The organism is Kitasatospora sp. NPDC059146, from assembly GCF_042786665.1.
In the GTDB taxonomy this organism is placed as follows: Bacteria; Actinomycetota; Actinomycetes; order Streptomycetales; family Streptomycetaceae; genus Kitasatospora.
The window spans coordinates 1-51,238 of record NZ_JBHZCY010000064.1 but is presented as its reverse complement, the minus strand read 5'-3'; the positions used below and the strand labels follow the sequence as shown (position 1 = coordinate 51,238).

48 protein-coding genes and 1 tRNA gene are annotated in these 51,238 nt (G+C 73.7%); 18 read left to right on the top strand and 31 right to left on the bottom strand.

What is annotated here, in order from left to right; translation table 11 throughout:
• Positions 1–116: 116 nt before the first annotated feature.
• The 3 genes from ACFXPX_RS25375 to ACFXPX_RS25365 form a co-directional block, all read right to left on the bottom strand.
• Positions 117–1,934, bottom strand: a complete 1,818-nt coding sequence (locus ACFXPX_RS25375; protein WP_380525233.1) for a glycosyl hydrolase family 18 protein — start codon at positions 1,932–1,934, stop codon at positions 117–119.
• 323 nt (positions 1,935–2,257) lie between these two features.
• Positions 2,258–2,872 (bottom strand): FxLYD domain-containing protein, encoded by a 615-nt coding sequence (locus tag ACFXPX_RS25370; protein ID WP_380525234.1) that lies wholly within the window; start codon positions 2,870–2,872, stop codon positions 2,258–2,260.
• 135 nt (positions 2,873–3,007) lie between these two features.
• Entirely contained in the window at positions 3,008–3,568 is a 561-nt protein-coding gene (locus ACFXPX_RS25365) for a DoxX family protein (protein WP_375887885.1), read from the bottom strand.
• A 124-nt stretch (positions 3,569–3,692) separates the two neighbouring features.
• Between ACFXPX_RS25365 and ACFXPX_RS25360 the strand changes: the two genes are divergently transcribed.
• Positions 3,693–4,325: a MarC family protein gene (locus ACFXPX_RS25360; RefSeq protein WP_375887882.1), complete on the top strand. Its 633-nt coding sequence runs from the start codon at positions 3,693–3,695 to the stop codon at positions 4,323–4,325.
• A 22-nt stretch (positions 4,326–4,347) separates the two neighbouring features.
• Here ACFXPX_RS25360 and ACFXPX_RS25355 read toward each other — a convergent pair whose 3' ends face one another.
• Positions 4,348–4,887: an NADPH-dependent FMN reductase gene (locus ACFXPX_RS25355; RefSeq protein ID WP_380406186.1), complete on the bottom strand. Its 540-nt coding sequence runs from the start codon at positions 4,885–4,887 to the stop codon at positions 4,348–4,350.
• An 88-nt stretch (positions 4,888–4,975) separates the two neighbouring features.
• Complete coding sequence (locus ACFXPX_RS25350; protein WP_030288688.1) at positions 4,976–5,410, bottom strand: Lrp/AsnC family transcriptional regulator; 435 nt, start codon at positions 5,408–5,410, stop codon at positions 4,976–4,978.
• Positions 5,411–5,641: 231 nt separating this feature from the next.
• Between ACFXPX_RS25350 and ACFXPX_RS25345 the strand changes: the two genes are divergently transcribed.
• The 5 genes from ACFXPX_RS25345 to ACFXPX_RS25325 all read left to right on the top strand — a co-directional run bounded on the left by ACFXPX_RS25345 (position 5,642) and on the right by ACFXPX_RS25325 (position 9,851).
• Positions 5,642–6,472, top strand: a complete 831-nt coding sequence (locus ACFXPX_RS25345) for a tryptophan 2,3-dioxygenase (RefSeq protein WP_380525236.1) — start codon at positions 5,642–5,644, stop codon at positions 6,470–6,472.
• Between the two features lie 29 nt (positions 6,473–6,501).
• Positions 6,502–7,728, top strand: a complete 1,227-nt coding sequence (kynU, locus tag ACFXPX_RS25340; protein WP_380643419.1) for a kynureninase — start codon at positions 6,502–6,504, stop codon at positions 7,726–7,728.
• 93 nt (positions 7,729–7,821) lie between these two features.
• The gene (locus tag ACFXPX_RS25335) at positions 7,822–8,457 is read left to right on the top strand and encodes a TetR family transcriptional regulator (RefSeq protein WP_380525238.1); all 636 of its coding nucleotides are present in this window, start codon (positions 7,822–7,824) and stop codon (positions 8,455–8,457) included.
• Entirely contained in the window at positions 8,454–9,218 is a 765-nt protein-coding gene (locus ACFXPX_RS25330; RefSeq protein ID WP_380525239.1) for a glucose 1-dehydrogenase, read from the top strand. Before ACFXPX_RS25335 ends, ACFXPX_RS25330 begins: the two co-directional genes overlap by 4 nt.
• A gap of 129 nt (positions 9,219–9,347) precedes the next feature.
• The gene (locus tag ACFXPX_RS25325; protein ID WP_380593034.1) at positions 9,348–9,851 is read left to right on the top strand and encodes a hypothetical protein; all 504 of its coding nucleotides are present in this window, start codon (positions 9,348–9,350) and stop codon (positions 9,849–9,851) included.
• Here the strand turns inward: ACFXPX_RS25325 and ACFXPX_RS25320 are convergent.
• Positions 9,836–10,795 (bottom strand): hypothetical protein, encoded by a 960-nt coding sequence (locus ACFXPX_RS25320; protein WP_380593035.1) that lies wholly within the window; start codon positions 10,793–10,795, stop codon positions 9,836–9,838. The genes ACFXPX_RS25325 and ACFXPX_RS25320 overlap by 16 nt on opposite strands.
• 76 nt (positions 10,796–10,871) lie before the next feature.
• On the opposite strand from ACFXPX_RS25320, the gene ACFXPX_RS25315 reads away from it, so the two are divergent.
• Positions 10,872–11,501 carry a TetR/AcrR family transcriptional regulator gene (locus ACFXPX_RS25315; protein ID WP_380593036.1) on the top strand — a complete coding sequence of 210 codons (630 nt, stop codon included), beginning with the start codon at positions 10,872–10,874 and terminating at the stop codon, positions 11,499–11,501.
• Positions 11,502–11,598: 97 nt separating this feature from the next.
• On the opposite strand, the gene ACFXPX_RS25310 is transcribed toward ACFXPX_RS25315, so the two are convergent.
• The gene (locus ACFXPX_RS25310) at positions 11,599–13,089 is read right to left on the bottom strand and encodes a choice-of-anchor A family protein (RefSeq protein ID WP_380643417.1); all 1,491 of its coding nucleotides are present in this window, start codon (positions 13,087–13,089) and stop codon (positions 11,599–11,601) included.
• 302 nt (positions 13,090–13,391) lie between these two features.
• On the opposite strand from ACFXPX_RS25310, the gene ACFXPX_RS25305 reads away from it, so the two are divergent.
• The 3 genes from ACFXPX_RS25305 to ACFXPX_RS25295 all read left to right on the top strand — a co-directional run bounded on the left by ACFXPX_RS25305 (position 13,392) and on the right by ACFXPX_RS25295 (position 15,652).
• Complete coding sequence (locus ACFXPX_RS25305; RefSeq protein WP_380525244.1) at positions 13,392–14,099, top strand: 4'-phosphopantetheinyl transferase family protein; 708 nt, start codon at positions 13,392–13,394, stop codon at positions 14,097–14,099.
• 131 nt (positions 14,100–14,230) lie between these two features.
• Positions 14,231–14,713, top strand: a complete 483-nt coding sequence (locus ACFXPX_RS25300; protein WP_375887856.1) for a DUF2269 family protein — start codon at positions 14,231–14,233, stop codon at positions 14,711–14,713.
• Between the two features lie 111 nt (positions 14,714–14,824).
• A complete protein-coding gene (locus ACFXPX_RS25295) occupies positions 14,825–15,652 on the top strand; it encodes a helix-turn-helix domain-containing protein (RefSeq protein WP_375887854.1) in 828 nt (275 codons plus the stop codon).
• Between the two features lie 33 nt (positions 15,653–15,685).
• Here the strand turns inward: ACFXPX_RS25295 and ACFXPX_RS25290 are convergent, their stop codons facing one another.
• Positions 15,686–16,114, bottom strand: coding sequence for a hypothetical protein (locus tag ACFXPX_RS25290; RefSeq protein WP_380643415.1), 429 nt, complete (start codon positions 16,112–16,114; stop codon positions 15,686–15,688).
• Between the two features lie 156 nt (positions 16,115–16,270).
• A complete protein-coding gene (locus ACFXPX_RS25285) occupies positions 16,271–17,263 on the bottom strand; it encodes an Lrp/AsnC family transcriptional regulator (protein ID WP_380525246.1) in 993 nt (330 codons plus the stop codon).
• Between the two features lie 149 nt (positions 17,264–17,412).
• On the opposite strand from ACFXPX_RS25285, the gene ACFXPX_RS25280 reads away from it, so the two are divergent.
• Positions 17,413–18,237, top strand: a complete 825-nt coding sequence (locus tag ACFXPX_RS25280; RefSeq protein ID WP_380525247.1) for an inositol monophosphatase family protein — start codon at positions 17,413–17,415, stop codon at positions 18,235–18,237.
• Between the two features lie 75 nt (positions 18,238–18,312).
• Here the strand turns inward: ACFXPX_RS25280 and ACFXPX_RS25275 are convergent, their stop codons facing one another.
• The 6 genes from ACFXPX_RS25275 to ACFXPX_RS25250 all read right to left on the bottom strand — a co-directional run bounded on the left by ACFXPX_RS25275 (position 18,313) and on the right by ACFXPX_RS25250 (position 25,251).
• Complete coding sequence (locus tag ACFXPX_RS25275; RefSeq protein ID WP_380643421.1) at positions 18,313–19,149, bottom strand: amidohydrolase family protein; 837 nt, start codon at positions 19,147–19,149, stop codon at positions 18,313–18,315.
• 113 nt (positions 19,150–19,262) lie between these two features.
• A complete protein-coding gene (locus ACFXPX_RS25270; protein ID WP_380643413.1) occupies positions 19,263–20,897 on the bottom strand; it encodes an acyl-CoA dehydrogenase family protein in 1,635 nt (544 codons plus the stop codon).
• Positions 20,881–21,585, bottom strand: coding sequence for a TetR/AcrR family transcriptional regulator (locus ACFXPX_RS25265; RefSeq protein ID WP_380643411.1), 705 nt, complete (start codon positions 21,583–21,585; stop codon positions 20,881–20,883). Before ACFXPX_RS25265 ends, ACFXPX_RS25270 begins: the two co-directional genes overlap by 17 nt.
• Positions 21,586–21,749: 164 nt before the next feature.
• Positions 21,750–23,258: a S28 family serine protease gene (locus tag ACFXPX_RS25260; protein ID WP_380643409.1), complete on the bottom strand. Its 1,509-nt coding sequence runs from the start codon at positions 23,256–23,258 to the stop codon at positions 21,750–21,752.
• A 315-nt stretch (positions 23,259–23,573) separates the two neighbouring features.
• Positions 23,574–24,467 (bottom strand): trypsin-like peptidase domain-containing protein, encoded by an 894-nt coding sequence (locus ACFXPX_RS25255; protein ID WP_375887837.1) that lies wholly within the window; start codon positions 24,465–24,467, stop codon positions 23,574–23,576.
• 154 nt (positions 24,468–24,621) lie between these two features.
• Complete coding sequence (locus tag ACFXPX_RS25250) at positions 24,622–25,251, bottom strand: TetR family transcriptional regulator (protein WP_380406134.1); 630 nt, start codon at positions 25,249–25,251, stop codon at positions 24,622–24,624.
• Between the two features lie 127 nt (positions 25,252–25,378).
• Between ACFXPX_RS25250 and ACFXPX_RS25245 the strand changes: the two genes are divergently transcribed.
• The 3 genes from ACFXPX_RS25245 to ACFXPX_RS25235 all read left to right on the top strand — a co-directional run bounded on the left by ACFXPX_RS25245 (position 25,379) and on the right by ACFXPX_RS25235 (position 26,975).
• Positions 25,379–25,534 (top strand): hypothetical protein, encoded by a 156-nt coding sequence (locus tag ACFXPX_RS25245; RefSeq protein ID WP_375887834.1) that lies wholly within the window; start codon positions 25,379–25,381, stop codon positions 25,532–25,534.
• Between the two features lie 50 nt (positions 25,535–25,584).
• Positions 25,585–25,968, top strand: coding sequence for a hypothetical protein (locus ACFXPX_RS25240; protein WP_380525253.1), 384 nt, complete (start codon positions 25,585–25,587; stop codon positions 25,966–25,968).
• Positions 25,969–26,096: 128 nt separating this feature from the next.
• Positions 26,097–26,975, top strand: a complete 879-nt coding sequence (locus tag ACFXPX_RS25235) for a metallophosphoesterase family protein (RefSeq protein ID WP_380525260.1) — start codon at positions 26,097–26,099, stop codon at positions 26,973–26,975.
• 160 nt (positions 26,976–27,135) lie between these two features.
• Here the strand turns inward: ACFXPX_RS25235 and ACFXPX_RS25230 are convergent, their stop codons facing one another.
• The 10 genes from ACFXPX_RS25230 to ACFXPX_RS25185 form a co-directional block, all read right to left on the bottom strand.
• Complete coding sequence (locus tag ACFXPX_RS25230) at positions 27,136–29,715, bottom strand: ABC transporter permease (RefSeq protein ID WP_380643406.1); 2,580 nt, start codon at positions 29,713–29,715, stop codon at positions 27,136–27,138.
• Positions 29,712–30,467 carry an ABC transporter ATP-binding protein gene (locus ACFXPX_RS25225; protein ID WP_375887825.1) on the bottom strand — a complete coding sequence of 252 codons (756 nt, stop codon included), beginning with the start codon at positions 30,465–30,467 and terminating at the stop codon, positions 29,712–29,714. The genes ACFXPX_RS25230 and ACFXPX_RS25225 overlap by 4 nt, the downstream gene beginning before the upstream one ends.
• Positions 30,464–30,766 (bottom strand): SHOCT domain-containing protein, encoded by a 303-nt coding sequence (locus ACFXPX_RS25220; protein ID WP_375887823.1) that lies wholly within the window; start codon positions 30,764–30,766, stop codon positions 30,464–30,466. The genes ACFXPX_RS25225 and ACFXPX_RS25220 overlap by 4 nt, the downstream gene beginning before the upstream one ends.
• A gap of 264 nt (positions 30,767–31,030) precedes the next feature.
• A complete protein-coding gene (locus tag ACFXPX_RS25215) occupies positions 31,031–31,708 on the bottom strand; it encodes a response regulator (protein ID WP_375887821.1) in 678 nt (225 codons plus the stop codon).
• The gene (locus tag ACFXPX_RS25210; RefSeq protein WP_380593047.1) at positions 31,705–32,940 is read right to left on the bottom strand and encodes a sensor histidine kinase; all 1,236 of its coding nucleotides are present in this window, start codon (positions 32,938–32,940) and stop codon (positions 31,705–31,707) included. Before ACFXPX_RS25210 ends, ACFXPX_RS25215 begins: the two co-directional genes overlap by 4 nt.
• Positions 32,941–33,111: 171 nt before the next feature.
• Positions 33,112–35,637 carry an ATP-dependent Clp protease ATP-binding subunit gene (locus ACFXPX_RS25205; protein ID WP_380643404.1) on the bottom strand — a complete coding sequence of 842 codons (2,526 nt, stop codon included), beginning with the start codon at positions 35,635–35,637 and terminating at the stop codon, positions 33,112–33,114.
• 125 nt (positions 35,638–35,762) lie between these two features.
• A complete protein-coding gene (locus ACFXPX_RS25200; RefSeq protein WP_380525255.1) occupies positions 35,763–36,476 on the bottom strand; it encodes a VIT1/CCC1 transporter family protein in 714 nt (237 codons plus the stop codon).
• Between the two features lie 100 nt (positions 36,477–36,576).
• On the bottom strand, positions 36,577–37,191 hold the full coding sequence (locus ACFXPX_RS25195) for an HAD family hydrolase (RefSeq protein ID WP_380525256.1): 615 nt from the start codon (positions 37,189–37,191) through the stop codon (positions 36,577–36,579).
• A 50-nt stretch (positions 37,192–37,241) separates the two neighbouring features.
• On the bottom strand, positions 37,242–37,865 hold the full coding sequence (locus ACFXPX_RS25190; protein WP_380525257.1) for a methyltransferase family protein: 624 nt from the start codon (positions 37,863–37,865) through the stop codon (positions 37,242–37,244).
• A 301-nt stretch (positions 37,866–38,166) separates the two neighbouring features.
• A tRNA-Val gene (locus tag ACFXPX_RS25185) sits at positions 38,167–38,238 on the bottom strand.
• Between the two features lie 159 nt (positions 38,239–38,397).
• Between ACFXPX_RS25185 and ACFXPX_RS25180 the strand changes: the two genes are divergently transcribed.
• Both ACFXPX_RS25180 and ACFXPX_RS25175 read left to right on the top strand, forming a co-directional pair.
• The gene (locus ACFXPX_RS25180; RefSeq protein WP_380643402.1) at positions 38,398–39,771 is read left to right on the top strand and encodes a hypothetical protein; all 1,374 of its coding nucleotides are present in this window, start codon (positions 38,398–38,400) and stop codon (positions 39,769–39,771) included.
• Positions 39,772–39,793: 22 nt separating this feature from the next.
• Positions 39,794–40,012: a zinc ribbon domain-containing protein gene (locus ACFXPX_RS25175; protein WP_375887805.1), complete on the top strand. Its 219-nt coding sequence runs from the start codon at positions 39,794–39,796 to the stop codon at positions 40,010–40,012.
• Between the two features lie 27 nt (positions 40,013–40,039).
• Here ACFXPX_RS25175 and ACFXPX_RS25170 read toward each other — a convergent pair whose 3' ends face one another.
• The 3 genes from ACFXPX_RS25170 to ACFXPX_RS25160 all read right to left on the bottom strand — a co-directional run bounded on the left by ACFXPX_RS25170 (position 40,040) and on the right by ACFXPX_RS25160 (position 44,885).
• Positions 40,040–40,990: an HAD family hydrolase gene (locus ACFXPX_RS25170; protein WP_380643400.1), complete on the bottom strand. Its 951-nt coding sequence runs from the start codon at positions 40,988–40,990 to the stop codon at positions 40,040–40,042.
• The gene (locus ACFXPX_RS25165; RefSeq protein WP_380643398.1) at positions 40,990–43,572 is read right to left on the bottom strand and encodes a phosphoribosyltransferase; all 2,583 of its coding nucleotides are present in this window, start codon (positions 43,570–43,572) and stop codon (positions 40,990–40,992) included. The genes ACFXPX_RS25170 and ACFXPX_RS25165 overlap by 1 nt, the downstream gene beginning before the upstream one ends.
• 119 nt (positions 43,573–43,691) lie before the next feature.
• Entirely contained in the window at positions 43,692–44,885 is a 1,194-nt protein-coding gene (locus tag ACFXPX_RS25160; protein WP_380643396.1) for an HpcH/HpaI aldolase/citrate lyase family protein, read from the bottom strand.
• 375 nt (positions 44,886–45,260) lie between these two features.
• On the opposite strand from ACFXPX_RS25160, the gene ACFXPX_RS25155 reads away from it, so the two are divergent.
• Entirely contained in the window at positions 45,261–46,511 is a 1,251-nt protein-coding gene (locus ACFXPX_RS25155; protein ID WP_380643394.1) for a TerD family protein, read from the top strand.
• Between the two features lie 166 nt (positions 46,512–46,677).
• On the opposite strand, the gene ACFXPX_RS25150 is transcribed toward ACFXPX_RS25155, so the two are convergent.
• Positions 46,678–47,436: a Tellurium resistance gene (locus tag ACFXPX_RS25150; RefSeq protein WP_375887791.1), complete on the bottom strand. Its 759-nt coding sequence runs from the start codon at positions 47,434–47,436 to the stop codon at positions 46,678–46,680.
• A gap of 432 nt (positions 47,437–47,868) precedes the next feature.
• Between ACFXPX_RS25150 and ACFXPX_RS25145 the strand changes: the two genes are divergently transcribed.
• Positions 47,869–49,062, top strand: coding sequence for a DUF2637 domain-containing protein (locus ACFXPX_RS25145; protein ID WP_380643392.1), 1,194 nt, complete (start codon positions 47,869–47,871; stop codon positions 49,060–49,062).
• A gap of 132 nt (positions 49,063–49,194) precedes the next feature.
• Here the strand turns inward: ACFXPX_RS25145 and ACFXPX_RS25140 are convergent, their stop codons facing one another.
• On the bottom strand, positions 49,195–50,289 hold the full coding sequence (locus tag ACFXPX_RS25140) for a DUF475 domain-containing protein (protein ID WP_375887788.1): 1,095 nt from the start codon (positions 50,287–50,289) through the stop codon (positions 49,195–49,197).
• A gap of 169 nt (positions 50,290–50,458) precedes the next feature.
• Positions 50,459–51,037 (bottom strand): TerD family protein, encoded by a 579-nt coding sequence (locus ACFXPX_RS25135; protein WP_375887786.1) that lies wholly within the window; start codon positions 51,035–51,037, stop codon positions 50,459–50,461.
• Positions 51,038–51,238 lie beyond the last annotated feature (201 nt).

Below are 51,238 nucleotides of genomic sequence, written 5' to 3'. Positions count from 1 at the left end.
GGCCGGACTCCGTTCTCGTTCAGGTGCCGCGGGGTCCGTGGACCCCGGACGGTCAGCGGGTCGGCAGGTCAGCAGGTCAGCCGCTCCGCGGATCAGCGGATCAGCGGATCAGCGGGTCAGCAGGGACCGTTGTCGGTCCAGACGCCCCACTGGCCGCTCTGGGTCGGGTCGTCGCCCTTGGTCCACCACTTGTTGGTGTAGTAGTGGCCCTTCCAGGAGACCTTGGTGCCGCCGGCCGCGTAGGTGGCGTTCGGGTCCCAGCTCGGGGCGGCCGAGCAGGTGGCCGGCGTGGTCGGGGTGCCGGTCGGAGTCCCGGTGGGCGTGCCGGTCGGGGTACCGGTGGGGGTCCCGGTCGGCGTGCCGGTCGGGGTCTGGGTCGGCGTCGGGGTGCCGGTCGGCGGGGCCGGGCAGCCGGCCGCGGAGCCGTTGGTGGCGTTCACCATCGTGTCGAACAGGCTGGTGTTGGTCCCCAGGTCGTACAGCGAGAAGGCGAAGGAGCCGCCGAGGCCGTTGCAGTGCGCGTAGTCCAGCTTGGCCTGGATGGACTTGGCGTTCTCACCGCTCCAGAAGGTGGTGCCGTCGTAGAAGTAGGCGGCCTTGGCGTCGTCGTCCCAGAAGGTCTTGGACGGGTTGTCGACGAAGCCGGCCAGCTCCTTGTACATCTGGATGCCCGGGACGTTGCCGGACATCGCGGCGCCGGTGGCCGGGGCGGTGGCGGGCTGGAAGAGGCCGTTCTTGCCGTTGTTCTGGACGCCGGTCCAGCCGCGGTAGTAGAACGGCACACCCATGTTGATCTTGTTGGCCGGGAAGCCGCCGGGGATGCCGTACTGGGCGTCGCCGACCGTCCACGCCTTGATGGCGTTGTCGATCGAGTACTTGCCGTTGCCCGGCTTGGCCGGGGTCGACGGGTCGTTCGGGCCGGAGTACAGCGGGGCCTGGTGGTTGGTCGGACCCTGGGGGTCCCAGCCGCCGTGCATGTCGTAGGTCATGACGTCGAGGAAGGTCAGGTACTGACCGATCTTGTCGGTCTCGACGTTCATGATCTTGTCCTGGCCGGCGCCGACCGCCGCCGAGAGGGCGTAGGTCTTGTTGTCGGCCTTGCCCTGGGCGTCCAGCTGGTTGCGGAACTCCTGCAGCAGCAGGGTGAAGTTCTGCTTGTCGGCCGGGCTGGAGATGTTGCCGGTGTGGCCGCCGCCGCCCGGGTACTCCCAGTCGATGTCGATGCCGTCGAAGACGCCCTTGCCCGTGCCCGGACCGCCGTAGCCGGCGTCGGACGGGAGGTTGCCCTTGATGAACATGTCGAGGCAGGACGAGACCAGGTGCTTGCGCGAGGCGTCCGTGGCGGCCGCCGACGAGAAGTACTTGGAGTAGGTCCAACCGCCGATCGACAGCAGGATCTTGAGGTTGGGGTTCTTCGCCTTGAGCTTCTTGAGCTGGTTGAAGTTGCCCGCGATCGGCTGGTTCCAGACGTCGCCGACGCCGTCCACCGAGATGTCCGCGCCGAAGCTCTTCTGGTAGTCGGCGAAGGCGTCGGCCGCGCCGTCACCGGCGTTGGGGTTGTTGTCGTTGGTGTCGGCGGCCTTGGTCGCCTCGAAACAGCCCAGGTCGGACGGGGAGATGTTGGCGAAGTCGTAGATCAGGTAGTCCAGCTTCCCGGCCACGCCGGTGTCCTGGATCGTCTTCGGGTAGTACGCGTTGGCGTACACCGACCACTGGTCGTAGTAGGCGACCTTGATGCCGCCGCTGGTGGCGGTCGCGCCGGTGGAGTTGGTGGTCGCGGCGTTGGCCGCGCCACCGCCGGACAGCGCGAGGCCGGCGCCGAGCAGCAGCGAGGCGGTGGTGCCGGCCGCGATGGCGGCCAGGCTCTTCGGGCGGCGCCGGCGGGGCCCGTCCGGAGCCGGGGTCCCGGCCCTTTCAATGCGTGAGCGCAGCATGGGTGCGTGACTCCTGGGTGTGGGGGTTCCGTCGCCCGGTGGGGTGGCGCGTCCGGGGTGGGGCCGGACGACCGGGACATGACAGATCAGGGGTGGGAATCGAGCGGACAGGCCATGACGGACACCGGGATGTGCCGAACCGGCGCCCCCGGCACGAGGCCGGTGACGCCGGTTCAGGGGCTCCCTGCACCTGGGGAATAAAAATGGACTAGACCAACTCCCCCGTCAAGGGGTCCTGTTGGCCTTGAGACCCGCTTAAGGTTCCGCACCCGCCCCGGAACGGCGGCGCCCGGAGCCGGAACGGGCTCCCCGCGGCCCGGTGCTCAGAACCGGACGGCGTTCGCCACCTCGGCCTCCACCGTGCCGCTGAGCTCCCGGTTGGCCTGCGCGGTGGCCTGGGCGCTCTGGCCCGCCGCCACGTCCTGGACGGTCACCGCGGTGGCGTCCAGCAGCTTGCCGCTCCCGTCGGTGAAGTTCACCTGGACCACGTACCGGTACGACTCCTGGCCGTGGTTGGTGACGGTCAGCTGCGCCTGCGGCCTGCCGTCCGGACCGGTCGACACCGCGCCGACCGAGACGTCCCCCTTGGCGTCCAGCCCGCCCTTGATCCCGGCGACCGCCGAGGAGGCCGCCGAGACCGCCGCGGAGGCCTCCGCCTGCGCCGAGCCGAGCAGCCCGCCCACGCCGCCGGCCGCCGAGGCCAGCGCCGACGCGGCGGAGGCGGCGGCGCTGGCCGCCTTCTGCACCTCGCCGGCCGCCGCGGAGGCCTCACCGCGCGCACTCTTGCCGGAGGAGCAGCCGGCCAGCACCGCCGAACCCAGCACGGCGGCCGCCAACACCCCTGCGGCCAGCCGGTGCTGACGGTTCGTCGGTACGGCCGGGCGCGGTGCGGTGCGGCGCGGCCCGGAGGCGGCCCGGGTGAGCGGCTGGCGGTCCATGCGGGTCCTCGTTCCTTCCGGCGCCGGGCTGCCCGGCACACCTCCCGCCCACCCTCCGAGCCGCCCGCCGCGCCCGCCAGCAGGGGTGGTGCCTCCGGGTGAGGCCTCCTGCGGCCTTCCGGACGGGGCCCGGCCTCAGGACAGCCCGGAGCCCTCCTGCTCGTCGGCCTCCACCGCCGCCCGCTCCTCGCGCAGCCGCACCAGGTGCCGACGGCGCGCCACCACCCCGTACGCGCCCGCCGCGCTCGCCACGAAGGCCAGCGCGCCGACCCACGGCCGGTCGAAGACGTGCCCTGTCAGGTGGTCCAGCGAGTACCGCCCGGGGCCGGCCAGGCCCATCGCCAGGGCGGTCCCGCCCAGGAACGCCGGGTACTCGTAGCCGCCGGACATCGCGAAGAAGCCCGCCGGGGCGTGCACCGCCACGGCCCCGGCCATCGTCCCGGCCACCACCGCACCGGCCGCCGGGGTGGCCAGCCCGGCCACCAGCAGCGCGCCGCCGCCCGCCTCGCCGACGCCCGCCGCGATGGCGCTCTCCCGGGCCGGGTGGAAGCCCATGTGGTCCATCGCCTGGGTGGTGCCCTCCAGGCCTCCACCGCCGAACCAGCCGAACAGCTTCTGGGTCCCGTGCGCGATCAGCACCCCGCCGACCGCGCTGCGCAGGGCCAGCAGGCCCAGGTCCCTACGGTTCAGGCACATGTCGCATCCTCGTTTCCGCCGGGGGAGTGGTCGTCCGTACCTCCATGGCACCCGAGAGCGCCCGCCGGCTCGACCCGGGGCCGCCATCCGGGCGAATCCGGCCCCGACAAGGAATGCTGGGCCCATGTTCGTCTTCAACCTGGGCAGCGCCTTCATCACCTTCTTCGCCGTGGTCGGCCCGCCGAAGACCCTGCTGACCTTCGCCAGGCTGGCCGGGGACCGCAGCACCCGGGAGCTCCGGCGGCTGGCCGCCTGGAGCACGGCCGTCTCGGCGCTGATCGGCCTGGTCCTCGGCTTCGGCGCGGACGAGGTGACCACGCTCTTCCACATCAGCGACCAGTCGCTGCAGCTCGCCGGCGGGGCGATCTTCTTCGTCTACGCCGTCGCGCTGGTCTTCGGCCTCCACCTCGGCGCGGACGGCGACGACGACGAGCACCTGGGCAACCCGCTCGTGGACGGCATCCGCGAACTGCTGCTGCCGTACATCGCCAGCCCGCTCGCGATCACCGCCGTCCTGGTCGCCTCGCTCAACCAGGACAACTGGGGCTGGAAGGCCGCCGTCGCCGGGGCGTACGTGGCCGTCGCGGTGCTCAACTACCTCTGCGTGGCCGTGCTCGCGCCGCTGATGCGGCGCACCCACAGCACCTCGCTGGAGGTGGCGTCCCGGCTGCTCGGGCTGCTGCTCGCGGCGGTCGGCGTCGAGCTCTTCCTGGAGGGCCTGGCCGGGCTCGGGGTGCCGCTGCCCGCCGGGCACTGAGCCGCAGCCCCCGGACGGGCGCTCAGCCGGCCGCCAGGAGGGTCAGCACCTCGCCGATCCGCCCGCGCACCAGCGGGTCGGCGACCAGCCCGTCCGGGCCGACCGCGCCGCGCTCCAGCGGGATCCGCACGCAGGCCTGCGCCAGCACGGCCGCGCCGGTGTAGCCCAGGACGGTGCCCAGGGTCGCCTCGGCGCCCTGGCCGCGGCCGGGCCCGGCGCAGTTGATCCAGGCCGCGGGCTTGTCCGAGATCTCGATCCCGCCGACCGTCCAGTCCAGCAGGTTCTTGAACGAGCCGGGCAGCGTCCCGGCGTACTCGGGGGTGCAGACGAGCAGCGCGTCGGCCGCCTCGATCGCCGCCCGCAGCGCGGCCACCGGCTCCGGCAGGGGGTCGGTGTCGTGGTCCGGGTTGAAGTGCGGCAGCCCGGCCAGGTCGGCGTAGTACGTGGTCCGGACGCCGGGCAGGTCGTCGGCCACCGCGGCGGCGGTGCGCAGCACGGCCTCGTTGGCGGAACCGGCCCGCAGGCTCCCGGGCAGCAGCAGGATGTGGCGCTCGTTCGGCATGCCGAGGAACCTACTCCCTGACGTCCGCGTCAAGGCCAACCGGCGTCAGGGCCGGCCGGCGCCGGGGGGGCAGGCGGGCTCGCGCCGGTCAGCTCGGCAGCAGCGGCCGCCAGGGCACCGGGCTGGAGAGGATCATCGAGCTGGCCGGCGGCCCGTACCCGCCGAGCCGGTCGCAGAGCGCCTCGAACTCGGCCATCGTGGCGACCGCGACCAGCAGCACGCAGCAGGCCCCGCCGGTGACCCGGTGCAGTTGCAGCACCTCCGGCCAGGTCGCCACCTCGGGGTCGCGCAGCACGCAGCGCGGGCCGTAGCACTGCACCTGGACCAGCGCGGTGATCGGCAGCCCGGCCCGGGTGGGGTCCACGTGGGCGTGGTAGCCGCTGATCACGCCGTCCGCCTCCAGGCGGCGGACCCGTTCGGCCACCGCGGGTGCGGACAGGCTCACCCGGCGGGAGAGTTCGTTGTACGAGAGTCTGGCGTCGGCCTGGAGTTCGGCCAGCAGGCGGCGGTCGACGGCGTCCATGGGGGCTCCCGGAGCGATGGTGATCAGCAGGTGTGATCAGCGGTTTTTCATTCGTAAAGCAGATCGACCGAACGCCTCGCGAACGACAACCCGAAGCCCTGTTGCGGTGCTCGTCGGCCATTCAAGCGGGGGACCGCGGCGCCGCACAATGGGCACCCCGGTGGAACCAGGACGTCCGTCCGCTCCACCGGACCCGGGCGACGCGGCCCGGACGGAGCAGGAGGGATCGGGATGGGGCACGACACGGTGGAGACACCCAGCCTGTCGTTCGGTGGGGACGGCCGGCCGGGTCGGGGCACCCCGTACGCGCAGTACGTGCGGCTGGAGGAGCTGCACAGCCTCCAGCACCCGCGCAGCAAGGAGCCGGCCGAGCTGTCCTTCATCGTCACCACCCAGGTGATGGAGCTGCTCTTCGACCTGCTGCGGCACGAGTGGACGATCGCCCGGCAGGCGCTGCGCGAGGACGACCCGACCGCCGCGCGGGCCGCGCTGCGCCGCGGCACCCACGTCCAGGACGTGCTGGTGGAGTCCTGGGACCTGCTGGCCACCATGACGCCGCAGGAGTTCAACTCCTTCCGCGCCCTGTTCGGCGAGGCCTCCGGCTTCCAGTCCTCGGCCTTCCTGCACCTGGAGTTCCTGCTCGGCAACAAGAACGCCGCGCTGCTGAACATGTACGAGGGGATGCCGCAGACCCGGGCCGAGCTGGCCGAGGCACTGCGCTCCCCCGGCCTGTACGACGAGGTGCTCGGCCTGCTGGCCCGCCGCGGCCTGGCGGTGCCCGCGGCCGTCCCGGAGCAGCGCTACCGGCCCTCCGAGGAGGTCGCCGCGGCCTGGCGCCGGGTCTACACCGAGCCGGAGTACGCCGACCTCCAGCCGCTCGCCGAGACGCTGCTGGACGTCGCCGAGCGGGTCACCCGCTGGCGCCAGCGGCACCTCAGCTCGGTCAAGCGGACCATGGGCGCCAAGCCCGGCTCGGGCGGTTCCAGCGGACTGACCTGGCTGCGCAAGGCGGCCGAGCAGGACGTGTTCCCGGAGCTGTGGACGATCCGGGACGAGCTGTGACCGAGCCGGTGGCGAAGGAGAGAACGGGCATGACCACGCGCGAGGACTGCGCGGCGCTGGACGCCGTCGACCCGCTGGCGGCGTTCCGCGAGGAGTTCGCCCTGCCGGACGGGGTGATCTACCTGGACGGCAACTCGCTGGGCGCGCTGCCGGTGCGCACGCCCGAGCGGGTGGCCCGGGTGGTCGAGCGCGAGTGGGGCCGGGAGCTGATCCGCAGCTGGAACGACGCCGGCTGGTTCGAGCAGCCGTACCGGCTGGGACGGCGGATCGCGCCGCTGATCGGGGCCGATCCGGCGGAGGTGGTCGTCTGCGACACCACCTCGGTGAACCTGTTCAAGGTGCTCGCGGCCGCGCTCCAACTGCGCCCGGGGCGGCGCACGGTGCTCGGCGACGTCGAGGCCTTCCCGACCGACCTGTACATCGCCGAGGGCGTGACCGGCCTGGTCGAGGGCGGGCGCAGCGTGCTGATCCGCCCCGAGGAGCTGGACCGGCACCTGGACGGCGACGTCGCCGCCGTGGTGCTCTCGCACGTGGACTACCGCACCGGCGAACTGCTGGACATGCCCGGGATCACCGCCCGGGTGCAGGCCGCGGGCGCCCTGATGATCTGGGACATCTGCCACTCCGTCGGCGCGCTGCCGGTCGAACTCGGCGCCGCCGGCGCCGACTTCGCGGTCGGCTGCACCTACAAGTACCTGAACTCCGGCCCCGGCTCGCCGGCCTTCCTGTACGTCGCCGAGCGGCACCTGGCGGCCGGTCCGCGGCAGCCGCTGAGCGGCTGGTTCGGGCACGCCCGCCCGTTCGCCTTCGAGCCCGGGTACGACCCCAGGCCGGGCATCGGGCGCTTCCTGACCAGCTCGCCCTCGCTGCTCGGCCAGGCCTCGCTGGAGGTCTCCCTGGACATCTGGGAGCGGGCCGACCTGGCCGCCGTACGGGTCAAGAGCCTGGCGCTGACCGACCTGTTCGTCTCGCTGGTGGAGGGCCTGGACGGGATCGAGGTGGTGACCCCGCGCGAGCACGCCCGGCGGGGCAGCCAGGTCGCGCTGCGGCACCCGGACGGGTATCCGGTGGTCCAGGCGCTGATCGCGCGCGGGGTGATCGGGGACTTCCGCGCACCGGACCTGATGCGCTTCGGCTTCACGCCGCTGTACCTCTCGTACACCGAGGTGTGGGACGCGGCCCGGCGGCTGGCCGAGGTGCTGGAGAGCGGTGAGTGGCGGGAGGAACGGTTCTCCCGTCGGGGCGAGGTGACCTGACCGGGGCAAGGGGCCGGCGGAAAGGGGCCGGCGGAAGGGGCCGGCGGCGGGGGGCCTTTGCCGTTAATAATGCACAGTATTAATCTGGTGCGCATGGCAAGGACATCGGCGGGCCACGAGACCCGCGACAGGCTGCTGCGGGCGGCGGAGGAACTCTTCGCCACCCGGGGCGTGGAGGGTGCCCTGACCAGGGACATCACCCGGCTGGCCGGACAGGGCAACCCGTCCGCCGTGCAGTACCACTTCGGCTCCCGCGAGGGCCTGCTCGACGCGATCATGGCCGGCCGCCAGGACCGCACCGAGCGGGCCCTCGCGCCGCGTCTGCCCGCACTCGCGGACGCGGACCTGTCCGGACTGCTCGACGCGCTGGTCGCGGCCGAGGCCACCGAACTGCGCACCGAACAGGGCCGGTACTGCCTGCGGATCTCCGCCCAGGTCAGCCACAGCAGCGGGGTCCGCACCCGGACCCCGCACCCCACCCTCGCGGGCGGCGGCTACTGGCGGCTGATCGAGCTGGTCGAGGAGCGGATCGCCGCGCTGCCGGAGCCGATCCGGCTGGAACGGATCGACCTGGTCCTCACCCTGGTGGGCGCGGCCCTGGCCGACCGGGCGCAGCAGTACCTCACCGGGTCCACCCCCCTCACGGACGAGGAGACCTTCCTCGCCGACCTGGTGACGGTGTCCGCCGCCATGCTCTCCGCCCCCACCCCCCGAAGGAGCACGTCATGAACGACCTCACCGGCAGGACCGTCCTGATCACCGGCGGCGCCCGCGGCCTCGGCGCCGAGGCCGCCCGGCTCGCCGTCGCGGCCGGCGCCAACGTGGTGATCACCGACGTGCTGGCGGAGGACGGCGCGGCCACCGCCGCCGAACTCGGCGAGCGGGCCCGGTTCGTCCGGCACGACGTGACCTCCGAGGCGGACTGGCAGCGCGTGGTGGACTTCGCGGTGGCGGAGTTCGGCGCCCTGCACGGCCTGGTCAACAACGCCGGGATCTCCACCGGTTCACTGCTCGCGGACGAGAGCGTCGAGCACTTCCGCAAGGTCCTGGACATCAACCTGACCGGCGTGTTCATCGGGATGAAGACCGTCGTCCCGGCGATGCGCGCGGCCGGCGGCGGCTCGATCGTCAACATCTCCTCGGCGGCCGGCCTGATGGGCCTGGCGCTCACCGCCGGCTACGGCGCCTCCAAGTGGGGCGTGCGCGGCCTCAGCAAGATCGGCGCGGTGGAGCTCGGCACCGAGCGGATCCGGGTCAACTCGGTGCACCCGGGCATGACCTACACCCCGATGACCGCCTCGGTCGGCATCCGGCGCGGCGAGGGCAACTACCCCAACACCCCGATGGGCCGGGTCGGCGAGGCGCCCGAGATCGCCACCGCCGTGGTCTACCTGCTCTCCGACGACTCCTCCTACGTCACCGGCGCCGAGCTGGCGGTGGACGGCGGCTGGACCACCGGGCCGACCGTCAGGTACGTCATGGGCCAGTAGCCCGCAGCGGGACCGGGAGCACGGCGCGCCCGGCGACGTGACGCAGCTCATGCCCGAGCGGGAGTTCGACCGCCATCGCACCAGGGAAACCTCGTCCTTGACGATCCGTCACACCCTGGGGAGGTTGGCGTGAACATCGAACTCGGTCCGCTCAAGCCGGATCCCTCCATGCTGGTCCTCGGCCTGGCCCAGCTCTTCCTGCTCATGTTCGCCCTCGGCGTCGTCCTGCTCCCCCGCATCGAACGGGTGCGGGCCCAGCGGTGGGACGCGACCGAGGGGCGCGCCGAACGGGCGGAGGCCGTCCGCGCCGAGGCCGAGGCGGTCCGGGACGCGGCGCTGCACGAGATCACCGAGGCCCGGCACCAGGCGGCCCGGATCCGCCAGGAGTACACCGAGCGCGGCACGGCGGCGATCGCGGCGGCCCGCGCCGAAGGCGTCCGCGACCGCGAACTGCTCCTCGCCACGGGCCGCGCCCGGATCGCCGCCGACCGGACGCAGGCCGCCGGTGTACTGCGGCAGGACGTCGGCGACCTGGCCGTCGTGCTGGCCGGCCGGGTGGTCGGCGAACCGGTGCACACCGTCGCCGCCCAACGCCGCACGGTGGAGCGGTTCTTCGCTCAGCCGATCGACTGACCGATCGTCAACTCGGCCACCAACTGGCGGTAGACGCCGAAGGCCGGCTTGCGCGTCCAGTCGTCGCGAAGCAGTCCGAAGTGGTGGAACGGACCCGGGCCGGCGCTGTCGGCGTCCCGGAGGGAGAAGAACGAGTAGCTCCGGACGGCGAGTTCACCCGCCAGCCCGGCCACCGCCCGGACCACCTGCTCCACCACCTCGGCCTGCCGGGCCTCGCTCCGCCCCGGACCGGTGGGCCAGCCGTTCTCGCAGATCCGCAACGGGACGGCCGGCCCGATCCCGGCCCGGGGCAGCGCGTCGTTCCGGAAGCCGGTGAGCACCGCCCGCACCGCGTCCGCGAGCCGCCCCTCCGGGACGGGGCGGAAGACGTCCGGGAAGAAGTCCAGGCCGACGTAGTCCAGGGCACGGTGGAAGCGCTCGTCGGCGAGCCGGCCCAGCTCCGGCCAGAAGGTGTCGGCGGGGTCGAAGCTCGGCACCGCGTTGAAACCGACCGCCAGGTGGTCGTAACCGCAGGCCAGCGCCTCCTCCTTGGCCGCGACGACACCCTCGACCAGCGCCCGGCGGACGTTCGGGGTGCTGCCGTCGAGGACGGGCAGGTCCAGGTTGGGCTCCTCGCAGATCTGCAGGAGCGCGAGGCGAGGGCCTTCGGCCCGGACGGTCCGCCGGACGAAGTCCAGCCAGCCCGCCAACTCCCCGCTGCGCTCGCGGAACTGGAGCACGAGGTCGAGCTTCCGCCCCTCGGCGGCGTACCGCTCGGGCCGCTCCGGCGTGTGCGCGCCGTCCGGGTACAGGCGGTAGGCGCGCACGAGCAACTCGGCCGCCTCCCCCTGGAGTTCGCGCAGGGCGGCGGTGATCTCCGCGGGATCGTCGGGGCGGACGGGAGGGATCAGCCCTGCCTCGTCGCCGAGCAGTCCACCGGGGTAGATGCCGAAGGTGAAGGTCATGGCGACACCGTAGCCGATATTTTTGGTGTCACTGCAAGTTTTAAGTGACACCATGATTCGGCGCTACGATGCGGCCATGGGACTTCGCGAACTCAAGAAGCAGCAGACCCGGGAACTCCTCTCCGACACCGCCATGGGCCTGTTCGCCGAGCACGGCTTCGACCGGGTCACCGTCGTCGAGGTGGCCCGGGCCGCCGGGGTCTCGCCCAACACGGTGTTCAACTACTTCCCGACCAAGGAGGACCTGTTCTTCGACCGGCAGGACGAGGTCGTCGGCCACCTCGCCGACGTGGTCCGCCGCCGGCCCGCCGGCAGCTCCGCCGTCGACGCCGTCCGGGCCGACCTGCTGGCGGGCCTCGCCGACGGGGAGCCGACGATCGGGCTCGACCCCCGGATGGCCGCGTTCTGGCGGATCGTCGCGGACAGCCCGGCCCTGCGGGCCCGGCTGCTGGAACTCGGCGAACGCTCCGAGGCCGCCCTGGCCGCCGCCCTGGCCGAGGAGTCGGACGCCGGACCGGCGGACCCGCTCCCCCGGGTGGTGGCCGGCGCCCTCGCCGGGGCCCACCGGGCGGCACTCGGCGAGGTGCGGCGGGCGATGGTCGCCGGGGAGCCGGCCGAGGAGGTGCGGGAACGGGTCGCGTCGGCGGCGGACCGGGCCTTCGGCCTGCTCGCCTCCGGACTCGCCGGATACCCGTCGGGGGGCTGAGCCGGAGCACTGGGTCGGGGCACCGAGTCGGGGCGCTGACGCGACTCGGGCCGCCCGGCCACGAGGGCGGGCGGCCCGAGGGGCACTGGCCGGGGCGTCAGCTGTGGCGGCCCCGGCGACGGCGGGCGGCCAGCACGGCGAGGCCACCCAGGCCGAGCAGGCCGACACCGGCCAGGCCGAAGACCACCGGCGCGTTACCCGCACCGGTCGAGGGCAACTCGCCGTGGCCACCGGGGTGGTGACCGCTCGGGTGGTGGCTGGTCGGGGCCGGGCCCGCGCTCGACGTGGACGAGCTCGCCGATGCCGAGGTGGTGCTCGCGCTCGGGGAGGTCGGGGTCGGACGCGGCGAGGTCGGGCTCGGGGACGTCGGCGACGGGGACGTCGGGCTCGGCGAGGTGGGGCTGGGCGAGGTGGGGCTGGGCGACGTCGGCGACGGCGACGTCGGCGACGGAGAGGTGGGGGACGGCGACGTCGGGGAGGGCGAGGTCGGGGACGGCGAGGTCGGTGTCGGGCTCGGCGTCACCCGGCAGTCCGGCAGGTCCCCGTCGAACGGGTAGCTGTGGATCTCGTAGCCGCCCGTACCGGTGTGGATCAGGTTGCCCGCGAGGTAGACCCGGCCGTTGATGCCCGGCTGGGCGAGGGTCGTGGTGCTGCCCGGGTTGCCGGCCATGACCGCGCCCTGGAACTGGGCGCTGCCGTTGATCTGCGCCGAGGTCGCGGTCGGGAAGTTGTACAGCAGCTTGGAGCGCAGGTCGGTGGTCTGGTCGCCGGCCAGGCCGGTGCCCGTGTAGGTGTTGATGACCGGGCTGTCCCCGAGCATGTTCACCACGACGGTGGCCCCGGCCGGGATGTTGGTGAAGACCAGACCGATCTGGCCGCCGCTCGGGGAGGCCAGGTTCTGGGTGACGTTGAAGACCTGCTTCATGCTGACGCCGTCACCGGTGAAGGTGGCCTGGCTGGAGGAGACGTCGACGGTGCCGGTCGCGGTGGCCCGCCCGACGCAGTCGGAGACCTCCTCGATCCGGGTCAGCACGTCCTGGTAGGGCGCGGCGGCGTTCGGGTCCTGGATCGACCGGCCGGTGGGGTCGATGCTGACGGTGCCGGTGACGCCGCCCGCGTGGCGCAGGTTGCCGAAGGCCGGGCCGTGGGAATCGCTGCCGCCGATCAGGATCGAGTTGCCGGTCCTGACGTCGACGTTGCCGCCGGTGGTGACGAAGTCACTGCCGTCGGGCGGCACGACGCGCGAGCCGACGCCCACCACGCCCATGTTGTAGACGCCGCCGCCGTTCTTGTCGACGGTCAGGTTCCCCAGCGTGACGATCTTGCCCTCGGCCTCGGCCGCGCGGCCGTTGACGGTGTAGTCGCCGCCGGTGAAGACGTTGATCGTGGCGTCCCGCCCGGTGAAGTCGCCGTTGTTCGGCGGCGGCCAGGTGGCGGGGCAGTCGGGGCCGGAGCAGGCGCCCAGCGGCGGGGCGAGCGGGGCGGCCGAACCGACCGTCAGCACGGCGGCCAGCGGCACGGCGGCGACGGCGGTCGCCACGGCGATCCGGACGGCCCGGCGGCGGCCGGTGGCGGGTGTTCTTCTCACGGCGGTCGCTCGGTGATCCGGCGAACCGGTGGCCTGACCCATCGACAATTCCTCCGCGCAGAGAAAAGGGCAGGTCCGGACGACCTGCCAGATTCATTCATATCTCCTGATGATCCCACAGATCAGAGACATTCAATCCTAAAACGGACTGTTCACACCCTGCGGGCCCTCAGATCGGATCCGAGCACCCTGCGGACGACCCCTCGTTCCGCCCGACCCGCCCGCCGCCGGGACCGCGGTCCCGCCCGCTCCCCCAGGGTCCGGCTCCCCGCCCGGCGGCTGGGCGGACTAGGTTGGAGGTCATGACCACCGAGGCCCAGGAGCAGGACGCGCCGCTCGTCGCCGTCGCGTCCGCCGACGCCGTACTGCGGCACCCCGAGGCGGGCGAACACCTGCTCACCGAGATCGAGCGGGCCCGCGCCGCACGCTTCCGGCAGGAGTCCGGGCGGACCGACTTCGTCGCCGGGCACGTGCTGGTCCGGCTCTGCGCCGCCCGCCTGCTCGGCGTCCCGGTCGCCGGGCTGGTGCTCGCCCAGGAGTGCCCGGACTGCGGCCTCGCCGACCACGGCAAGCCCTACCTGCCCGACCACCCCGGGGTGGAGGTCAGCCTGTCGCACACCCGGGGCGTGGTCGCGGCCGGCGCGGGCCGGCGCCCGGTCGGCGTGGACGTCGAGCTGGCCGGCCGGGGCGGCTCGCTGCGCGCCGTGGCCCGCCGGGTGCTCGCCCCCGCCGAGCTGGCCCTGGTCGAGGCGGCCCCGGAGCCGGACCGGGCGTTCCTGCGGCAGTGGGTGCGCAAGGAGTCGCTGATCAAGATCGGGCGGGTCACCCTGGACACCCTCGGGCAGGTCGACCTCTCCGCCCTGCCGCTGGACGTCCCGCCCGGCGCCCCGCTGCACAGCCGCTTCGAGGACCTCCACCTGCTCGACTGGACCGACCCCGGGCAGGGCGCCGCCGTCGCGGCCGTCAGCACCGCCCCGCCGCGGATCGTGGAGCTGGTCCCGGCGGGCTGAGCGGGGCACCGGGCCGGGCACCCGAGCGCGGGGCCGGTGGATAAGCGGTGTTAGCGTGCCTGGTCGTGGGCACGCCGAGCGCGCACGCCCGCCGTCCCCCCGCTGCCCACCGGATCAAAGGGTGCCCCGCCATGGCCAAGTTCCTGCTGAGCCTGCACGTCCTCGCGTCGGTCCTGTTCATAGGCCCGGTCGCGGTGGCCGTCAGCATGTTCCCGCGCCGGGCGAAGGCCGCCCTGGCCGGCGGCCCGGACCAGGCCTCGGACGCGGGCGTGCTGCGCGTCCTGCACCGGATCACCCAGGTCTACGCGCTGCTCGGCGTCGCGGTGCCGCTGCTGGGCATCGGCGTGGCCCAGGTGATGGACGTGCTCGGCCAGTCCTGGCTGATCGCCTCCATGGTGCTCACCGCGGTCGCCGCGCTCTCCCTGCTGCTCTTCGTGCTGCCCGGCCAGCAGGCCGCCGTGGACGCGCTCGGCCTCGACCCGGCGGACGAGCAGCGCACCAAGGCCGTCAGCGGCCTGCGGCTGCTGCCGATGACCGCCGGGGTGTTCAACCTGCTGTGGGCGGTGGTCGTGGTGCTGATGGTGATCCGCCCCGGCTCGACCACCGGCGCCTGAACCTCCGGCACCCGATCTCACGACACCCGACCTCACGGCCCCCGCCCTCACGACACCCGCACCCACGGCCCCCTCCCGCGGACGGGGTCGGTTCGAGTACCGTCCTTGCCCATGACGATCATGGCGGGCATGGGCGGCCCGACAGGGACCGGCGTCGGACCGCTGCTGCGCGGCTGGCGGGAGCGACGGCAGCTCAGCCAACTCCAGCTGGCCCTGCGGGCGAACTCCTCGGCCCGACACCTCAGCTTCGTCGAGAACGGCCGCGCCCGGCCGAGCCGGGAGCTGCTGCTGCGCCTGGCCGAACAGCTGGACGTCCCGGTGCGCGAGCGCAACTCCCTGCTGCTGGCGGCGGGTTACGCCCCGCACTACCCCGAGACACCGCTGGACGCCCCGTCCATGGACGCGCTGCGCGGCGGCGTCGAACGGCTGCTCGCCGCCCACGACCCGTACCCGGCCGTGGTCGTCGACGGCACCTTCCGGGTGCTGGCGGCCAACCGCTCGCTCACCCTGCTGCTGGACGGCGTCGCCCCCGAGCTGCTTCGGCCGCCGTTCAACGCCGTCCGGGTCGCCCTGCACCCGGACGGGCTGGCACGGCACATCGTCAACTTCCGGCAGTGGCGGCGGCACCTGCTCTCCCGGCTGGAGGAGCGGCTGGAGCCAGGGATCCACGCGGAACCGCTGCGGCAGCTGTACCAGGAAGTGCTCGGCTACCCCGAACCGGAGGAGGAGCCGACCCCGGAAGCCGCCGAGGAGCGGAACCCCTTCGCGCTGCCGCTGCGGGTCCGGCACGACGGCCGGGTGCTCTCCTTCCTGTCGACCGTCACCACCTTCAACACACCACTGGACGTGACCGTCTCCGAACTCGCCCTGGAGACCTTCCTGCCCGCCGACCGGGAGACCGTGCAGCACCTGCAGTCCGTGGTCGGCCCGGACCGGTAGCCCTGCGCCGGAGCGGTGCCCGGTGGGTCGGCCCTACCGCCGGGCACCGCTCCGGCGCAGGGCCGCGAGCTGGAGCACCACGAACAGCGCCACGGCGGCGGCCTGCACCGGGACCCAGACCGTGCCGGACGCGGTCGGCGCGAACCGGACGGCGAGCGCGACCAGGCTGAGCAGCACCCACCCGGCGTTGATCCCCGCCACCGCCAGCACCGCGGGCCGCGGCGGGCGGCGGGCGGCCAGCGCGCCGAGCACCAGGCCGTGGCAGGTCAGGAGCAGCCCGAGGACCAGCAGGGTGGGACGACCGACCCCGAGCAGGCCGCCGAGCGGACCGGCGAAGGCCAGATAGGCCAGACCGTTGCCCGCGGTGACCACCGCGTCCAGGGCGAGGACCCCGCGGACCGTCCACGGCGAGAACACCGCAGCAGGCCGGGCGGGGGTGACGGGGTGTGCGTTCGCACGCATGCGGATCGTCTCCTGACCGGGGTGGTGTCCCGGTGGCGCCGACCGCCCGCCCGGGTACCTCCACCCTGCCGGGCCGGACGGCGCCCGTCGATTACCCCGCGGGTCACGTACCCGGCCACCGCACGGGCGAGGCGCCCGGCCCGGCCCGCCCGGAGCTCACCGTGCGCGCGACGGCCGGTCCAGCAGCACCCCGGCCCGCTTCACCGCGCGGGCGGTGATCGTGGTCTCCGCGCGGGTGACCCCCAGCGGGCCCAGGGTGTCGGTGAGGAAGCGGTAGAGGCCGCCGTGGTCCGGGCAGAACAGCGTGGCCAGCAGGTTGGTCGGGCCGCTGGTGGCGAAGACGCCGTGCACCTGCGGGTGGCGGGCCAGCTCGGCGCCGACCTCGGCGAGCCGGCCCGGCGGCACGTCCAGCCAGAGGTTGGCGTCCACGGCCATGCCGAGCAGCCGGGGGTCCACGGTGGCGTGGGTGCGCAGCAGGCCGAGCCCGTCCAGCCGGTGCAGTCGGCGCCGTACGGTCGACTCGGGCGCGCCGACCGCCCCGGCCAGCACCGCGTGGGACTGCCGGGCGTCCTGCCCGAGCCGGTCCAGCAGGGCGCGGTCGAGGTCGTCCAGCGGCGGGGGCACGGCGGGGCGCGGGGCGAGCGGCCGGGCGAGCGCGGCGGCCTCCCCGTCGGTCAACCCGCCGGCCCGCCACTGCCCGGCGTCCGCGAAGGCGTGCAGGACGGCGTGGGTGGTGGTCTCGACGACGGCACCGGTCGCGGGCAGCTGCCCGTACAGCAGCCGGTCCCGGCCGTGGGCGTCGCCCAGCATCACGGCGCCGACCTCGTGGCCGCCCAGCATCACGTCGACGAAGGGCACGTCCGAGCGGTCGGCCAGCGCCCGGGCGAGGGCGTCCACCCGGCCGCGCAGCACCCGGACCCGCAGCAGCAGCGCGCCCACGGCGGCGTCCTCGACGTCGGGCAGCCGCACCACCCGGAGCACTCCGGCCTCGCGCATCCGGCCCAGCCGGCGGGTGACCGTCCGGGCGGAGACGCCCAGCACCTCGGCGATCCGGCCGGGCTCGGCCCGTCCGTCCACCTGGAGCGCGCAGACCAGGCGGCGGTCCAGGGTGTCCAGCACGGTGTCCGGATCCGTCGTGTCGAGGTCCATGGTGTCCGATCTCCGTCGCTTCGGGCTGCCCGTACGTCCTGTTCGGCAGTCCTGACGGTACTCCTTGTCCTGCCCGGCCGGAACGCGGCCGGAACGCGCCGGGACGCACCGGACCGGGGCGGAGCAGCACGGAACCGAGGAGGCAGGACATGGACGGACAGGGACAGGTCGCGGAGCTGTGGGCCCTGACGGAGGCCGTGGAGGCGGCGGTGCGCGAGGTCGGCGCGGGGCTGGCGGCGGCCCGGCCGGTCGAGCCGACCCCGGGGCGGACGGTCGAGGAGGCGATGGCCCGGTTCGCCGAGCTGGACGGCCCGGCCGCCGCCGAACTGCGCGAGCGGCTCACCGCGCTTCGCCCGCAGGCCGGGTGGGTGCCGGAGGAACTGGACGGCTCGGTGCCCGCCGAGGGCGAGTGGTGGGTCTGTGACGCGACCGACGGCGCGGTGCAGTACCTGCTCGGGCAGCCGCACTGGGCGGTGACGGCCACGCTGGTGCGCGACGGCACGGCGGTGCTGGCCGTGGTGCACGCCCCGGAGCTGTTCGGCGCGGGCCGGACCTACCGGGCGGTGCTGGGCGGCGGCGCCCAGTTGGACGGGCGGCCGATCACGCCGCTGGAGCGCGAGCTGGCGGCCACCGTCGCCGCCACCAGCCAGCCGCCGCTGGTGGCCGCCGACCCGGTGGCGCTGCGCCGGGCCGGCGAGTCGCTGTCCGCGATGGCGGGCGCGGTGCTCGCGGTGCGCAACCTCGGCCCGACCGCGCTCCAGGTGGCGCAGGTCGGCTCCGGGCACCTGGCGCTGTTCTGGCAGTACGGGCAGGACGCGGGCAACCTGCTGCCGGGCGCCCTGGTGGCGAGCGAGGCGGGCGCGACGGTGACGGACACCGCCGGGTCGGCCTGGACGGCCGGCTCGGACGGCTTCCTCACCGCCGCGCCCGGACTGCACGCGGACGCGGTGGGGGTGCTGCGCGCGGTCGGGTGAGGCCCGGGGTGGGACTTGGGTGAAGCCTCGGGCGAGGCCACGGGTGAGGCCTCAGGTGAGGCCTCAGGTGAGGCCTCAGGTGAGACCGAACAGCGCGGCCGCGTTGTCGTGGCAGACCGCCCGCAGCCACTCCTCCCCCAGCCCCAGTCCGGCCAGCGCCTCCAGCTGGTGGACGTACCGGTACGGGATGTTGGGGAAGTCGCTGCCGAGCAGGACGCGCTCCCGGAGCCCGCGCAGGCGCGGCAGTTCGTCGCGCGGGAAGGGCACGTCGGCCTCGGCGAAGTCGGTGAACGCGATGGTGGTGTCCAGCCGGACGGCCGGGTGGCGCTCGGCGAGGTCGAGGAAGTCGCGGTACTCGGGCATGCCCAGGTGGGCGACCACCAAGACCAGGCCCGGGTGCCGGTCCAGCACCGCGCCGATCGGGCCGGGACCGGTGAACTTGCCCGGCACCGGCCCGGATCCGCAGTGGGTGACCACCGGGGTGCCGGTCTCGGCGAGCAGCCCCCAGACCTCGTCCAGCCGGTCGTCCGTCGGGTCATAGCCGCCGACCTGGAGGTGCGCCTTGAACACCCGGGCGCCGTCCTCGATCGCGCGGGCCACGTAACCGGCCGCCCCGGGTTCGGGGAAGAAGGTCGCGGTGTGCAGGCACTCCGGGGTGCGGGCGGCGAACTCGGCGGCCCAGGCGTTCAACCAGCCGGCCATACCCGGCTTGTGCGGGTACAGCATGGACGTGAACGCCCGGACGCCGAAGTCCCGCAGCCGCTGGACCCGCTGCTCCTCGGCCTCGCGGTAGGTGATCGGCCAGGGGCGGTTCACCAGCGGACCGGCCGCGTCGAAGTACGCCCAGACCTTGTCGAGGACGTTCTTCGGCATGAAGTGGGTGTGCACGTCGATCAGCCCGGGCAGGCCCAGGCCCTGCCAGAACTCCCGTACGCCTGCGGACTCCTGGTCGTTCGCGGGGTCGTGCTGCTGATCGTTCGCGGGGTCGTGCTCCCGATCGTTCGCGAGATCGTGCTCCCGATCGTTCACGCGGGCACCGGGCGGGCGCGGTCGATGATCGCGGCGGTGTCGACGCCGGACGGCAGGGTGCCGAAGGCGGCGCCGTGGTCACCGCCGAGCCGGCTCGCGCAGAAGGCGTCGGCCACCGCCGGGCTGCCGTACCGGACCAGCAGCGAACCTTGGAAGGCCAGCGCCATCGACTCCACCAGCCGCCGGGTGCGGTACTCCAGGTCGGTCGGGTCGCTGAACTGCTTGCGCAGTCCGGCGACGGCCGCGTCCAGCCGGCGGTCCGCCCCGGCCGCCGCGTCGAGCTCGCCCATGAAGGCCTCGATCGTCTCCGGACGCTTGGCCATGGCGCGCAGGGCGTCCAGGGCGGCGACGTTGCCGGAGCCCTCCCAGATCGACACCAGCGGTGCCTCGCGGTAGAGCCGGGGCATCCCGGACTCCTCGACGTAGCCGTTGCCGCCCAGGCACTCCAGCGCCTCGGCGGAGTGCGCCGGACCGCGCTTGCAGACCCAGTACTTGGCCACCGCCAGGCCCAGGCGCCGCACCAGCGCCTCGTTCCCGTCCCCGGCGAGGGTGAGGTCCGTCGCGTGGGCCAGCCGCATCGCCACGGCCGTGGCCGCCTCGGACTCCACCACCAGGTCGGCCAGCACGTTGCGCATCAGCGGCTGGTCGACCAGCGCCTTGCCGAACGCCCGCCGGTGCAGGGCGTGGTGGACCGCCCGGGTGGCGCCGTAGCGCATCCCGGAGGCGGCGCCGATCGTGCAGTCCAGACGGGTCATGTTGACCATCTCGATGATGGTCGGCACGCCCCGGCCCTCCTCGCCGACCAGCAGGCCGACCGCGCCGTCGTACTCCAGCTCGGCGGAGGCGTTGGACTTGTTGCCGAGCTTGTCCTTGAGCCGCATCAGGTGCAGCCGGTTGCGGCTGCCGTCCGGGAGGACGCGCGGCAGCACGAAGCAGCTGAGCCCGCCGGGGGCCTGGGCGAGGGTCATGAAGAGATCGGACATCGGCGCCGAGGTGAACCACTTGTGCCCGGTGAGCCGGTAGCTGCCGTCGGACTGCGGGACGGCGGTGGTGGTGTTGGTCCGGACGTCCGAGCCGCCCTGCTTCTCCGTCATCGACATGCCGGCGATCAGCCCGCGCTTGGTGCGCGGCTCGCGCAGCCCGTAGTCGTACTCGGTGGCGGCCAGCAGCGGCTCCAACTCGGCTGCCAGGGCCGGGTTCTGGCGCAGGGCCGGGACGGCGGCGTAGGTCATCGAGATCGGGCAGGTGTGACCGGCCTCGACCTGGCTCCAGACGAAGAACTTGGCGGCGCGGGCGGAGTGGGCGCCGGGCCGGTCGTCCCGCCAGGGCACGGCGTGCAGGCCGTAGGACACGGCGGTGCGCATCAGCTCGTGCCAGGACGGGTGGAACTCGACCTCGTCGATCCGGTGGCCGAAGCGGTCGTGGGTGCGCAGCACCGGCGGGTTCTCGTTGGCCAGCCGGCCCCAGTCGGCGGCCTGCTCGGAGCCCGCCAGGCGGCCGAGCTCGCGCAGTTCGGGCTCGGCCCAGCCGGCGCCGGCCCGGTGCAGGGCGGCGAGCAGGGTCGGATCGGCGGCGGTGTCGTGTCCGTACGGCAGGGGCACCTGGTTGGTGACCTCATGCGTCGCTGTCATCGCGTCCTCCCAGGGCACGCAGGGTGAAGGAGACCAGGGCGGGGACCACCTCGGCGGTGGCCCGCTGGGGGTCGGAGTGGGGCCGGGGGCCGGAGGGCTGAGGGTCGTAAGGCTGGGCGTCGGAGGGCTGGGGGCCGGAGGGCTGGGGGCCGGAGGGCTGGGCCGCGAGCGGGCCGGCCAGAGCCTCGCCGACCGCGCCGACCAGGGCGGCGGCGGTCAGCACCGGGTCCTGCTCGGGGAGTTCGCCGGCCGCCACGGCAGCGGCGATCTCGGTGGCGATCACGTCCCGGAACGCCCGCCGGAACACCAGACGCTCGCCGTCCACCACCGTGTCGGCGGGCTCGACCAGCAGCGCGTACGCCAGCCGGGGGGCCCGCAGGGCACGGGTGGCGAAGGTCTCGACCACGGCGGCGATCCGCTGCCGCGGGGTGTCCCGCAGCGCGACGGCGGCGTTCACCGCGGCCATCTCGCGGGTGACCACCCGGCGGAACAACTGCACCGACAGCTCGGCCTTGTTGGCGAAGTGCTGGTAGAGGCTGCCGGTCGCGATCCCGGCGCGGTCCGCCACGGCGGCCATGGTGCAGCCGCCGTAACCGCGCTCGGCGAGCAGGCCGACCGCCGACTGCAGCACCGCCTCGCGCTGGGCGTCCAGGCGGGCTTGGACGGCGGGGGTGCGTCGGTAGGCCATGGAAGCATTGAAGCACCGATTCACTGCTTCGGGGAGGGGGAGGGAGAGCCGAGACGGCGGCAGCAGCGGGACCTGCGGGAACGACGGCGGGAACGACGGGAGGCCGCCCCGGGCGGGGCGGCCTCCTGGTCCTGCTCCTGGTTCTGCTCCTGGGCTACGCAGCGCTACAGCGGGCGGCGCTCCTGCTCCAGGCGCTGGCCCTCGACGTCCAGCGGGCCGAACGGCGCTCCCGGCTGCGCCGACTTGGCGAGCGAGCGGGCGGCGGCCTGGTCGCCCAGACCGGCCCACTCCAGCACCTTGGCCGTGGCCTCCGCCGACTGGTCGGCCGGCAGCTTGCCGATGTTGGAGCCGTGGTTGCCGCCGGGCACGACGTAGACGTAGCTGTCGTCACTGCCCCGGCCGAGGTGGAACGGCTTGGCGCCCCACGGGTCGTTGCCGCCGTAGACGAACATCATCCGCTCGCCCTCGCGCTTCACCCAGCGGTCGATGTCGGGCATCGCCTTCGGGTTGAAGACGGTCGGGATCTCCTTCGGCACGTAGGAGCGGGCCGAGTAGAGGTCCTTGTAGTCGTAGTGCAGCTGGTCCTTCAAGTACGAGACGTCGAAGAACGGCGCACCCAGCTCGGTCGCGGCCTGGTAGTAGTACGCGGTGTACTTCGCCAGCGACTGGTCGCTGTTGCCGGTGATGCCCGACTGGGCGTCGTACCACGCGTACAGCTCGTCGTCGGTCGCGGTCGCGGCCACCGGGACCTTCGCGCAGTCCGACTCCAGGCTGTACTGCCAGAACGCCCAGACCACGTCGAGCACGCCGGCCTCGTAGGCGCGGTCCGGGGTGCCGAGGGTGTTGAAGGTGGAACCCGCCGCCTTGTTGTCGGCGATGTAGCGCGACTCCAGGCGGTCACGGCGCACCAGCAGCTCGCGCTGGGCGGCGTTCAGCTTGGCACGGCACTCCGGGGTGCCGACGTTGCGGAAGAACTCGGTGTAGGCCGCGTAGTCGCTGACGTCGGTGTTGTTCGGCGCGACGTACGCGATCGTGCCGGCCACGTCGTCCGGGTAGAAGCGGCGGTAGAAGGTCGACGACATGCCGCCCTTGCTGGCGCCGGTGGAGAGCCACTCCTGGTCGTAGATCCGCTTGAGCGCGGTCACCAGCTTGTGCGAGTCGGCGGCCTGCTGGCGGATGCCCGCCTTGGACCAGTCGGCCGGCTCCGGGCGGGAGGGGGTGAAGTACCGGTACTCGATGGAGACCTGGTTGCCGTCCACCAGCCGGGTCGGCTCGGTGCGGGACGGCGTGGTGCCCAGCGTGTAGCCGTTGGTGTAGAAGACGGTCGGGCGGTCGTAGCCGCGGTGCAGCACGCTGAAACGCTGCTGGAAGGTGCCCAGCCAGGGGCGGAAGTGGTCGATCGGCTGGGTGTAGGTGGCCAGGAAGTAGCGGTGGCCGGTGGTGGTGGGCTTCTCCTCGGTGATCGTCACGCCGGGGATCGCCGCCAGGCGGTCCTTGATGTCGGCGGTCGGGTCGTCGGCGGGGCTCCGGCCGTGCGCGGCCCCGGACGCCTCGGCCCCGGACGCCTCGGCCCCGCGGCCGGTGTCGGCCGAGGCCGGAGCGGCCAGGCCGCCGATCGCGAACATCGGTATCAGCAGGGCGGATACCAGCAGCCTCTTGAACCTGGTGGTCATCAACTCTCCATCTGGTCAACGGACATGACGTGCCTCGTCGGCACTACTCTGCGGTGCGGGTGGTGCGGTGGCCGCCCGATGGACGGCCGAATGGGCCACCCGCCTGGTCGCGGGTGGCCCATCGGGGAGAAGGTGCTGGTCAAGGGGGTCGCTGCGGTTCCTTCGACGGCCCGGAGGCCCGGTGGGTCGGCCCGCCCGCCGAGGGGGTGCGGTGCGGGCGGGCCGGGGCACGCGGGCCGGGCCAGGGCTTACGGACAGGGCTTGCACGGACAGGGCTTACGGGCAGGGCTTACAGGCAGGGCGTGCGAGCGGGGCCTACGGGCGGGGCAGGGTGCAGCCGGCCAGGGTGAGGTCGAGGCGGTTGCCGGGTGCGAAGCAGGCGGGGATGCCGTAGGTCTCCTGGGCGTAGCCGATGCCCTGGTGCACCGTGACCGCGCCCGACTCGTCGACCTCGCACGGGTTGTCCAGGGTGCAGGACTCGCCGCTCTCGTTGATCGTGTTGTTCACGGCGACCAGCAGACCGGTCGAGGCGTCGACCACCGGCGAGCCCGAGGTGCCGCCGATCACGTTGCAGCCCGAGGTGTAGCGGACCGAGTCCTTGAACGTCCAGTCGGCCTCGTTCAACTGGTAGGCGAAGCCGTCGATCGAGCAGGAGTAGATCTTCTTCCAGTAACCGGAGACGACCCGGATGTCCGCGCCCTGGTTGGGGTGGGTGTCGGCGATCGTCAGCGGGGAGATCCCGTACTTCGACTTGATCGAGGCGTAGCTGGTGTTCAGCTGGTAGATCGACACGTCCGTGTCGGTCATCGCGCCGTAGACCACCTTGGTCGCGCGCAGGGTGGCGAGGCGGCCGCCGGTCGAGTTGAGCAGGGTGAAGGTCCGGCTGGAGGGCTGGTTGAGGACGACCTCGCCGGGGCCGGGCATACCGGACTCCAGGCAGTGGCCGTTGGAGAGCACCAGGGCCGGGTCGGTCGCGGCCGAGCCGGGCATCCGCACCAGGGAGCCGGAGCAGTTGCTGAGCGCGACCGTCCCGGCGAAGCTGACGGCGGCCGGCTTGGCCGCCGGGGCGGAGCCCTCGGCCTGGGCAGCGGCCTCCGTCGGGGCGGTGACCTGCGCCGGGGCGGCGGCCTGGGCCGGGGCGGCACCGCCGAGGGCGGTGGCTCCCGCGACCAGGAGCGTGGCGAGCATGCCTATGAGCGGCTTCTTCATGAGAGACCTCTCGGTGTGGGGGTCCCCCAAAGCTGTCGCGGACATGACTTACTGTCAAGAGTCAAAACCAGACCAAGAGAACACCCCTGGTCATGGAATCGACCGCCCGGCGCCCGGGCGGGTGCCCGGCCCGGCACTCAGGGCCCTACTGCGGTCAACTCCCCTGCCAGTGCCGCCGGCCGAGGCTGATCAGGCGCAGCTGCGAGCGCGCCGTGGCGGCGATCCGCTGCTCGCGGGCGGGGTCCGCCTCCTGGGCCTCCAGGAAGGCGGAGGCCGTCGACACCATGTGGTCGACGTAGAGCTCGGCCAGCATCCGCAGGTCCTGCTCGCTCCAGCCCGCCGAGACCGGCTGGAGCGCCAGGGCGGAGCCCACTTCGGCGGCGAATCGGCCCAGTTCGGCGTCGATCGCCTCGCGCACCTGCCGGACCCCGCCGTGCCGCTCGCGCGACAGGAAGCGCACGTGCGGCCGGTGTTCGCGGACGTGCCGCTGGATGACGTCCACCGCCCGGTCGATCAGCTCCTCGGCGCCCCCGGCCTCGGCGAGCACCGAGCGGATCATGACGTGCAGGCTGGCCAGCGACTCCTCGACCAGGGCGACGCCGAGGGCGGCGAGGTCCGGGAAGTGCCGGTAGAAGGCGGCCGGGGACAACCCCGCCTCCCGGGTGACCTCGCGGACGCCCAGGCTCGCCAGGTTCTGATCGGCCAGCAGGTGCAGACCGGCGTCCAGCAAGGCCCGCCGGCTCTGCTGCTTCTGGGCCTGTCTGGCCCCCACGGTGTGATTCACGCCATTCAGTAAACAGTCGTTTGCCGAACTTGGCCAGCCGGGCGTACAGTGGGCCTCGAAGTCAGTGAACACTTGTCAACCGAAATCGGCGCGGCAGCAGCCGCATCCGCAGCCGAAGGAGCCAGCCGTGATCCTGTTCTCCGCACTGGTCGCCATGGGAGTCCTGATCGGCACCGCCGCCCACCTCCCCCTCCCGGTGTTCCTCGCCGCCTCCGCCGCCATCTCCGCCTGGCTGCTCGCTTTCGGCGCCCGCGAAGGCGTCGCCCGCCTGCGGCACCGCTGAGCCCGCCGCACCGTCCACTCCCGTCGACCGCCGAGAGGACCGCCACCGCCATGAGCACCGTCACCGACCACGCCGTCACCAGCAACGCCGTCACCGGCCGCGCCGTCATCAGCAACGCCGTCACCAGCCGTAACAGCGCCGGCCGTACCGCCGCCGTCCGCAGCAGCGCCGAGCGCGCCGCCGAGGAGCGTCAGGGCACCGCCGAGGCCGACAACCTGGCCGTCGCCTCCTTCCTGCTCGGCCTCCCGGGCCTGCTGCTCTTCAACCTCGTGCTGGGCCCGATCGCCGTCACCCTCGCCACCCTGGCCCTGGTCCGCGGCACCAGCCGCCGCGGCCGCGCCTTCCTCGGCCTGGCCCTCGGCATCGCCTCGCTGGCCATCCTCGCCGTCACCACCGCCACCTCCCACGGTGTGCTCATCGACCTCGGCTCCTGACCGGGCTTCAACTCCCTGGCGCCCCGGGCCGAACAGTCGATCATGTCAACCCTGCCCACGACCCCCGCCCGCCACGTAGGGTGGCCACATCGGCCGGGTGACCACAGGGGGCAGGAGTGAGTACCGAGATCCGCAGCGACGCACAGCCGAGGCCCACCGGGGCGGGCGGGGGCGGGCGGCTGCTCGCGGTGAGCGACCTGCACATCTCCTACCGGGAGAACCGCGACCTGGTGGAGAAGCTCCGGCCCACCCACCCCGACGACTGGCTGCTCGTCGCCGGTGACGTCGCCGAACTCACCACCAGCATCGAGTGGGCGCTCGGCCTGCTCGCCGACCGCTTCGCCCGTGTGGTGTGGGCCCCCGGCAACCACGAGCTGTGGACCCACCCCGAGGACCCGGTCCAGCTCCGCGGCGTGGCCCGCTACAACCACCTGGTGGAACTGTGCCGCGCCCTCGGCGTCGTCACCCCCGAGGACCCCTACCCGCTCTGGCACGGCCCCGCCGGCCCGGTGCGGATCGCCCCGCTCTTCCTGCTGTACGACTACACCTTCCGCGCCCCGGGGACGACCACCAAGGAGGAGTCCCTGGCGGCCGCGTACGAGAGCGGCATCGTCTGCGCGGACGAGCGGATGCTCCACCCGGACCCGTTCCCGGACCGCGACTCCTGGTGCCGCGAGCGCGTCCGGCTGACCGAGCAGCGGCTCGCGGCCTGCGACCCGGACGTCCCGCTGGTCCTGGTCAACCACTACCCGCTGGTCCGCCACCCCACCGAAGTCCTCTGGTACCCCGAGTTCGCCCAGTGGTGCGGCACCGAGCTGACCGCCGACTGGCACCGCCGTTTCAACACCGCGGCGATGATCTACGGGCACCTGCACATTCCGCGCAAGACCTCCTACGACGGCGTCCCGTTCGAGGAGGTCTCGCTCGGCTACCCGCGCGAGTGGCGCAAGCGCGGGCTGCCGGACCCGCTGCTGCGGGAGGTGTTCCCGCAGGTCACGGTGAGCTGATCAGCCGGCCCGCTGCCCCGCTGATCCACCGACCCGCTGACCCGCCGGCCCACTGACCCGCCGGCGCACTGACCCGCCGGACCCGGGACCTCGGGGAGGCCCTCTGCGAGGGGGCCTCCCCCGCTCCCGTACCCCCTCCTGCTCCACCGCTCCCTCCTTCCTACTCCGCCGCGATCGCCCGCAGCACGTCCAGCCGCGCGGCCCGCCCGGCGGGGCGGAGCCCGGCCACCGCTCCCGCGAGCAGTCCGGCCGCCAGGACCACGGCCAGTTGCCCGCCCGGGAGCGCGAACGACCCCGTCCCCGCGCTGTCCGAGGCCTTCACCAGCGCCCAGCCGAGGAAGACCCCGAGCCCCAGGCCGCCCACCGTCCCGAAGGCCGCCACCAGCACGGACTCCCAGCGGACCATCGCGCGCAGCTGCGCCCTGGTCTGGCCCACCGCCCTCAGCAGCCCCAACTCCCTGGTCCGCTCGTGCACCGCCAGCGTGAGGGTGTTGGCGATGCCGAGCAGGGCTATCAGGACGGCCAGCGCCAGCAGCGCGTAGACCACCGAGAGCATCATGTCGACCCCGGAGGCCGCGCTCTTCGCGTACTCGGCCCGGTCCTGCACCTGCGGACTGCCGTAGGGCACCAGCGCCTTGACCACCGCCGCCTTTCCGGCGGACGGCGAAACGCCGTCGCGCAGCCCGATCGCGACCATGGTGTCGGCGTCCTGCCCCCGGTGCGGGGCCCAGACCTGCCTGGTCATCAGGTAGTCGCCGGCCAACCCGCCGCCCTCGTACAGGGCACGGATGGTGAACGGCCCGCTCGCTCCGTCGGTGAAGCCCACGGTGACGGACTGTCCGAGCCGCCAGCCGTGCTGCTTCGCCTCGCTGCGGGAGACGGCGAGGCCGTCCGTGCCGAGCGCGGTGAGCGAGCCGTCCACCCGGCCGAGGTCGACGATGCCGGGCAGCCGGGCCGGGTCGGTGACGTCCAGGGTGCGGCCGTGCCCGTCGATCCGGGCGACGCCGCGACCGAGCCCGACCGTCTGCCGCACCTCGGGCAGCGCGGCCAGGGCGTCCGCCGCCTTGGGGCTGATCCCGCTGCCGCCCGCCCCGAAGGAGGCGGTGGTGACGGCGAGGTCGCCCGCGAAGGACTTGTCCACCGTGTCGTCCAGGGTGGCCCTGATCGAGGCGCCGAAGACGGTGAACAGCGTGACCACCGCGACGCCGATCATCAGCGCGCTCGCCGTGGCCGCCGTCCGGCGCGGGTTGCGGGCCGCGTTGCGCCGGGCCAGCAGTCCGGAGACCCCGCGCAGCCCGGGCAGCGGTGCGCCCAGTGTCCGGACCGCGACGGCCGCGGCGACCGGCCCGAGCACCACCGTGCCAGCCAGCACCGCCAGCGCCCCACCCGCCGTCAGCAGGACCGACGGGCCGTCGGTGGCACCGAGGACGGCGACCGGTACGCCGCCCGCCAGCAGCATGCCCCCGAGCACCACCCGGACGAGCCCCGCCCGGCCCCGGGCCGCCCCGTCGACCGCCGTCTCCCGCAGGGCCGCCAGCGGCGCCGTCCGGCCGGCCCGGACGGCCGGCAGCAGCGCCGAACCGACCGCCACCAGCGTGCCGACCAGCAGCGGCAGCACCACGGCGGCGGTGCTGATCACCATGCCGCCGGTCGGCAGGGCGAAGCCGAGCACCGAGAACAGCGCCTTGAGGCCGGCCGCGACCCCGATCCCGCCGAGCAGCCCGCCGAACGAGGCCAGCAGGCCGACCAGGGACGCCTCCGCGAGCGTCGCCCCGAGCACCTGGCCGCGCGCCGCGCCGAGTGCCCGCAGCAGCGCGTTCTCCCTGGTCCGCTGGGCGACCACGATGGCGAAGGTGTTGTGGATGGTGAACGTCGCCACCAGGAGGGCGATCCCGGCGAACACCAGCAGCAGCGTGGTGAACAGGCTGAGGAAGCGCCCGGACACCTGCTGGGTGCTCTCCTGGGTGGCCGCGGCGCCGGTGACCGCCTGGACGCCGGCGGGCAGGTGCGGGCCGATCCGGTCGACCAGCTCCCGCTGGGACACCCCGCCCGCCGCCCGGACCTGGATCGAGCTGGCCTGCCCCGAACCCTTGGGCGTGAGGTGCTGCTCGGCGTCGGCGAAGGTCATCGCGGTGAAGGTGCTCGGCCCCATGCCGTCCGCGCTCGCCCCGAAGGTGGCGATGCCGACGACGGTGACGGGCACCGGATCGGGGGTGCGCAGCACGGTGGTCGAGCCGAGGTGCAGCCCGCCCGCCTTGGCCGCGCCCCGGTTGACCACGACCTCGCCCGGCGCGGCCGGTGCCCGGCCCTCGGCCAGCCGGTAGGGGTTCAGCCGGGCGTCGGTGAGCCAGTTCCCCGCCAGGGTGGGCGGGCCCTGGCCGCCGACCGGTTTGCCGTCGCTGCCGATGAGTTGGCCCGCGCCCTGGACGGACGGCTCGGCGGCCGCCACACCGGGCAGCGCGCGCAGCCGGTCGGCGAGCGCGGCGTCGACCGGGGCCCGCACCCCGCCGGGCGCCGCCGGGGAGTCCAGGACGTCGGCGCTGCGGACCACCGCGTCGGTGCCCGCGTTGGCATCGGCGAACAGGGTGTCGAAGTTGGCCCGCAGGGTGTCGCCGAGCACCATCGTGCCGGTCAGGAAGGCGACGCCGAGCAGGATGGACAGCAGGGTGCCGGCCAGCCGGCGCTTGTGGGCGCGCAGCGAGCGCAGGCTGAGCCGGAGGGTGGCGTCGGCCGCGGTCATGACCGCCCCCGTTCGAAGGCCTTCATCCGGTCGAGCACCCGGTCGGCGCTCGGCCGCGCCATCCGGTCCACCAGCCGCCCGTCGGCGAGGAACAGCGCCTCGTCGGCGTGGCCGGCCGCCGTCGGGTCGTGGGTGACCATGACGACGGCCTGCCCCATCTCGTCGACCGCGCGGCGCAGCAGGCCGAGCACCTCGCCGCCGGTGCGGGAGTCGAGGTTGCCGGTCGGCTCGTCGGCGAAGACCACCTGCGGCCGCCCGGCGAGTGCCCGGGCCACCGCGACCCGCTGCTGCTGGCCGCCGGAGAGCTCGCTCGGGCGGTGCCGCAGCCGGTCGCCGAGGCCGACCACCCCGATCAGGGTGTCCAGCCAGGCCTGGTCGGGGGCGGCTCCGGCGAGGTCCAGCGGGAGGGTGATGTTCTCCCGGACGGTGAGCGTGGGCACCAGGTTGAAGGCCTGGAACACGAAGCCGATCCGCTCCCGGCGCAGCAGGGTGAGCCGCCGGTCGTTCAGTGGGCCGAGTTCGGTGTCGCCGATCCAGGCGCTGCCGGCGGTGAGGGTGTCCAGTCCGGCCGCGCAGTGCATCAGGGTGGACTTGCCCGAACCGGACGGCCCCATGATCGCGGTGAACCGCCCGGCCGGGAACTCCACCGTCACGTGGTCCAGCGCCCGGACCTCGGTGCCGCCGACGCCGTAGACCTTCACGGCGTCGGCGACCCGGGCGGCGGTGCCGCGTACGACGTCGAGGGTGGTCACGCGGCGCCACCGCCCCGGGGGACGTCCCGCGTCGGCTCGGTGAGCACCGCCCGCTTGGCGCGGTACTCCTCGGCGTCGATGTCGCCCTCGGCGTAGCGGCGGCCCAGGACGGCGAGCGGGTGCTCCGCGCCACCCGGGGCGCCGGCCCCGAACCCGCAGGCGCCGCGCCGCCGCCAGACCGTCCGGCGCAGCAGGGTGATCACCAGGACCACCACGGCGATCCAGACCAGGGGTACCAGCAGGATCCAGGGGCCCGGCCCGTGCCAGTCCGCCAGTTGCTCCGCCAGCTGTGTGGTCATCACAGTTCATCTCCTCGGTCGGCTCCACGGCCCCGGGTCTTCCCGAGGTGCCTTGAGCGTCCCGCCGAGGGGTCTCATCACGCGTCCTACCAGCAGCGGCAGTTGGGGTACTCCCGGGAGAGTACGGATGCCCCGCGCCACGCCGGGCCGGAAGTAGCCGTACGGAAGCGGGCCCGGGGTTCGGCGTACGAAGGTGCGCCCGAGGCCCGGCGCACGGAGGCGCGCCCGAGGCCCCGCCCCGCCCGCCCCGCCGGCCGCGGCGCCTCAGCCCAGCCAGCCCGGCCGCACCAGCCCCGACTCGTAGGCCAGCACCACCAGTTGCGCCCGGTCCCGCGCCCCGAGCTTCACCATCGCCCGGCTGACGTGCGTCTTCGCCGTCAGCGGGCTGACCACCAGCCGCCGGGCGATCTCCTCGTTGGACAGCCCCATCCCGACCAGCGCCAGTACCTCGCGCTCCCGCTCGGTCAGCGCCGAGACGTCCGAGAGCCCCTCCGGAGCCGTCTCCGGCCCCTTGGAGCGGGCCGCGAACTCGCCGATCAACCGCCTGGTAACACCCGGCGAGAGCAGCGCGTCCCCGGCCACCGCGACCCGGATCGCCCGCAGCAGGTCGGCCGGTTCGGTGTCCTTGACCAGGAAGCCCGACGCCCCCGAGCGCAGCGCCTCGAAGACGTACTCGTCCAGCTCGAAGGTGGTCAGCACGACCACCCGTACGGAGGACAGCGCCGGATCCCCGGCGATCCTCCGGGTGGCCTCCAGCCCGTCCATCCGGGGCATCCGGACGTCCATCAGCACGACGTCGGGCAGCAGTTCGCGGGCGAGCCGCAGCGCCGCCTCGCCGTCGTCCGCCTCGCCGACCACGGTGAGGTCGTCCTGGAGGTCCAGCAGGGCCCGGAAGCCCGCCCGGACCAGCAGTTGGTCATCCGCCAGCAGTACCCGAATCAATCGCTCTCCGCCTTCGGTGTCGGCAGCTCCGCCCGGACCCGGAAGCCGCCGCCGGGCAGCGGCCCCGCCGTGATGGTGCCACCGAACGCGGAGGCGCGTTCCCGCATCCCGACCAGCCCGCTGCCCGACCCGCCGGCGTCCGCGACCACCGCGGGCCCAGGGTCCTCGACCCGGACCACCAGGACGGCGGTGTCCCGCCAGTCCAGCACCACGACCGCCTCCCGGGCCACCGAGTGCCGGATCACGTTGGTCAGCGCCTCCTGGACGATCCGGAAGGCGGTCAGGTCGACGGTGGCGGACAGCGGGCGGCGGACGCCGTCCTCGAGCACCTCGACCGCCAGCCCCACCCGGTCGGCCTGCTCGGTGAGTTCGTCCAGCCGCCCCAGCCCGGGGGCCGGCCCGCGCGGCGCGGCGTCGGGCCCGCGCAGCGTGGCGAGCACCTGGCGGACCTCGCCGAGCGCCTCCTTGCTGGTCGACTTGATGGTGACCAGCGCCGTGCGGGCCTCCTCCGGCCGCCGGTCCAGCAGCGCCAGCGCGACCCCGGCCTGGATGTTGATCAGGGACAGGCTGTGCGCCAGGATGTCGTGCAACTCCCGTGCCATCCTGAGCCGTTCCTCGTTGGCCCGGCGCTGCTCCAGCTGCTGCCGGTAGGCCCGGTGGGCGGCGATCCGCTCGCGCCGGAAGCGGATCAGCTCGGCGACCGCCAGCATCAGCAGCAGCCAGGCCAGCAGGCCGAGTTCGACCTGCCAGACGAACCGGGGCTTGGCGGCGCGCTGCCAGTCGTCCGGCAGGACGAAGGACATCAGGACGTGCACCAGGTACACCCCGGCGACCCCCGTCCAGGCCGCCCGGCGGTGTCCGTAGCCGATCGCGAAGCAGCAGGCGATCACCCAGCTCACGAACACCGGGCCGTACGGGTACCCGGCGGCCAGGTACCCGGCGGTGACCACCGACGTCCCCGCCACCGCGGCGACCGGACGGCGGCCGAACACCGCCAGCAGCGCCGGGCCGAGCAGCAACAGCAGGTAGCCGACGGCGTCCAGCGGGGCCCGGCCGTCCTGGTGGCGGGCGGCGAACCCCGACCCGACCACCTGCACCACGGCGGCCGCCGCCGCCAGCCGCACCGGCAGGCCCGAGCGGGCCCCCCGCGCCCACGGCGGGCGCCACGGTTCGGGCGGCGCCTCCGGGGAGGGCGGCCCCTGCTCCGGCGGTGGGGACGTGGGCGGCATCATGCCCGGAAGGCTAGACCCGCGCCCGGCCCCGGCGCGTCCTCCACCGGTGGCGTTCGGGCGTACTCCCGCTGGAGTACGCCCGAACCGGTCAGCTCCCTGCCCCGGCCGCCCGCACCCTGCGCCTACCCCTCCGCCCGCGCCTCCCCCTACTCCCCCTGCTGGCGCCCCCGGCTACTCCTCCGGCTGCGCCCCCGCCGACGCCTCCGCGACGGCCGCCGACGCCTCCGGCCGCGCCAGCGTCACCGTCAGCTCCCCGTCACCGACGTCCGCGATCAGCGTGTCCCCCTCCCGCACCGTCCCGTCCAGCAGCAGGTTGGAGATCCGGTTGTCCAGCTCCGACTGGATCGTCCGGCGCAGCGGCCGGGCCCCGAACTCCGGCTGGTAGCCGCGGTTGACCAGGTACTCCTTGGCCGCCTCGGTGACCTCCAGCCGCACGTCCTGGGCCCGCAGCCGCCGCCGGCTGCGCTCCAGCAGCAGGTCGACCACCGACAGCAGGTCCTTCCGGGTGAGCGCGTGGAAGACGATCACCTCGTCGATCCGGTTGAGGAACTCCGGCCGGAACTGCCGGCGCAGGTCCCGCATCAGGTCGTCCCTGATCTCGTCCACGTTGCCCGAGTGGTCCAGGATCCGCTGCGAGCCGATGTTGCTGGTCATGATCACCACGGTGTTGCGGAAGTCGACCGTACGCCCCTGGGAGTCGGTGAGCCGCCCGTCGTCCAGCACCTGGAGCAGCAGGTTGAAGACGTCCGGGTGCGCCTTCTCCACCTCGTCGAAGAGCAGCACGCTGTACGGCTTGCGGCGGACCGCCTCGGTCAGCTGCCCGGCCTCCTCGTAGCCGACGTACCCGGGCGGGGAGCCGACCAGCCGGGAGACGGTGTGCTTCTCCTGGAACTCGCTCATGTCGAAGCGGATCATCCGGTCCGGGTCGCCGAACAGCAGCGCCGCCAGGGCCTTGGCCAGCTCGGTCTTGCCGACACCGGTCGGCCCGAGGAAGAGGAAGGAGCCCGTCGGCCGGTCCGGGTCGCCCATTCCGGCGCGGCCGCGGCGCACCGCCTGGGCGACGGCGGTGACCGCCTCGTCCTGGCCGATCACCTTCTCGTGCAGGTGGTCCTCCAGCCTGAGCAGCCGCTCCCGCTCGGTCGCGTTCAGCTCCGCGACCGGGATGCCGGTGCGGGAGGAGAGCACCTGCGCGATGTCGTCGGCGGTCACGTCGACGACCTCCTCACGGGACTCGGCGATCGCCGCCAGCTCGTCCTCGGTGCGCCGCAGCTCGGACTTGAGGTTGGCGGCCCGGACGAACTCCTCGTCCGCGACCGCCTCGTCCAGCTCCCGCTTCAACTTGGTGATCCGGTCCTGCACCGAGGTCGACTCGGTGGAGCCGCTCAGGCTGCGCAGCCGCACCCGGGCGCCGGCCTGGTCCAGCAGGTCGATCGCCTTGTCGGGCAGGAAGCGGTCGCTGACGTACCGGTCGGAGAGGGTCGCCGACGCGTCCAGCGCCTCGTCGGTGAACCGCACCTGGTGGTGCGCTTCGTACGCGTCGCGCAGCCCCCGGAGGATCTCGATCGTCTCCTCGACGCTCGGCTCCGGCACCAGCACCGGCTGGAAGCGGCGCTCCAGCGCGGCGTCCTTCTCCACGTGCTTGCGGTACTCGTCCAGCGTGGTCGCGCCGACCACGCTCAACTCCCCGCGCGCCAGGGCCGGTTTGAGGATGTTGCCGGCGTCCATCGACCCCTCGCCGCCACCGCCCGCGCCGACCACGGTGTGCAGCTCGTCCAGGAAGAGGATCACGCTCTTCTCGGCCGCCGTGACCTCGTCGATCACCTTCTTCAGCCGTTCCTCGAACTCGCCCCGGTACTTGGAGCCGGCCACCAGCGCGGTCAGGTCCAGGGTGACCACCCGCTTGTCCCGCAGGCTCTGCGGGACGTCCCCGGAGACGATCCGCTGGGCCAGGCCCTCGACGATCGCGGTCTTGCCGACGCCCGGCTCCCCGATCAGCACCGGATTGTTCTTCGTCCGCCGGGAGAGGATCTCCACGGTCTGCTCGATCTCCTCGGCCCGCCCGACCACCGGGTCCAACCGGCCCCCGCGCGCCGCCTCGGTGAGGTCCTGCCCGTACTCGTCCAGGGTCGGGGTGTCGCTCGGGTGCCCGCCCGTGCTGCTGCGCTCGCCGCCCGTGCCCCGCCCGTCCAGCACCGACTTCAACGCCTCCTGCGAGGGCGCCGCGTTGCGCAGCGCCGTCCCCGCACCGGACCGCTCCTGCTCCAGCAGCGCACCGAGGATGTGTTCCGGGCCGATGTACGAGGCGCCGACCGCCTGCGAACGGGCGTGCGCGGCGAGCAGCGCACGCTTGGCCGACGGGGTCAGCGCGGGCCGCCCGTCCAGCGCCTCCGGGTTGCCGGAGGGCAGCGCGTGCTCCAGGTCCCCGGAGAGCCGGTCCGGGTCGATGCCCGCACGCTCCAGCATCCGCCGGGACGGCTCCACCCGGGTGGCCGCCCAGGCGAGGTGCGCGGTGTCCAGGTCGCTGCTGCCGTCCTCGGCCGCACGCTGCGCGGCGAGCCCCAGCAGCTCCTGGGAGGACTCGCTGAGCAGCCGCCCGATCGGCACCCGCTGCACGGCGGGCGGGGAGGCCAGCGGACTCATCCCGAAGAACCGGCTGAGCAGGTCGGAGAACGGGTCGTTCGATCCGAACGGGGGCATGGTCACGATGGTTCACCTCTCCCAAGCGGTTTGCAGCCACACAAACACAGGCCGCCGGAGCCTGCCCGTCGAGCGCGGCAGCCGACGGGCGGGACGGCCGACGGGCGGGGCAACCGACGGGCGCCTCAGCCGGTGACGTGGTCCAGCAGCACCCCGCCGCTGTACGTCACCGCCATCGCCAGCAGCCCGCCCGCCACGTTGCGCGCCACCGCCCGCCCCGCCCCCGCCCCGCCGAGCCGGGCACTCGTCCAGCCCGAGGCCGTCAGCGCCAGCACCACCGCGGCCACCGTCACCCCCAGCCGCCAGGACTCCGGCGGCAGCAGCACCGCCAGCAGCGGCACCAGCGCACCCAGCGTGAACGCGGCCGCACTCGCCAGCGCCGCCTCCCAGGGATTGGTCAACGCCTCCGGATCGATGCCGAGTTCGGTCTGCGCGTGGGCCGCCAACGCGTCCCGCTCGGTCAGCGCCGTGGCCACCTCCCGGGCCAGCCCGTCGGCCAGCCCGCTGTCCCGGTAGTAGTCGGTCAGTTCGTCGAGCTCCCCCTCCGGGTCCTCCGCCAGCTCGCGCCGCTCCTTCGCCAACGCGGCCCGCTCGGTGTCCCGTTGGGTGCTGACCGAGACGTACTCGCCGGCCGCCATCGACATCGCCCCCGCCAGCAGCCCGGCCACCCCCGCCGCCAGCAGCGCGGCGCGGGACCCGGCCGCGCCCGCCACACCGGTCACGATCCCGGCCGTCGAGACCACGCCGTCGTTGGCGCCCAGCACGGCGGCCCGCAACCAGTTCAACCGCGCCGACAGCTCCGCCCGGGTCTCCCCCGCCTCCCCCGTCCGCTCCGCCATCCGCGCCCACCGCCCTCAGGGGTCCGTACGGTCCCCCCCGATCCTCGCCCGGCCCCTGCGGCCCCGCCACCGGTCACCCGTCCCCATCACCCGTCACCAGTCACCCCAGGAGCGGTGCCAGCGCCCGCCGCAGGTCCTCCGGGCCCCGGTAGAGCACCCCGGTCATCCCCAGTGCCACCGCCGCGTCCACGTTCTCCTGCCGGTCGTCGACGAACAGGCACCGCTCCGGCCTCGCCCCGGCCCGCCCGGCGGCGATCTCGTAGATCCGGCGGTCCGGCTTCGCGCTGCCCACCCGGGAGCTGTTCACCACCTCGTCCGCCAGGTCCGTCAGCCCCAGGAACGCCAGGTCCTCGTCCAGCCACACCGTCGCATTGGTCACCAGCACCACCCGACAGTGCTCCCGCACCCGCCGCAGCAGTTCCACCACGACCTCGTCCGCCCAGAACGGCGAGTGCGCGAACGCCTCCGCCAGGCCCCGGGCCGCCTCCTCCGACACCCGGCCGGCCAACCCGCGCGCGATCGAGTCCACCCACTCCGCCCGGCCGATCCGCCCCAGCAACAAGGGCAGGTCGTTCACCGGCGCGAACCCGACCGCCGCCGTGCTCCCCTCCTCCACCCCGGCGGCCCGCTCCAGCGCGGCCACCCCGGCCCCGTCGAAGAACCGGATCACACCGTCCACATCACACAGCACCGCATCGAAAGCCTTGGTAGTCACCCGTTTCTCCTACCACAGCAGGCCCCCGCCCCGGCGCCCCGGGGACGCCCTCAACTCCCGGAGGGACCCGGGCGGTGCCACCCCCGCGGAACCAGCGCCGGCACCCGGGCCCGGTAGCCCTCGTACTCCGCCCCGAACAGGCCGGCCATCATCCCGTCCTCGGCCCGCACCCTCAGCAGCAACCACGGGACGACGACCAGCAGATAGGCGACCCACACCCCGAAGCCGCAGGCCAGCATGCCCCCGCCGACCAGCCCGAGCAGCCCGGTGTAGATCGGGTGCCGCACCAGCCCGTACGGCCCGTCGGTCCGCAGCTCGTGCCGCTCCTGAACGGCCGGCACACTCGCCCACATCGTGCCCAGCACCCACCGGGCCCACAGCAGGAAAGCCGTCGACGCCACCACCAACACCCCGCCCAGCACAGCGAGTTCCGGCTGCCAGAACCTCAACTCCCGCCAGAACCCCTGAGTCCGGTCCACCACCGCCAGCACCACGTACACCCCGACGCCCAACAGGACCCGCCGCAACAGCGAACGGCGCAACCCGCCCAACCACCCCCGGAACCCGGACCTCCCCACCACAGCGAAGTAGACGACACCCGCGACCCAGGCCACGCAGAAGATCGCCACGCACGTCCCGGTCACCACACCCAATACCGACTGCAGAGCTCCCATCCCGCAAGCCTCCGCCCCACCCCACCACCCCACCACCACCCCCGGGTGGAGCCACCCCCGCTCCACCCCCGTCCACCCCGAGGTGGAGCCCCTCACCTCGCACCACCGACCGGGAGCGCCTCCCCTGCCTGAGCCGGCACCGGGCCCCCGGCTCCCCGAGATCGTTTAGGAGAGATTCAGGCGTCGGACTCGCGCATCGAAACCGTCCAAGACTGCTGTCAGCCTGCCGGAACGACTGCGGCCCAGGTCGGAATCATGCTCCTGACCTGGGCCGCAGTGCGCGTTTCAGCTGTTCACGGGGTGGGCGCGGACGGTTTCGAACCGCCGACATCTGCTTTGTAAGAGCAGCGCTCTACCACTGAGCTACGCGCCCCCGGTCGTGGCCCTTCGGGCGTACGACGAGTGCCTAGGGTACCTGGTCCGGCGGGGTGGTGTGGTGCGGGCGGGGTGGGGTGGTGGGAGGGGGCTGCCCGTGGTGCGGGGGGATCGGGGAGAATGGGCGCGGATCAGCGGGTCGGAGAGGGAGCGCGCAGTGGCGGTGGCCGGCGGGAGCGGGCGGCGGGGGCGGCGTCGGGCGGGGAGTGCGCTGGGCGACGCGCTGGTGTTGCCGGTGGTGCTGGCGGGTGCGTTGGGGGCGGTCGGGCTGGCGTCGGCGGGCAGTGGCGGCTGGTGGGGGCGACGGGGTGCCGGGGACGGTGTGCGGGCGGAGGCGCGGGAGGCGCGGGCCGCGGCGCAGGAGGCGTTCTACGAGCTGGACGAGACGCAGCGCGAGCTCCGGTTGGCGGTGGAGACCGTCCGGGCGGTCGAGGAGGGTGCGGCGGCGCAGCGGGTGCTGGCCGAGCTGCCGGCGATCTCCGGCCGGGTCGAGCAGGTCACGGTGAACTACCTGGCCGCGCTCGACGCCCATGACCTGGAGCGGGAGGACCTGGACGCCGGTTCGGTGGCCCAGGCCCGGCGGCTGCTGGTGGACGTGCAGGGCCAGCTCCGCTCGGCCCGCGCCGAGCTGACCGACTTCCTGCGCCGCCTCCAGCCGACCCTGCTCCACGCCGAGCAGCAGCTGATGCGGGTCACACCGGCCGTGGAGCAGGCCAAGCACGCGCTGCTGCGGGCGACCACCACGCTGGACGAGGTGCGCGGCGCCGGGCTGCGGGCGGACGACCTGGCGGCCCGGCTGGCCGAGCTGGCGCCGGAGTTGGGGCGGCTGAACGAGGGGGCGGCGCGGCACGGCGTGGCGGCCACGCTGCAGCGGGCCGAGGAGGTGCGGCGGCGGGCGGAGGCGATCACCGCCGATGCCGCCCAGCTGCCCGAGCGGGCCCGGGAGCTGGACCGCCGGGTGTCCAGCCTACGGACCCGGATCCAGGCGCTGGAGACCAAGGCGGAGACGGTCGATCCGGCGCTGAGCGAGCTGCGCCGCCGGTTCAGCACGGCCTGCTGGCAGGACCTCCAGCGGGTGCCCGAGCAGGTCGCCGAGGCGGGCCGGGCCGCCGGGCGCAAGCTCGCCGAGGCCGCCCGGGCCCGGGACGAGCAGCGGTGGGCGGACGCCACGGCCGCGATCGGTACGGTCCGCGCGCTGCTGGAGACCGCGGACGGCTCGGTGCAGGCCGTGAACGACCGGCTGCGGCAGCTGAACGAGGTGCAGCACGACCCGAACCGGGAGGTGGAGCGCGCCCGCTTCGCCGTCCGGGACGCCCAGCGGCTGGCGATGGCGGGCCGCACCGCGCCGGACCCGCGGCACGCCGGCCCGCTGGACGAGGCGGTGGCCCGACTGGACCGGGCGCTGGAGACCCTCCAGGCCTCGGGCCGGCACCCCGACTACTGGCACTTCCTGACCGAGCTGGCGGCGGTGCGCGAGACGGCGGCGCGGGTGATCGGCATGATCCGCGGGGATCTTGGCCCGCAGCGCTGAGCGCGGTCGGTACCCTGCCGGTATGCCACGCTACGACTTCCGCTGCCGCTCCTGCGGCGCCACCTTCGAGCTCCGCCGCGCGATGGCGCAGGCCAACGACCCCGCCGTCTGCCCGCAGGGCCACCCGGACACCGTGAAGTTGCTGTCCACCGTCGCCGTCACCGGCGCGGCGGGCGGCGCGCCGCAGCAGGCCCCGAGCGGGGGCGGGGGCGGCTGCTGCGGCGGCGGGTGCTGCGGCTGACCGAGGAGGACCGGTGGCGACCGACGGCTAACCGGCGACGACGGGGTCGGCGGGCATGACCGAGGCGGTGGCCGCGGTGGCCGCCGCCAGGAACCGGCGGACGATCTCCTCCCCCGCCGCCACCCCCACCTCCGCCAGGGCGGTGACGCCGGGGGCCGTCCATCCGCCGTCGGCCAGTTCGCCGTGCCCGGGCCGCCACCCGGCGTCGGCGGCGAGCAGCAGGTCGGCGTCCAGCAGGGAGTCGCCGGCCGCCAGGACGGTGTGCGCGCCGCTGCGGCGGACGGCCTCGGCGAGCGCGGCGCTCTTGGTGAGCGGCTGCGGCACGGCGTACACCTTGCGGCCCTGTAGTGAGACCCGCCAGCCGCGTTCGGCGCACCAGCCGGTGAGTTCGGGCAGCCAGCCGTCGGGCAGCCGGTCGCGTTCGACGACCAGGTAGGCGAACTGCTCGTCGGCGACCCGCCGTTTGCGCGTCCACTCCGGGTCGGCGCTCAGGGCGAGTTGGCGCACCACCTCGTCCAGCGGGGCGGCGCCGGCGGCGATCCGCGCGGTGATCTCGCGGCGCCAGTCGCGGTCCGGCTCGCCGTCCACCAGCAGCTGCCCGCCGTTCGCGCAGATCGCGTACGTGGGCGTCGGTCCGGGCAGGTTGACCCGTCGGTACTGTTCGACGGTCCGGGTGGTGGCGGGTACGAAGCGGGCCCGGCGGCCCAGTTCGACCAGCAGGGCGGCGGCCCGTTCGGTCAGGAAGGACAGCGGGCGGCCGTCCAGCACCTCGACGCAGAGCAGCCGCGGCGCGAGCCGGTCGGGGCCGGCCAGGGCCAGGGCCCGCTCGGAGTAGATCAGCGTACGGTCGAGGTCGCTGGCCACCAGCACGCCACCCTCGTCACCGCCCGGACCACCCGCTCCGCCCGGACCACCTGCACTGCCCGCACCGCCCGCACCGCCACCCGCACCGCCACCCGTACCGTCCACGGCACCCATCAGGACTCCCTCCCCGTCACGGCCCGTCCGCTCTCCCCCGTCGCGCCCCGACTGTAGCGGGGGTGGATGAGGCCCACGCAGCTGTACGGCAGCCCGTCCACCTCCTCGACCGGGACGCCGCGTTGGGCGGCGAGCAGCCGTACGTGGTCGAGGTCGGTGCCCGCGCCGCGCCGGGCCAGCACCCGCCAGGGCACCCGGCGCAGCAGCACCCGGGTGGTCTCGCCGACGCCGGGCTTCACCAGGTTGATGTTGTCGATGCCGTACTCGGCGCTGATCCGCTCGACGGCGGCCCAGCCGGCCCAGTCGGGCGTGCGGTCCGGGTCGGCGGCGAGCCGTCCGGCCGCCTCGACCGCGAGGGCGCGGACCTCCCCGAAGTGGTCGGCCACTGCGGTCAGGAAGGCCTCCGAGACGTCCCCGCCCGCGAGGTCGGCGTAGTGCTTGGCGCCGTGGAAGTCTCCGGGGCCGATCAGTCCGGCCCGCAGTACGGTGCGCGAGACCAGCCCGGACACCGTGGAGTTGAGGCAGGCGGAGGGGATCAGGAAGTCCTCCCGGGTGCCGTACGTCCGGACGCAGCGGCCCGGGTCGGCGAGCACCGCGAGGTCCGGGTCGAAGCCGGTGCCGGCCAGCGCGTCGGTGAGTTCGCGGGTGATCGCGCCCTTCCCGGTCCAGCCGTCCACGAAGACTACGTCGGACGCCCGGTGGTGGGCCGCCAGATAGCGCAGCGCGACCTGGTCGATGCCGCGGCCGCGGACGATGGACACCGCGTAGTGCGGCACGGACAGGCCGTGGGCGAAGGCCAGCCAGCGGCGGACCAGGATGCCGACCGGCGTGCCGGCCCGGGCCAGCGAGGCGAGCACCAGGCCGGGCCCCCGCTCGCGCAGCAGGGTCTCGGCGACGGTGCCGACGGCGAGCGCCATCCGGCGGGCCGAACCGCGCAGCGCCTGGTGGAACAGCTCCTGGTACTCGGGGCTGGGGCAGTACTCGACCGGCAGCGACTCGGCGTAGTGGGCGCCGCCGTGCTGGACGGCCTCCTCCCGCTCCTCGGTGGGGGCCTCCAGCGGGACGTCGGAGAGGTCCTTGAGCAGCCAGGCGACCTCCTCCGGACGGTAGGAGGAGAACTCCGGCCCGTACAGCGGAGTCGGCAGCGCAGCCGGCAGCGGGGAGGACGGCGCGGAGGACGGCGGGGAGGGCGGCGCGGCAGGCAGCACCGGGCGGTACGAGGGGAGTACCGCGAGGACCACCCGGTCGGTCACCTGCCGCAGCTGGCGCAGCAGCGCGTACTCCCCCTGGTGCAGGGCCGGGGTATCGGCTACGTCGTCCACCACCAGCACCACGGCGTCGAAGCGGCGGGCCCCGTCCGCACCGGGGGCGACGTTGTAGACGTAGCGCTCGCGCGAGCCGCCGTCCTGCGGGTCGTCGTGGGCCGGGAAGACCAGCCGGGTGCGGATGGCGTAGCCGGGGTCGTCCACGGCGAGGACGGGCGAGCGGGTGGTGGTGGAGTAGCGGATGCGGTCGCCGCCGAACCGCTGGGCGAGCGCCTCGGCGAGCCGCAGCGGCGCGTACATCAGCTCCTCGAAGCCGAGCACCAGGACCCGCCGCTGCTCGGCACCGTCCACCGCCGCACCCGTACCGACCGCCGCGCCGGCACCCACCGCCGCACCGTCCGCCGGCCCGGCGCCGGCACCCAGCGCCTGCGCCAACTGCCCGGCCAGAGCGGGCAGTACGGCGTCCAGCCGCTCGCGGTCGTGCGCCGTGAAGCCGTGCCGTCCACCGTCCGGCAGCCCGGCGGGCCAGTCCAGCTCGACCCGGACCAGCGGGGCGGGCTCGACGGCCGGCGGCGGGGCGGCCGGGGGGACGGCGGCGATCAGCCGCTCGGCCCGGGCCACGATGTCCTCGGGCAGGTCGACGCCACCGCTCGCGGTGGCCACCACGTCGAGCCGGGCGCCGAGTTCGGCGGCGGCCGCGGCGAGCCGGTGCCGGTCCTCGGCGGAGCGCAGGTCGACCAGGGCGACCACCACGTAGTGGCCGCGCGGGTGGCGGCGGTGCAGTTCGCGGATGGTGTTGAGGACGGTCCGGCCGGTCGAGAGCTCGTCGTCCACCAGCACCAACGGACCGTCACCCGAGAGGAGTTCGGGGTCGGCCGGGAGGAGCAGGTGCCCGGTGGCGTGGGAGTGCTCCTCCTCGAAGCCGCCGAGCGGGGGCACCCCGGGGACGGGGCGGCGGGTGGAGTGCAGGCAGGGCGCGTCGAGCCCGTCGGCGACGCTGTGGCCGAGGCCGGTGGCGGTCTCCGCGTAGCCGAGCACGACGGCCCGGCCGGCCTCTGCGGGGCCGAGCAGCTCCCGGACCCGGCGGCCGAGTTCGAGGCCGGCGCCGTGCACCACGGCGGGCCGCTGCGGGACGTGCTTGCCGAGCACGCTGGAGACCAGCAGGTGGGCCCGCTTGGGGTTGCCGGACCGCAGGGCCAGGCCGACCAGTTCGGGCAGGCGCTCCGATCCGGTCAGCGCGATCCCGGCCCGCTCGGCGACCCAGCGCCCGGTCCAGCCGCCCTCCGCCGCCACCGCCGCCGTCTCTGCTCTCTTCACTGCTGGTCCCGCCTTCGGTGGTGCTGATCGATCGGTTTCGCGCGTGTCGGGTCGTACTGGGTCGGGTCATGCCGGGTCGGATCGGGTCGGGTCATGACGGTCGGATCGAGGGGCCGGGGTCAGCCGCACAGGCAGGCGGACAGGAGCTCCGCGAAGCTCACGTCCTCCCGGGCCACCCCGAAGACCTCCGCCCGCAGCAGCACCCGCTCCGCCCAGGCGCGGTGCGGCCGGGCCTCGTTCATCTTGTTCGTGTACGCCGAGCGGAGTACCCCGCCGCCGTCCTGCTCCTGTCGCAGGATGTCGCGCGCGTCGCAGTACTCCTCGTGCGTGACCACGGACAGCGCGTGCACCGCGGGGACGTGGCTGGGATGGATGCAGGTCTTGCCCAACAAGCCGTTGGCGCGGTCGAGTTCGACCTCGCGGATGAGCCCGTCCAGGTCGTGCTCGATGATCCTCCGGCGGACCTCCTCGCCGGAGGCCCGGGCGGTGCCGGCCGTCGCGGCGAACGGGGTGCGGCGCAGCTGCGGCTTGAACATCCGCTCCTGCACCGGGAAGTACTCCCAGACCGGCCCGGTCACGGTGTACCCGGTGCCGTCGGCCCGGCCGAGCACATTGACCACGTCACCGATCACGGCCGCGACCAGGGCCACGTCGTAGGCGGTGAGGTCGGGTGAGCGCCGCAGCCCGTAGGCGGAGCACAGGTCGGTGACACCGAGCCGGACGGCGAGCACCCGGTCGCGGTGCTCGGCGAGCAGGCCGGCGATGCCGAAGAGCTGTTCGCGCCTGGTCTCCAGGTGGGCGAGTTCGGGCGTCTCCAGGACGGGCATGGCGAACAGCCGCCGCCCGGTGGCGGCCTCGGCGGCGGCGAGCGCGGCCAGGTAGGCGCCGCCGGTCTCCGGGGTGAACTTGGGCAGGACGAAGCCGCTCAGCAGCCCGGCGGCCGGGCCGAGCCGCTCGGCCAGGTCGAGGATCTGCTCGGCGGTGCGGACCCTGATGAAGAGAAGCGGATGATCCTGTGCACAATTGGTGAAATCATTGACCAGGTCCGACAACTGCTCGACCAGGTTGCGTTCGCCCGCGTCCACCTCGTGGTCGGCGATCGCGTCCTCCAGGCAGAGCACCATCGACACCACGCCCTGCCCGGCCAGCTTGCGGATGTCGGCGGCCAGTGCGGGCCTGGTCGCGGGGCTGTAGAGGGTACCGCCGAGGGCGGTGGCGAGCACCGCGGGCTCGCTCCCCGCGGTGAACGTCCGCGGCTGCTCCAGGAACAGCCGGGCACGGACGTCGTCGGCGAGGTGGCCGAAATGGCGCATGGTGCTCTCCTCGGGGCTGGACGGCGGGCTGGCCGACCGGACGGACGGCCTCCGGCCCGCGGTTTCCGCCTGGACGCACCGCCGGCGGACTCCCCTCCACCGGCCTCCGGGGGCCTGTTCGAAGGCCCATCGTACGGACGGTTTCCGGCCGTTCCCGGCGTCGGGGCACTGAACTCCCGGAACATCCGGCCGGCACCCGACCCACCCGGAACGATCATCCTGCGGGCAACGGCCCCGCGCGAACGGACCACTCGCCGGTCAGCGAAGGCCCGCCGCAAACCTCGATCCGACGCAAGTCTTGGCAAAGTCCGCCCCCACGCCGACCGTCCCGGTCACGTTGTCCGAAGGGGTGGCGAACGGGCAGGATGGTCCGCTATGACGCACGTGATGGCCAAGGGCGCCAACATCGCACTGCCGGCGGCGGCGGTCCGCGCCGTGCTGCGCTGGAGCGCCACGCCCGGTGCGCCGGACGTGGACGCGTCCGCGCTGCTGCTCGGCACCGACGGCAAGGTCCGTTCGGACGCCGACTTCGTCTTCTACAACCAGCCCCGCCACCCCTCCGGCCTGGTCCGCCACCTGCCCAAGCAGCACACCGCGGGCGGCGCCGAGATCATCGACACGGTCGAGGTCGAACTGGCCAAGCTGCCGGTCGAGGTGGACCGGGTGGTGCTGGCCGGTTCCTCCGAGGGCGGCTCGTTCCGCGCCGTCCCGGGGCTGCGGCTGCTGCTGTTCGACGCCGCCACGGGTGACGGCGCGGGTCCGCTCGCCGAGTTCGCGATCGTGGACGCCGAGAACGTGTCCGCGCTGGTCGCGGGTGAGCTGTACCGGCGCAACGGCTCGTGGAAGTTCCGGGCGATCGGCCAGGGGTACACCTCGGGACTGATCGGCCTGGCCACCGACTTCGGCATCACGGTCGACGACGAGGCGGAGGCCGCCGCCGCGGCCGCGGCCCGGTCGACCCCGGCTCCCGCCTCCACCGCCACCCCCACCGGCGCGGTCGACCCGCGGGCCACCCCGCTGCCCGACCCGCGCTCCGAGGCCCGGCCCGAACCCGGCACCTTCACCCTGAGCCCGGCCGTCCCCCAGTCCCCGACCCAACCTCCGGCCCAGCCCCCGGCCGCTCCGGCCACCCCGGCCCCTGCCCCGGCGGCCGCCACCGCGAACGGCCCGGCCACCCCGCCCCCGCCGGTGGCCCCGCCCACCGTGCCCCCGAACGTCCCGCCGGCCCCGCCCGCGCCCCCAGCACACCAGCCGCCGACCCACCAGCCCCCGACCCACCAGCCCCCGGCCCACCAGCCGGGCACCCAGTCGGGCGGCTACGGCTACCCGCAGCACCAGCCCGGCACCGGGTACGGCTACCCCCAGCACCAGCCCGCGACCGGCTACGGCTACCCCCAGCCCCACCAGCCGTACCCGCCGCAGCAGCCCCAGCCGGGCACCCACTCCGGCGGCTACGGCTACCCCCAGCACCAGCCCGGCACCGGGTACGGCTACCCCCAGCACCAGCCGGGCACCGGCCAGCAGCCGCCCGTCCCGCCGCAGCCCCCGGCACCGGCACCGACCCAGGGCCCGCCCGCCGAGGAGTTCGCGCTGCCCCCGCAGGGCCCGCAGTTCCAGCCCCACTGAACCACTGACCCACGGCGCCGTCCCCACCGGAACCGCCGGAACCACCGCGCACCCCGGACCCGCCCCACACCCCGCCCCGCCGAGCCCGACGCCCGGCGGGGCCGCCCGGCGGGGCCGCCCGCGCGACACCGCGGCCCCGGGCGACACCACGGCCCCCGCCAGGGACTCAGTCCCCGCCCCCGCCCGGCTGCTGCCCCTTGTACCCCCGCTGCCACTGCATCCCGAAGCCGTACAACCGGTCGATGTCCGCCTGGAACCCGTTCACGTACCGCACCTCGCGGCGCACGGTCAGCTGGTTGTCCCCGGCGTTCTCGATCAGCACCACCGCGCAGGAGCGCGCCGACCGGGCCCGTTCGTCCAGCTTGATCTCGATCCGCGGCCCGGTCTGCGGCACGATCGTTATCACCGCGTGGGTCTGCTCGAAGGCCGGGGTGCCGTCGTAGATGTAGACGAAGATCAGCAGCCGCTTGAACTTGTCCTTCTTCTCCAGGTTGACGTACATCGTCTCGCCGGAGGGCGCCCCGTACTGGTCGTCGCCGCTGAGCTTGATGAACGGCGGTTCCCGCAGGTCGCCGAAGAGTTCACCGAGCGGCTGCACCACGCCCCGGGTGCCGTCGGAGAGTTCGTACATGCAGGCGAGGTCGAGGTCGACGTTCAGCTGCTCGTTGCCGCCCGGCGAGTCGGGCTCCAGCGGGCTGAGGATCCGCGGGCTGAAGAACCGCTTGAGGGTGTCCCGGGTGCTCGGCCGGACGGCGCCCGAGCGCATGGTCCAGTGCAGGTTGACGTAGAGGTAGCCGGTGGTGGCGGCCGAGCCGGTGATCGCGTGCTGCGGCGCCGACTTGGTGAGCGTGACCTTGTGCTGACCGCCCGGGTTGTCGAAGGTGTAGCTCTTGTCCCCGCGCAGGTACTCCCAGATCGAGACCATCCAGTCCTCTCCCCCTGCCTCCGTGCGGCGGTCTGACGATCCGCCGGTCCATGGACGATCCGCCGGTCCATGATCGGGCATCGACCGGGCCGACGGATACCCGAACTCCTCCTTTCCCTACCCCGCCCGGCCGTTGACGCCCACCCGCAGCGCGAACCCGCAGCGCGAACCCGCAACCCGAACCCGCAACCCGAACCCGCGACCCGAACCGGTGGGTCGATTGGCCCGGGGAAGCCGCCCTCCCGTAACATGCCGCCCCTTCGGACGCGATATCGTCTAGCCGCACAGGTGTCCCGTCCGCCCCTGCGCGGGCGCGGTGGGCACGTCGTGCGGCGACGAACGAACCGTCAGGCGACACCCGCCCCGCGGGACCTGACCACCTGTGTCGCGCTGTGAACCTGTCCCCTGCGGAAACCCGAGGCCCGACCCGCAATGAACCTGACCTCCATACAGCTGGTCTGGACCGTCGTCGGCGGCGCAGCCCTGCTGTTCATCGCCATCCTGATGGCGACGCTGCGATTCAAGAGCACGAAGCACGACGAGGCCGGCGATTCCTGGGAGCGCAGCGAGGAGCGCCGCCGCCGCAAGGAGATGATCTACGGCATCTCCTCGTACACCCTGCTGTTCTGCTGCGCCGGCGTCGCGGCCGCGCTCTCCTTCCACGGCCTGGTGGGCTTCGGCATCGAGAACCTGGGCCTGTCCAACGGCTGGGAGTACCTCGTCCCGTTCGGCCTGGACGGCGCCGCGATGTTCTGCTCGGTGCTCGCCGTCCGCGAGGCCAGCCACGGTGACGCCGCGCTCGGTTCCCGCCTGCTGGTCTGGGTGTTCGCGATCGCCTCGGCCTGGTTCAACTGGGTGCACGCCCCGCGCGGCCTGGGCCACGCCGGCGCCCCGCAGTTCTTCTCCGGCATGTCGATCTCGGCGGCGATCCTGTTCGACCGGGCGCTCAAGCAGACCCGCAAGGCCGCGCTGCGCGAGCAGGGCCTGGTGCCGCGTCCGCTGCCGCAGATCCGCATCGTCCGCTGGCTGCGCGCCCCGCGCGAGACCTACGCGGCCTGGTCGCTGATGCTGCTGGAGAACGTCCGCAGTCTGGACGAGGCGGTCGAGGAGGTGCGCGAGGAGCGCCAGGCGAAGCTGGACGCCAAGGTGCGCGCCCGTTCCGCCGACCGCCGCGAGCGGGCCGAGTTGAAGGCGATCTCCCGCCAGGGCGGCATGCTCGCCCGGGCCCGCGGCGGGCGTCAGGTGCCCGCGCTCACGGCGGCCGGAGACGGCCAGACCGCTACGGAGCCTGCCCTAGCCGCCGAGAGCGACCGCACCGCCCCGACCGCGCACGACCCGTACCTCTCCCCCACCCCGTCCCTCTCGGCGAGCACGCTGGACCGCTCCGCCCTGGACGCCGGCCGCCGCCCGCGTGCCGCCGTCGGGTCGTCCTACGCCTCCGCCACGAGCGGTTCCACGAGCGGCTCCACGAGCGGCTCGACCGGCAGCTCGGCGTCGTCCTCGTCCTCGTCCTCGTCCTACCGCAGCTCGACCATCGACCTGACGGCCGACGACGACACCCTCTCGATGCCGAAGCTGGACTCGCTGGAGCGCAAGCTGCGCGCGATCGAGCAGCAGCTGGGCTGACCCCCGCCCGGCACCCCGCAGGAACAAGGCAGGAACAACGCAGGAACAACGCGAACGGCCGCCCCCGGATCCCCGGAGGCGGCCGTCGCGTTCCCCGGCCCTACGGCCGGAGAGGGGGTGGCGGGCGGCGGACTACTGCCCGCTGCCCACGAGTTCCTTCTCCCCCTCCGCCGCCTCGCGCCGGTTGCGCAGCATCGAGGAGAGGAGGGCCAGCCCGATGAAGGCGACGCCGATCAGGCCGGTGACGATCTCCGGGATGTGGTACTTGATCCCGACCAGCAGGATCACGGCCAGCGCGCCGATCGCGTAGTGGGCGCCGTGCTCCAGGTAGACGTAGTCGTCCAGGGTCCCCTTGCGGACCAGGAAGACGGTCAGCGAGCGGATGTACATCGCGCCGATGCCGAGGCCCAGGGTGATCTGGAAGATGTCGTTGGAGATCGCGAAGGCGCCGACCACGCCGTCGAAGGAGAACGACGCGTCCAGGACCTCCAGGTAGAGGAAGAGGAAGAACGCGGCCTTGCCGGCCACCTGGACGACGGACTTGCCGGACTTCTCCGCCTCCTCCTCGCGCTCGGCCTCCTCCTCCAGGCCCGATTCGAAGATCGAGGAGAGGCCGCCGACGACGAGGTAGGTGACCAGGCCGAGCACACCGGCCAGCAGAACGGTTTCGGCGTGCTCCGCCGCGAAGAAGCGCGAGGCCAGCACCAGCGCGACCAGGGCGACGACGCTGGACAGGGCGTCCAGCTTGCCGACCTTCTCCAGCGGGCGCTCCAGCCAGCCGAGCCAGTTGTGCTCCTTCTCGTCGAACACGAAGTCGAGGAAGATCATCAACAGGAAGACGCCACCGAAGGCCGCGATGGCCGGGTTGGCCGCCTCCAGGTACTGGCCGTACGTGAGGCCGTCGTGGGTCGCGTTGGAGTGCAGGGCGAGGTCGATCACCGTCGCGGGGTTGAGCTTCGCGGTGAGGCCGACGACCAGCAGCGGGAAGACCAGTCGCATCCCGAAGACGGCGATCAGCACACCGACCGTCAGGAAGATCTTCTGCCAGTACGGGTTCATCCGCTTCAACACCGTGGCATTGACCACCGCGTTGTCGAAGGACAGGGAGATCTCCAGGATGGAGAGGATCAGCACGATGCCGAAGCCTTGGGCTCCCCAGAGCAGTCCGGCCGCGATCAGGCCCAGGGCGGTGATCGCGAACGACCAGCCGAATGTGCGGAGGAACACGGGAGTTGGCTACCTTTCGGGTTCTGGCCGTGTCGGGGGCGGCCTGGTCCCGAGACGCCTGACCGGGCCGGGCCCGGTCAGGTCACCCCCGCACTGCCCTCTGTTCTCTTGATCGTTTGATCGGTGATCATCTGATCGTTGATCGGTGCGATAAGTCCGTTTTACGCCCTTACTGTACGTTGACGCCGAAGTCGAGCGCGATCCCGCGCAGGCCGGAGGCGTACCCCTGGCCCACCGCGCGGAACTTCCACTCACCCGCGTACCGGTACAGCTCGCCGAAGATCATCGCGGTCTCGCTGGACGCGTCCTCGGACAGGTCGTAGCGTGCGATCTCCTCGCCGCCGACGGAGTTGACGACCCGGATGTAGGCGTTGCGCACCTGTCCGAAGTTCTGCAGCCGGGCCTCGGCCTCGTAGATCGAGACCGCGAAGACCACCTTGTCCGCCTGGGCCGGGACCAGCTCCAGGTTGACCAGGATCAGCTCGTCGTCACCCGCGTCGTCGCCGCCCACGAGGTTGTCGCCCTGGTGCTCCACCGAGCCCTCGGGGCTCTTGAGGTTGTTGTAGAAGACGAAGTACTCGTCACCGAGCACCCGTCCGCCACCGCAGAGCAGGGCGCTCGCGTCGAGGTCGAACGGTGCGCCCGTGGTCGAACGGGCGGACCAGCCGAGGCCGATCTGGACCTGCGTCAGGTTCGGCGCGGCCTTGGTGAGCGAGACGTTCCCGCCCTTGGCGAGCGTGACCACCATGGTGTTCTTCCTCCCTTGCTTCTCCCGGGGCGCCATACAGGTGTAGTCCCCCGCGGCCCCGGCCGGCCCGCTTCGGCCGGCTGAACTTCCTGAACTCACATCCTCGCAGCGCACCGGACCCCGACGAAGCCGGGCCGCTCCCGACCCCCCTCGAAGCCGCCCCCGCCCCCCGACGAAGCCGGTCACGACACCGTCCGGAAC

Excerpts from the sequence above, each read along its gene's own strand:
- ACFXPX_RS25375 (WP_380525233.1), bottom strand. The coding sequence starts at position 1,934 with ATGCTGCGCTCACGCATTGAAAGGGCCGGGACCCCGGCTCCGGACGGG.
- ACFXPX_RS25370 (WP_380525234.1), bottom strand. The coding sequence starts at position 2,872 with ATGGACCGCCAGCCGCTCACCCGGGCCGCCTCCGGGCCGCGCCGCACC.
- ACFXPX_RS25365 (WP_375887885.1), bottom strand. The coding sequence starts at position 3,568 with ATGTGCCTGAACCGTAGGGACCTGGGCCTGCTGGCCCTGCGCAGCGCG.
- ACFXPX_RS25360 (WP_375887882.1), top strand. The coding sequence starts at position 3,693 with ATGTTCGTCTTCAACCTGGGCAGCGCCTTCATCACCTTCTTCGCCGTG.
- ACFXPX_RS25355 (WP_380406186.1), bottom strand. The coding sequence starts at position 4,887 with ATGCCGAACGAGCGCCACATCCTGCTGCTGCCCGGGAGCCTGCGGGCC.
- ACFXPX_RS25350 (WP_030288688.1), bottom strand. The coding sequence starts at position 5,410 with ATGGACGCCGTCGACCGCCGCCTGCTGGCCGAACTCCAGGCCGACGCC.
- ACFXPX_RS25345 (WP_380525236.1), top strand. The coding sequence starts at position 5,642 with ATGGGGCACGACACGGTGGAGACACCCAGCCTGTCGTTCGGTGGGGAC.
- kynU (WP_380643419.1), top strand. The coding sequence starts at position 6,502 with ATGACCACGCGCGAGGACTGCGCGGCGCTGGACGCCGTCGACCCGCTG.
- ACFXPX_RS25335 (WP_380525238.1), top strand. The coding sequence starts at position 7,822 with ATGGCAAGGACATCGGCGGGCCACGAGACCCGCGACAGGCTGCTGCGG.
- ACFXPX_RS25330 (WP_380525239.1), top strand. The coding sequence starts at position 8,454 with ATGAACGACCTCACCGGCAGGACCGTCCTGATCACCGGCGGCGCCCGC.
- ACFXPX_RS25320 (WP_380593035.1), bottom strand. The coding sequence starts at position 10,795 with ATGACCTTCACCTTCGGCATCTACCCCGGTGGACTGCTCGGCGACGAG.
- ACFXPX_RS25315 (WP_380593036.1), top strand. The coding sequence starts at position 10,872 with ATGGGACTTCGCGAACTCAAGAAGCAGCAGACCCGGGAACTCCTCTCC.
- ACFXPX_RS25305 (WP_380525244.1), top strand. The coding sequence starts at position 13,392 with ATGACCACCGAGGCCCAGGAGCAGGACGCGCCGCTCGTCGCCGTCGCG.
- ACFXPX_RS25300 (WP_375887856.1), top strand. The coding sequence starts at position 14,231 with ATGGCCAAGTTCCTGCTGAGCCTGCACGTCCTCGCGTCGGTCCTGTTC.
- ACFXPX_RS25295 (WP_375887854.1), top strand. The coding sequence starts at position 14,825 with ATGACGATCATGGCGGGCATGGGCGGCCCGACAGGGACCGGCGTCGGA.
- ACFXPX_RS25290 (WP_380643415.1), bottom strand. The coding sequence starts at position 16,114 with ATGCGTGCGAACGCACACCCCGTCACCCCCGCCCGGCCTGCTGCGGTG.
- ACFXPX_RS25285 (WP_380525246.1), bottom strand. The coding sequence starts at position 17,263 with ATGGACCTCGACACGACGGATCCGGACACCGTGCTGGACACCCTGGAC.
- ACFXPX_RS25280 (WP_380525247.1), top strand. The coding sequence starts at position 17,413 with ATGGACGGACAGGGACAGGTCGCGGAGCTGTGGGCCCTGACGGAGGCC.
- ACFXPX_RS25270 (WP_380643413.1), bottom strand. The coding sequence starts at position 20,897 with ATGACAGCGACGCATGAGGTCACCAACCAGGTGCCCCTGCCGTACGGA.
- ACFXPX_RS25265 (WP_380643411.1), bottom strand. The coding sequence starts at position 21,585 with ATGGCCTACCGACGCACCCCCGCCGTCCAAGCCCGCCTGGACGCCCAG.
- ACFXPX_RS25260 (WP_380643409.1), bottom strand. The coding sequence starts at position 23,258 with ATGACCACCAGGTTCAAGAGGCTGCTGGTATCCGCCCTGCTGATACCG.
- ACFXPX_RS25255 (WP_375887837.1), bottom strand. The coding sequence starts at position 24,467 with ATGAAGAAGCCGCTCATAGGCATGCTCGCCACGCTCCTGGTCGCGGGA.
- ACFXPX_RS25240 (WP_380525253.1), top strand. The coding sequence starts at position 25,585 with ATGAGCACCGTCACCGACCACGCCGTCACCAGCAACGCCGTCACCGGC.
- ACFXPX_RS25230 (WP_380643406.1), bottom strand. The coding sequence starts at position 29,715 with ATGACCGCGGCCGACGCCACCCTCCGGCTCAGCCTGCGCTCGCTGCGC.
- ACFXPX_RS25220 (WP_375887823.1), bottom strand. The coding sequence starts at position 30,766 with ATGACCACACAGCTGGCGGAGCAACTGGCGGACTGGCACGGGCCGGGC.
- ACFXPX_RS25210 (WP_380593047.1), bottom strand. The coding sequence starts at position 32,940 with ATGATGCCGCCCACGTCCCCACCGCCGGAGCAGGGGCCGCCCTCCCCG.
- ACFXPX_RS25205 (WP_380643404.1), bottom strand. The coding sequence starts at position 35,637 with ATGCCCCCGTTCGGATCGAACGACCCGTTCTCCGACCTGCTCAGCCGG.
- ACFXPX_RS25200 (WP_380525255.1), bottom strand. The coding sequence starts at position 36,476 with ATGGCGGAGCGGACGGGGGAGGCGGGGGAGACCCGGGCGGAGCTGTCG.
- ACFXPX_RS25190 (WP_380525257.1), bottom strand. The coding sequence starts at position 37,865 with ATGGGAGCTCTGCAGTCGGTATTGGGTGTGGTGACCGGGACGTGCGTG.
- ACFXPX_RS25175 (WP_375887805.1), top strand. The coding sequence starts at position 39,794 with ATGCCACGCTACGACTTCCGCTGCCGCTCCTGCGGCGCCACCTTCGAG.
- ACFXPX_RS25170 (WP_380643400.1), bottom strand. The coding sequence starts at position 40,990 with ATGGGTGCCGTGGACGGTACGGGTGGCGGTGCGGGTGGCGGTGCGGGC.
- ACFXPX_RS25160 (WP_380643396.1), bottom strand. The coding sequence starts at position 44,885 with ATGCGCCATTTCGGCCACCTCGCCGACGACGTCCGTGCCCGGCTGTTC.
- ACFXPX_RS25155 (WP_380643394.1), top strand. The coding sequence starts at position 45,261 with ATGACGCACGTGATGGCCAAGGGCGCCAACATCGCACTGCCGGCGGCG.
- ACFXPX_RS25150 (WP_375887791.1), bottom strand. The coding sequence starts at position 47,436 with ATGGTCTCGATCTGGGAGTACCTGCGCGGGGACAAGAGCTACACCTTC.
- ACFXPX_RS25145 (WP_380643392.1), top strand. The coding sequence starts at position 47,869 with ATGAACCTGACCTCCATACAGCTGGTCTGGACCGTCGTCGGCGGCGCA.
- ACFXPX_RS25135 (WP_375887786.1), bottom strand. The coding sequence starts at position 51,037 with ATGGTGGTCACGCTCGCCAAGGGCGGGAACGTCTCGCTCACCAAGGCC.